Source organism: Proteus sp. TSJ240517 (assembly GCF_047921575.1).
Taxonomy (GTDB): domain Bacteria; phylum Pseudomonadota; class Gammaproteobacteria; order Enterobacterales; family Enterobacteriaceae; genus Proteus.
Window position 1 is genome coordinate 230,686 of sequence record NZ_JBLRMH010000002.1, and the last position, 57,671, is coordinate 288,356.

Below are 57,671 nucleotides of genomic sequence, written 5' to 3' on the forward strand. Positions count from 1 at the left end.
GTACAGAGCCTATTTCGCTTGCATTAGCGGCTGCAACAGCAGCAAGTTACTTACAACACGCGATTACCCGCATTAGTGCTGAAGTCTCTCCTAATTTAATGAAAAACGGTATGGGCGTAACCGTACCAGGTACGGGCATGGTGGGATTATCCATTGCCGCAAGCTTAGGTGCCGTTGGTGGTGATTGTAAAGCAGGTCTTGAAGTATTAAAGAATGCAACACCAGAGCATGTTGAACAAAGCAAAGCACTATTAGCCGCGGGCATCGTGAATGTTTCAATTAAAAAAGAGTGCCAAGAAGTTCTATATAGCGAAGTGACTGTTGAAGATAGTGAAAACAGCGCAACTGTCATTATTGCAGGTAACCACACTAATATTGTTAAAATTATTCATAACGGTCATGTTGTTCTTGATAACACTTGTGCTGGCGCAGAACAATCTGCATCACCTTGCGAAATAAAAGAAACGTTAACCCAAACCAATACTCAAGAAATTTACCAGTTTGTTACCCAAACGCCAGTAGAAGAAATTTCTTTTATCCTTGAATCAGCACACTTAAATGATGCGCTATCAAAAGAAGGTTTGAACAATACTTATGGTTTACATATTGGGCAAACTTTACAGCGCCAACAACAGCGTGGCTTATTAGCAAAAGATTTATTATCAGAAATCATGATCCGTACTTCTGCGGCGTCTGATGCACGTATGGGGGGTGCCGTTTTACCCGCAATGAGTAATTCTGGCTCAGGCAACCAAGGTATTGCCGCAACGATGCCTGTTGTCGTGGTTGCTGAATATTTACAAGTTGGCGAAGAGAAAATGGCAAGAGCATTAATGCTTTCCCATTTACTGGCTATTTATATTCACCATAAATTCCCTGCACTATCTGCGTTATGTGCAGCAACAACCGCATCAATGGGCGCAGCTGGTGCAATTGCATGGCTAATGGATGAACGTTACGAATCTATGGCTATGGCAATTAGTAGCATGATTGGTGATATCAGCGGTGTGATTTGTGATGGTGCTTCAAATAGCTGTGCGATGAAAGTCTCAACTGGCGCGAGTGCAGCTTATAAAGCTGTGTTAATGGCTCTAGATAACACTTATGTGACAGGTAATGACGGTATTGTCGCTCATGATGTTGATTCTACAATTGAAAATCTATGTGCACTAGCAAGCCGTGCAATGCAACATACCGATGTTCAAATTATTGAGATCATGGAATATAAAGCCGTTGCTAATGGCTAATTTGAGCGTTTAAAAAAAAGCACCCCATAATATTGGTTATTATGGGGTGAAACATAAGATCCTAGGAACAGGATCCTCCTCAAGTCAGGAGCTTATCAATATTCGTTACTGCTATTTACGGATACTACGGTTCAACGACTACGCTTACTTTACTGCTCTACTTCTTACTGCTTTTTAACACTCACTACAGGGTATTAGGTTAATAAGCCTTCTCTTCTGTGCTAGGCATCAATGCATCAAAATTGGCTCTTATCTCTTCTTCTGGTAATTGAATACCAATAAAGACCAATGTACTTTGACGAGTTTCATCTTCATTCCACGGTCTATCCCAATCAGCACTATAAAGGCGTTGTACACCTTGGAATAACAAGCGATTAGGTTGGTCTTTAATATTTAATATCCCTTTATAACGCAAAAGATTATCAGCAAAGCTTAATAATAATTTTTCCATTACGTCTGAAACTTCTTGTAACTCAACAGGGTAATCAAACTTTAGTACAATCGAATTGATGTCATCTTGCTTATCAGCCTGATAACGAAACAGAGGCTGTTTTACATCGAGGTTATCGTTCAACATAAAACCTTTTACGTTAAACAGTAATCCTAAATCAATTTGTCCATGAATAACGGTATGCACAGGCGCTCTAGCATTAATACGTCTTAGTCGTGCCATTAATTCAGGAGAGGCTGGAGTGACGTCTGTTTTCGTCAACAGAATGCGGTCGGCATAACCAATTTGTGATTGTGCAATCGTAAATTGATCCAGTTGTTGCTGAGCGTGAACATTATCAACAAGCGTGATAATGCCATCTAATAAGTAGCGCTGGCAGATGATCTCATGAGAAAAGAATGTTTGGCTAATAGGACCTGGATCAGCCATTCCTGTGCATTCAATAACTAATCTATCAAATTCGATTTCACCACGATCTAGGCTGTCACATAAGTCTAATAGCGTATCTTCTAATTCATTCGATTTACTGCAACAAATACAACCATTGGTCAGTGTTTTTATTTGAGTGGCTCTATCACCAATGATTTCATCATCAATAGGGACTTCACCAAATTCATTTTCAATAACGGCAATTTTATAGCCATGCTCTTCATTAAGCATATGACGTAAAAGTGTTGTTTTTCCCGATCCTAAAAAACCGGTCAGTATTGTCACTGCAATAGGTTCCATCATTTATCTCCTTTACGGATCATTAGCAACAGCGAAAACCGCCTTTACCATCACCACCGCCATAACGGGCTTCCTGACGCTCACGGAAAAACTCGTTATAGGTCATAACAGGCTTATCTGGATGGTTATCTTTCATGTGTTGCACATAATTATCGTAATCAGGAATACCTATTAGCATACGTGCTGCTTGTCCTAGATATTTTCCAGCTTGTCCTAAATTACCAAACATAAGTTTCTCCTAAGCCCCGTACTGGCAAGCCAGCACGGGGGTTTAACCTATCTACCTAAATTAGTGACCTGAGGACACTTTTACATCTTTTGGCATAGGAACATACGGTGTTTCTTGTGATGTATCTTCTGGGTTTTTACGCGCTTTCATTGCGGTACGGAAACCGTAGAAAATGATGCTGTAAACAACCACTAAGAACAGAATACTTAAGCCAGCATTGGTATAGTTGTTAATTACAATATGATTCATATTGGTAATTTCAGCCGCAGTTAAGTCAGCACCACCTGCTAAGATCTTCGCTTTGTATTCATTTGCTAAGTAGAAGAAACCTTCCATTTGTGGATCATCGCTGAGAAGTTTCAGACCTAATGCCCATGTTGTACAAATTAATAACCATACTGCTGGAACAACTGTCACCCAGATATATTTAGTACGTTTCATCTTAACTAAGATAACAGTACCTAATACCAGAGCAACTGCCGCTAACATTTGGTTTGAAATACCAAACAGTGGCCACAAGCTCTTAACACCGCCTAATGGGTCAACAACACCTTGGTATAACAGATATCCCCATAATCCTACGCAACCCGCAGTACCAATCACACCCGGAATGAACGAATTTGTTTTCTTCAGGTAAGGGATAAAGTTACCTAACAAGTCTTGGAACATAAAGCGACCAGAACGTGTACCCGCATCTAACGCCGTTAAAATAAAGAGCGCTTCGAACAAGATCCCAAAGTGATACCAGAAGCCCATATCCGCAGCAGGAATGATTTTATGGAATACCATCGCGATACCAACAGCTAAGGTAGGCGCACCACCAGCACGATTTAATACAGAAGGCTCACCAATATCTTTCGCCGTTTGTAGAATTTCTTCTGGCGAAATAACAAAGCCCCATGAACTCACCGTTGCAGCAGTATGCACAGTAACTTCTCTTAACTGCTCCATAATAACTGCTGTATTTTCACCACCTAATTCATGAAGGTTCGGCATAGTAATACCTAAACCTGCTGGTGGTGTATTCATTGCAAAATACAGACCAGGTTCAATGATAGATGCAGCGACTAACGCCATGATCGCAACGAATGATTCCATTAACATTGCACCATAACCGATAAAACGCGCATCCATTTCATTGGCGATAAGCTTAGGTGTTGTACCTGAAGCAATCAGTGCGTGGAAACCAGAAACGGCACCACAAGCGATAGTGATAAATAAGAATGGGAATAAAGCCCCTTTCCACAATGGTCCTGTACCATCGACATATTGAGTAACCGCTGGCATTTTCAGTTCAGGATTTAGGATAACAATACCAACGGCTAAACCAACGATAACCCCAATTTTCAGGAACGTCGCTAAGTAATCACGAGGAGCAAGGATCAACCAAACTGGCAGTAATGCAGAAACAAAAGCATAACCAATAAGACCAAAGGTGATTGTTGTATCTTTAAAGGTGAGTGCAGGTCCCCAGTATGGATCATGAGCAATAACGCCACCAAACCAAATCGCAGCAATCAGTAATACAATACCGATAACAGAGACTTCACCGACACGGCCTGGACGGATATAGCGCATATAGATACCCATAAACAGGGCAATTGGTACTGTTGAACAAACAGTGAACACACCCCATGGGCTTTCTGCTAATGCTTTAACAACGATAAGCGCAAGCACTGCAAGAATGATGATCATGATAAGGAAACAGCCGAATAAAGCGATAGTACCCGGAATAGGACCCATCTCTTTCTTTATCATCTCACCAAGTGAGTTACCATTACGACGTGTTGAAATAAACAACACCATAAAGTCTTGTACTGCACCAGCAAGCACAACCCCAGCTAATAACCAAAGCGTACCCGGTAAATACCCCATTTGAGCAGCAAGAACAGGCCCTACTAAAGGACCAGCACCCGCGATAGCCGCAAAGTGGTGACCAAATAAAACATAACGGTTAGTTGGAACGTAGTTCAAACCGTCATTATTAACAACAGAAGGTGTTGCTCTAGTTGGATCAAGCTTCATCACTTTTTGAGCGATATAAAGACTGTAATAACGATAAGCAACTAAATAAACGGCAACAGAAGCAACAACTATCCATAGTGCACTGACGTGTTCACCACGGCGAAGCGCAACCACTGAAAGACAAAAAGCACCGATAATCCCTAGGATCACCCAAGGTACGTGCTTTAAAAATGCATTTTTGTTCATGAGACACCTTTTTTTCAGGCAAGACCGAACAGCCAAAGAGTAATGCGGGACAGCTGAGAATGATTTGAGCGAATATGAGAGACAACTGCCCGCTACTACATAATAAGAAGAATGAGATATAAACAGTGCGACAAAATCGCTTAGCGGTTGTATAACGAATTAAGCGGTCTGTTTTTTGAGTTGAGTGGTTCTGTCTTTTTGAAATGGCTATTTTTTTGTGATCTAGATAACAATTTTATTTCTTTCAATAAGTTAGAAAATCATTAAATAGAAAAAAACCTCCTTTTCACTAACAAAAAAGGAGGTTTTTTATAACATTATTTAATCAAGTAGTAATTATTGGCTAAATTGAACGGATATCAAAAACACGTTACCTTTTCGAGCAGGTGAACCATTAAAACGCCATTGATATGCAGCATCAATAACGGCATTATCTATGCTCATATCACCACTGCCAAATTTCAATAGCACCACAGTAGGAACACCTTGAGGGTCAACATCAAGTTGTAAGATCATATCCCCTGTTTTAGGTGCTGTATCAGGTGCATTCACTTTCGGTAATGCCTGATCACTGCCTTTGATATTCGCTGATGAGAAATCAATACTAAATGTCCGATTTGATTGCTCAACAACCTTGTTGTTTAGTGGCTTACGTATCACTTTACTATTAGGATCTGATGCTGGTATTACACGTTGAGCTAATTGAATCTGAGTTAAGTCATCACTGAGATAATCATCTGAAGGTTTAACTTCAATACCTTCAGGTAAATAACGCATATCCATTCGCGCTCGTAAGGTTTGATAGCGATCTAAGCGAGCGCCCTCAAGTGTATGTATCACCATTCTCATTTCTAACATTTGCATCAGCGAACCAACACTTTCTTTTGATTTTTGCTGTGACGCTTTAGCAAATGCCCCTGCTGCAATTTCAGGATCTTCATCGAGCCATGTTATACCCCATCCTAACCAGACATCTTCACGATCGGGTTCTAATGCGATGGCCTGTTCAAAATGAGTACGCGCATTGAGTAATAAAGTTTGCCAATATTTTCTCTCTTGAGGATAAATTTTAGGAGAACTGGCTAAATTGTTGGTTCCTACGTTGTAATATTGCAATTCAAAACGTGCTACTGTTCTCACGATATCGGCATTATCCTGATGAAGAGCGAGTTTTTCATTTAAAAAGCGAATACTGTTATCCCAACTTTCATGGTTATTTTTACCATTAGGCAATGTCTGCAACTCTTTTAAGATAGCTTGTAACGCAGCACGTTTTTCTTGCTGTTGTTGAGATAATCTAGGGTAATAAGATGAATAAGGATCATAGCTGGAGCGAGTTGCTTCTCTTCCATCATCTAATTCTGGCGCTTGCTTTTTCAGTTCTGTATAAGCATTTTCAGTCAGTGTTATCCCTTTTGCATCTTGTCTCGCATAAGCTTTAACCAGTTTTATCAATGTTGATTGTTGCTTAACCGCATACTCTTTCCAACCAAGACGGGTACTTTCAAAACGAACTGTCACACGTTGGCGATATCCGTCTTTGTTTGGCATAAAACGCCAATGACGAGCCGCTTTCACTGCTTGATCATCGAAAGCATCAACACCACTACTGTTTTGCACCCAAAGCCCTGAAATACGCCCTTGAGGATCGACATCAACGGATAAAATAACATCTGCACGAGGGATATATTTTCTGATTGTTGGATAACGGATTTCAGTTAAGTTTTTCACTTCATTAGGTGATTCAACGATCACTTCTCCGGGATACTCTTTTCCCATCATTGATTGCATTTCAAGATAAGTGGTTAAATCATTATTGATTGCATTACTCACTGGTAATCGCTGATTAGCAAGCTTAGTGACTTCTTCTGGTGGTGTTCTGTTTTGTCGATAAAAACGATCTTCAATAACACGCGCTTGTAATATCTGATAAACCTGACGCTGATTTTCAGTAAGCTCTGAAATTGCTTTTTTCAACAATTGTTGCGCTGAAATATCATTATGACCTTGCTTAGCCTGTTTGAGCGTATCTGCCACCATTAAAGCTAACATCGCTTTTTCAATTTGTGCATCCAAAGAACGATGGGCGATATAAGTAAGTGATAAAACTTGCCATGCCTCAGGTGATAATGGCGCAACAGCAATAACATTAATACCTGATTGCGTTAATTGAGCATCATTACTATTTGAAAGGGAAGCTAATGCCTGAGCGACCATAATCTCAGGTTGATTTAATAGCCAGTCGCCATAAAAATTGAGTGTTTTTACAGCTTCCGCACGTTCTGATGTTCCCTTGGTATGAACTAAATAAGCTTCTTTCGCTTTTGTCGCCACAATCACATCATCACTAAAATAATCCAATCCTGGTAAAGCAATTCGCGCTTTCTCAATAGCACTAATAGATGCCAGCGCTTTCGGTTGATTAGACCGAATAATGTTACGGATCTCATTTTCACTATTAACAACAAAATAATGATAATTTTGCCATTCAGATTGTTCTATATTTTGTAAAACAAAGCGACGACGATCTTCTAATTCACTTTTGGGTATCACCGAGAATGACACCCCCAGCGCCATTAAAAGGACTAATCCACCACCACATAAATAGTAAATGTTTTTAGCTCGCCACGATTGCAATAACATAACAATCGTCATAATAAGAGAGCCTAACCATAATCCCAGTAAGAAATTACGTTCATCAAAGCGAACAGATGAGGGGAGAATTTTACTATTAAAACTATCAATCAAGCTAAAGGTTGAAACTAAGAAGGCTGGCAACCAGAAAGGGAACAGTAACGTTATAACGCCAATAATAATCAGGATCAGCTTTATTCTTTTTTTCATGTTATTTTCCCTAAATTATGGCTTTCTTTTCAAAATATGCATTGAAGGGAAAACAAAAAGAACTAACAAGATAATGGCTAAAACCATTAAAAACATCACACTCAACATCGTTATTAGTATTTGCTCAATATAATCCGCTTTGATTAAATCTGCGATCCAACTAGAACCTAAACCACCGCTGGCTCCTTGTGGAATAAAATTCATCAGTAATAACCCCAAAAATACAGGGACTATCATGGCAATAGCGGTATGTAATATGACTTTGGGTACTTGGTTTATTGCATTTTTAACCGCAATAAATATCGCTGGCGGTTGAATAGGTTTCGCTGGCGTAGTTTGAGTTGGCGCTTGTCGGATATTCGCATTTTGTACTCTTTTTTGACGAACTGGCTCACGTTGCGTTTGGTTTTGTTTCTGAGTAATTGCAACTTGCTGTAACTTCGCCTCTCTTGCACAAGCTGCGCAAGCTTTACCTGCAAAATGCTGGTGGTTTTTATCTTTTTGACAAATGACTAACTGTTGCTTTTCGGGTTGTGCATATTCATAAAGTGCTGTCGTCCATGTTTTTGCACTTGGTCTTTGCGAAGGTGTGCCTGAAAATGCTTTATCAAAGAGCGTTCTTAGCTTATCAGGTAATTGTTTATGTCCACTGGCGACATTTGGGGTGATCAAATTATGCGCCTTTATGCCATAACCATAAAAATGCCCCGCAATACGTCTTGGTATATCCGTAGGTACAGTGTCATTTTTAGGTCGGCCACTAAAAGGGTGGATACCAAAATTAAGCAACTGAAAAATAATAACGGCTAAGGCAAATCGGTCTTGCCACTCTTCTTGAGATTCTGGAACGGTTTGTTTTGCTTGAAATTCAGGGGCAAGATATTCAACAGTAAATTGCCCAGCAGGAAAACGCGTATTCTCACCTTGGATACTAAATCCATCACAATCGAGAAGAGACATATACAGACTTGATTTATAAAACCGCAAATTCAGCGGTTTCATATCAATAATACGGTGCCCTTGCTGATGTAAAGCATCAATCAATGAGCAAAGGTTATATGCGAGACTCACTTTCGCCCCCATTCCCGTGGGTAAGCCATGCGCTTTGGCTTGGCGTTCTTGAAGAATGTATTCCAACTCAATCGTATTTTTGACATCAAGTTCAGGCATCACAAAGCCAACAAATTGCTTTTGGCTATTGTATAAACGTGCTTGAGGCCATGCGAGTTGGATAATGGGCGTATCGTTAACAGAAACGGGCTTTAATGCAGGTTCTAACTTCTGCATTGCCGTGATCTTTTTCAGATAATAGGCTTTATCAATTTTGTCATGATAAACTTTTGAGACTTGGAAAGGTGCATTATTAATATGGCTAACGCTACCCGCACCACCGCTTTTTATCAAATCACCTATTTGATAAATCTTACCGTTTTCATCTTGTAATTGCCTAGATACTGGTTGAACTATCCCTTTCTTTCTCGCTTTTACCACAACTCTTCATCCCTGATGCAAATAACTAAGGTTTTATCATCGCCTGTGATTGAGTGTGTTCGAGGATCAGCTAAAGTCCCTGCTAATGCCTCACTTCCACTATCTTCTGATACAGTTTTTAAATAACGGATCACAGGGGTGATAAACGGTTCATAAAGGGCATCACCCGCTTTATTCATGGCAAAAGGCTGTACACCATCAGACATCAAAATAACTTGTTTTACTGGTTTATTTAGGGGAATAACGCGTAAATGCGCTTCCCAATTTTCTGACGTTACAAACCAAGTTTGATTCGCATATTCTCCATTTTCAGGTTGTGATACATAACTTGTACCATCACAGTATTCCACCACAGCAATACCGTCACCCAAATGGAATAAATAGCCACTATCATCACCGACCCAACATGCAACCAATGTTGATGCATATTCATTAAGCGCACACTGCTTTATTTCTGCATATTCAGCCAGTTGGAGGCGAATATCTTCAATAAGTTGTTTAGCTCCTTGTGTTATCTGTTTTTCGGTTAACAAATCAATGTTTGGCCACTCTGTAATACGTAGCGTAAATAACCGAGCAACAAGCTGAGCACCTTGTTCACTATAATGAGAAGAACCAGCACCATCACAAACAGCAGCGATAAGATATTCACCTTTACGACGAATAAAATAAGCATCCTGACAGGGAATTTGACGTTCTTGATGGGCAATGCCTGTCACAGATGCCCCATAAGCTAACCAATCATTCATCAAACAGGTACACTCGCCCAAGAATCAGTTGAAGGTAATTGTGCCGTACCGCCTGGTGTAGATTGTGAAACAACCTGCATACTGGCGCTTAGCCACAAGAACAGTTCTTTAAATTGCAACCCTTTAAGCATTTTCACGCCGTTAACGCCATTACGACTAAAACTTCCCATAACTTCTGCTGATGCGCCATCAACCATAATCGGAAACACCGCTGTTTTTTGGCTTTCTTCTGCTTGGCGACAAAGCTGTGCAGCCTGTTCCCATTGGTCTGTCGGAACACCATCAGACATTAAAAATAGCCAAGGACGTGTATAAGCAACACCCGCTTGTTTAAAGCGCTGTTTTTCTGCTTCAATTTCTTCAAGCGCTAAAGTAATGGCTTGTCCCATTGGGGTTGTGCCATTAGCTTCTAAAACAGGGGCTGTGAAATCCATAGCATCTTTCCAATCACCATGAACCGTACATTGGTCATATCCGCCGTATTCAATCACTAAAATACGTACACGTTTAGCCGCAATCACATCATTTTTGAGTTCTTGTTCGAGTAATTTAAGCCCTTCATTTAATTGTTGAATAGGTTGACCATACATACTGCCAGAGCTATCTAGCACTAAGATCAGAGGGGTACGTTGTTCACTGTTATCAACCAAAGCTACGTCAGGGATCATGGGATGCTCCATCAATCAGTTATTATTTTTCATGATAATGATTAATGTAACATAAAGACGCAAAATTCATCAGAAAGAAAAAAGCGATAAAAGGAAGATAAAGATATTTCTGAAAAAAAACAGGTTTTGAGGTTTTAAATAGAGTGTTTTAAATTAAATTTTAGAACATTTACGCGATTTTAGATGAAAAAAAGCACCTCATTACATTAAGTAAAAGGTGCTTTTTAAATAAAATATTTATGATGTTAATAGTGGATCTTTTGGCGTCCAGCAATAGAGTGTGAAAGCGTTGTACCGTCAACCATTTCAAGTTCGCCGCCCACTGGAACGCCGTGAGCTATCCGGCTTGCCGTAATATCATACTGAGCACAGATTTCAGCAATATAATTGGCTGTAGCTTCACCTTCAACCGTCGGATTGGTTGCCAAGATCACTTCAGAAATCGTCTCTTGGCTTAAGCGCTCTTCAAGTCTATCTAAACCAATGTCCATAGGACCGATACCATCTAAAGGGGATAAATGCCCCATTAAGACAAAGTATCGCCCTGCAAACTGCCCTGTCTGCTCGATAGCATGAATATCCGCAGGACTTTCGACAACACAAATTTGCCCATTTTGCTGACGACGAACATTCGCACAGATGGTGCAACGCTCTTCTTCAGTAAAAGTTCGGCAATCACAGCAATGACCGATTTCAGACATTGCACGCGCGAGTGCTTGTGCAAGTCGCATACCACCGCTTCTATCGCGTTGAAGTAGTTGGAAAGCCATTCGTTGCGCTGACTTAGGCCCGACACCGGGTAAACAACGCAACGCTTCCATTAATGATTCAAGAAGTGGGCTGGTTTGCATTAGAATGGCATCTTAAAGCCTGGTGGCAATTGCATACCGTTAGAAACAGAGGCCATTCTTTCTTTTTGTGTTTCATCAATACGACGCGCAGCATCATTAAAGGCAGCAGCAATCAGATCTTCCAGCATCTCTTTGTCATCTTCTAGCAGGCTAGGATCGATTTCAACACGACGGCAATTATGAGCACCATTGATAGTGATCTTAACTAAGCCAGCGCCAGATTCACCTGTCACTTCTAAGTTTGCGATCTCTTCTTGCATTTGTTGCATTTTTTCTTGCATTTGTTGGGCTTGCTTCATCAGATTACCCAAACCACCTTTTCCGAACATAATTGTCTCTCTTTGTAAAAGCCACACAGTATGAAGTCATACAACATGTTGCGATTAAACAGGTCGGATACTCTCTTCATCCAATTCAGCATCAAAATATTGCTGTAATGTTTGAATCGTTTTATCCGTAATAATCGATTGACGCGATAACGCCAATTTTTCATCATAAATGGCTTGTCGCCACTCCAACGGTGTTTTTACCGTTGGATCATCATCTTCTATAATTGTGAGTGAAATTGCTTTTCCATGCAATTCACTTAACGCATTAGTAAGCGTGCGTAACGCATTTGCAGAATTTAAATGTTTCTGTTTAGTTCGTAAATGCAAAATAACGTTTTCTTCGTTTACTGTCTCTTTATACGCATTTAATGCCAGTTGTTGCACCAATTTAGGGAGTGGCATTTTGTCAATTTCAGCCGCCCAAGCATCTCTTTCTTGCGACTCTTTAGCAATTTTTGCTGCTAATTCAGGTGTTTTTTCATATTCGAGAACTTCTTTGATCTCTTTTGGTGAAGAAACAACCTCTTGCGTTGACATTAACTCAGGGTTTTGCGGACGCCACTGATACTCTTCTTTTTTCTTTTTTTCAGGCGCATTAGTCTGACGCTTCGCTGCTTGCTGGCGTTTTTCACTCACGGCTGCTAGCCGCTCTAATGCACTAGCAGCCGGCTTGGCCCGATTAGGCGTCGCCGGTTCAGACTTTTTGGGCGGGGTTTGTTGTTCCGTCCCCTTTATTGCCTGCCTTGCCCTTAGAAGTTGTGCTGCGGGGCTATTGCCTAATGAAGCACTATTTTCTATTGGTGAAGAAGATGGGTGATCCACTTGAGGCGAATGAGTCTGCACAGTTTGCGGAGCATAATGTTCAGACATTCTATTTGTAGGCAATGATGCTGAAGGTAAAGTTTGTGCTAATGGCGCAGAAGGTATTTCATCAATCACTGTTTTAGGATGAAAAGCAAGCGCACGTAACAGAGTCATTTCAACCCCCATGCGTCTATCTGGCGCATAAGCCAGTTCTTTTCGCCCTACTAATAAGGTTTGATAATAGAGTTGTAAATCTTGTGGAGAAACAGATTTTGCCAATAAACGTAGGCGTTCTTGAGTAAATTGCTCTTGAGGATTTTCTTCACTAGGCAATAACTGCAACATCGCAATTTGATGCAGTAATGAGAGTGTTTCAACCAAGAAATTTTCCCAGTCAGTACCTCTTGAAGCGACTTCATTAACCAGCGACATGACCTGTTGACCATCCGCTTTTACTAGTGCTTCAATCAATGCTAATGGTTGAGCGTCATCAATCGTGCCAAGCATTTGGCTAACCACTTCTGCACTGACAACACCTTCGCCACTTGCGATAGCTTGATCTGTTAAGCTTAATGCATCTCGCATACTGCCATCGGCAGCGCGTGCAATAAGTTGACGCGCTCTTACATCATTTTCAATATGCTCTGCTGATAGCACTTTTTCGAGTTGTGTCGCAATTTGGTCAATATCTAATGCTCGCAGATGAAATTGCAAGCAACGTGATAAAATCGTGACAGGTAATTTTTGTGGATCAGTCGTCGCTAATAAGAATTTAACGTGCTCTGGCGGTTCTTCTAATGTTTTTAGTAGCGCATTAAAACTGTGACGAGAAAGCATGTGAACTTCATCAATCAAGTAGACTTTAAAGCGTCCTCGCGCTGGCGCGTACTGCACATTGTCCAGCAGTTCACGGGTATCTTCTACCTTAGTACGAGATGCAGCATCGATTTCAATTAAATCGACAAAACGCCCTTGTTCTATTTCAAGGCAATTTGCACATTGACCACAAGGTTTACTCGTAATACCTGTTTCACAATTGAGCCCTTTGGCAAATAATCGGGCAATAGTGGTTTTTCCGACACCTCGTGTGCCAGAAAAAAGATAGGCGTGATGAAGTCGCTGATGATCAAGACCATTAGCTAAAGCAGTCAACACATGACGTTGACCAACAACATCGTTAAAAGTTTGTGGGCGCCACTTACGGGCAAGTACCTGATAGCTCATTGATTCCGCTAAATTTGAACAAGATTTATCTCTATGCTAACACAGGGACGACCTATTGAGCGAGATCTGTAAGAAACAAATGAGATATTGGAGAAAGAACCAGCAGAAATTTAAGGTAAAGATAAGAGGTAACAATTGTGCGGGCAATATACATTTATAAAAATAGAAAAATTATAAATGATATATAAACACCCGCACTCTTACTTGTGTTTACGATAAGAACTTAATTAGTTCTTCTCTAAACAGTGAAGATATTAATGTCCTGGAAAATCAACCAGTGTAAAGCTATGAACACCTTGTTTTTCTAAGCGTTCGATACCGCCTAAATCAGGTAAGCAGATAATGAATGCAGCTTCTGTCACAGTACCACCTAAACGGCGGATCAGACGAGCAGTTGCTTCAATGGTGCCACCTGTTGCTAGTAAATCATCAACCATTAATACTTTGTCTTGATCCGTAATGCTATCTTTGTGGATCTCTAAAGTATCTGTGCCGTATTCCAGATCATAAGTTTCACTGAGCGTTTCGCGAGGCAATTTACCTTTTTTACGAACAGGAACAAAACCAACACCTAGGCGTAAAGCGACTGGAGCACCAAATAGGAAGCCACGCGCTTCGGTACCCACAACTTTAGTGATACCCTGACCTTGATAGTGTTCTACCAATAAATCAATGGTTGCCTGATATGCAGCAGGATTATCCAATAATGTAGTGATATCACGGAATAATATCCCTTCTTTTGGATAATCAGGAATGGTTTCAATACTGTCTTTAATAAATTGCAGTTGTTGCGCGTTAGCAGTCATAATCAGTGCCATAATAAAAAACGAAACGATAGAATCTATGCAATATGCCGTTAAAATGCAACAGAAAGCCAATTAACAACTCTTTTTTGTTGCTTTAAGTCAATTCATGTTTTTATCAAAACAGGGGCAAGAACCAGATGAATAAACCTGATCCTTTAAGCTTATTTAAAAAACAGATAGACAATCTAGCCGAAACAGTGGCGCCTATTGCAAACAAAAAAATTGCAGCACCTTGCTTCGACACGACACTATTCCACCGCCGAAGTGATTCCCTTGGTGGCTACATGCAACAGATCCGCGATAATTTTACCCAGTTAATCGCTTGTGTTGAGGCACAACGAAGCCAGCAAGTTAAATTTCTGGCCACACAAATCCTACAACAAATTGAAGCATTAACTCGTGAATTATCGACACAAACACTAAGAAAGCAAGAGAACCAGCTTACTCAACGAAAAAAAAGTGTCGATTCATACCAAAAGCTTGCCCAACATCAGGATTATGAGCGCCGATTACAAGCCATGATCCAAGATAGAGAGCTTTCATTAACGCAAGCTCAGAGCTTTATGAAGCAACAAGAGTTACAAAAAGAGATTGCCGCTCTTGAAAATCGCCTTGCGCGCTGCAAAAATGCCCTGTTCTCTATCGAAAAGAGCATTGAGAAACAAGAAGATAAATTTTAAAGGGAATGATAATGAGTTTAAAAGACGCACCAGAGTCTGTTCAATTGGCAGTCGATCTTATCTATTTACTTGAAAGCCACCATATTGATCCTAAAACAGCACTAGAAGCCCTCGAGATTGTGCGCCAAGATTATGAAAAAAAATTAGCGGCACAATCTACTCATTCATCCCTTTAATTAAGCAAAAGGCGTATTGGCTTCGGGTGTTGAGCCATCAAGAGGACGTTTTATCTCTTGTACTTCATCACCTTGTTTATTATGCAAATAGACATCAAGTTGGTTAAACGCAATATTGATATTATTTTCATTACACAGCTTATCAATAGCGCGGTTAACTTCATCTATTGCAATATTTCTGTCACCTAATGTTCTGACATAAAAACGCAAATCATGATTCAGGGTGCTTGCCCCAAATTCAGTAAATAGCACCACAGGTTCTGGTTCAGTCATCACTCTGGCATTCTCTTTAGCGGCCTTCATTAAGATCTCTTTGACCTTATCGAGGTCAGATCCATAAGCAACACCCACTTGAATAATAATACGTGTCACCGTATCAGATAATGTCCAGTTAATAAGCCGTTCAGTTACAAACGCTTTATTTGGAATAATCACTTCCTTGCGATCAAAGTCAGTCACTGTCGTTGCTCTAATACGAATTCGGCTAACCGTACCAGAATAAGTACCAATAGTAACCGTATCACCAATTCTGACGGGTCTTTCGAACAAAATAATTAAGCCAGACACAAAGTTTGCAAATATTTCTTGTAAACCGAACCCTAAACCAACCGTTAAAGCTGCGGCTAACCATTGCAGTTTTTCCCATGCTACACCTAATATTCCCAGTGATACGATGGTTCCGATAGCAATAATAATGTAGGTCAAAATGGTTGTGATCGCGTAAGAAGCACCTTGTTGCAATTTTATACGAGATAAAATTAATACCTCTAATAAACCTGGTAAATTTCGGGTCATAAACCAAGAAATTGCCATAATAGAAACAGACAATAATAGGTCGGCAACAGTAACCGCTTTAACGACATTACCAAGCTCTGTCGGCAAAGTGTAACTCCAGAGCGTTATTCCATCTAAATAGGTAAAGACCGTAATAAAATCAGACCAAATACCATAGAAACTAGACGCAAAGATGATAAATAAGATCATCGTTGTCAGTCTTAATGATTGTTGATTGATTTGATCCATATCCATTGGTGGTTCTTGAATAGGTTCAAGAGTGTTATCTTCGCCTTCTTTTTTCTCTTTAAGCATTGCTTGTCGACGCTCAAGTGCACGACGATAGGCAAGGCGTCGAGCCGCAACAGTTAAGCCGCGCAAACTGGCGTGATAAGCAATAAACCACAGCATGAGTAGATATAAGCTATCAATCCAACGATTTGCTAAACGCAATGCGGTGTAGTAATAACCAAAAATAACCAATCCCATTAAAATAAGGGGGGAAAACGTTAATAAGGTAATGACGACCGTTCTAACAACATGATTGCCCTTTTCTTGCCACATTTCACGGCAAAATGGCAACGCACATAAACTAATACCAAATAATGAAATAATCGCAACCAATTGCCCAATAACATCACCCACCAACAGCAATGGATTATTAATGCCATAAGCTGAAAGCAGAATAATTGGCAACATTGGCAGTGATAATCGTAATAAACGTTTACGATTTTGCTGAACGCGTTCGAGAGGAATTTTAAAATGTTTTACTGCAACACCATTGTCAGACATTAAGCGATAAGACCATTCAAACATCAGCCAAAATACCGCAAATTGCCATGCAAAAGACCAAATAAATTCTTGCTGAACATTAAAGCTATTAATTAGCCAATACCCTATTGCTAATACAATACAAGAAAGGGGTAATGTTTTTATAAATACAATCCCTAATGCTAATGGCGTATGCAGTTGTGAGTCTTTATTAAGCTTATTAATATCCGCATTCAGTTTTTCAAATTGCATATCTAGCTTTTTACGTTGCCAAATAATCAACAAACTGAACGAAATAAGTGCAATAAGTACAGGAAGTGATTTCTTAGCCCCGATCAACAGATTTTCATTTGACCAGTTAAGTTTAAAACCTTGAAATTCGGCAACCGCTTGAGTCGGAAATACTGCAAACCAATTAAGGTTAATCGGCTTATTACTGCTTACCCAGAAAATTTGCTGAGCCAATGTGTTTTCGAGTGAACTTACCACGCTGCGTAATTGTTGCTGATCCATTTGGAGATTAATCGAACCCGAAATTTGATTACCTAATTGGTTATTCAGTTTATCGAGCAGTTCTCTACGAGCATCAACTAATAGTTCCAAAGCATTGCGTAACTCTTTTTGCGCATTAGCATCAGAGGTTTCAGGATGTGTTGATTGATACTCTTTCATCAACTGATCAATATAAATATTAGGTTGAATGATTTGATCACGTTGCTTGTTTATTTCAAATTGTTCTAATCGCAGATCGGCAATTTTATCAGGCAGATTATTAATAAATATACCATCGGGTAAATCAACTTGCTCTTCAAACAGAATACGTGACAGTAATAAACTGCCTTTAAGCACATCAATTTGTTCTTTTAAATTACGTTCAGATTGAATAGCTCTATCTAAGCGATTCTTGACTAGTAAGCTATGGCGATTTAAATCATTATTATTTTGCGTGGTAACAATCAACTTATCGCTAAGCTGTTTATTGATTTCTGTTTGTGCCAAATAAAATGGATCATTATTAATGATCTGATTCTCAAGCCCTGTACTTTGAGCTTCTTTGGCAGTTTCCTCTGAGCTATCTAAGCGTTTATCATTGATAGCATCCTGAAGTAATTGAGCATGCTCTTGTGAAAGGTCGATATAAGCAGAACTATAATCTCGCTGTAGTTGCAATAAGCTTTGCAGTTGCACATTTGATTGGAGAGTTCGCTTTTGAAAATTATTTTGTTGTTGAAGATAATATTGTTCTAATTGCAACAGTTGCACTGCCGAAGTACGCATTTGTGCTTTATCAGCACTGCTTTTATTCAACAAGGTTCTTATTTGTTGCAGTCTTTCTGAATTGCTAAATAAAACAGATTGCGCCCTTTCAGGTTGTGTTTGTAATACAATAAGCTCATTACTGTAGTTGGCTAAATCATCTTGAGATTTTTGTAATGACTGTAATACCGTTTCAAGTTGAGATTCTAATGTTGCAAGCGGTAAAGCCTCTAATGATTTTTTATAATCGTCAGCTTCTTTATTAGCGACTTTTTGTTTTAATTGATCGAGTTGATATTGAGTACTACGCAATTTTTCTGGTAATTGATCGACTGTTTTATTGTAGCTTGTCGATTTTTTTTCTAATTGTTGAATATCATCAAGTAATAAAAGCGATTGCTCGAGATCAGCAATAGTTAATTTATCTTCTGCACTTAACTCACTGCGCTTATTTAATAAATTAAGCTGGTTTTGAATGCTTTCTTGAGTCGGTAAATTACTCGGTACCGCGGCTAAAACAGCGGTAATGGAAAGGCTCCAAAGAATAAAGACAATAATCGAAGCTGTAATAACCGTCTTTATTTGACTATTAAATTGAGAAAAAAGAGTTTTTGTACACATGGTTAAGCAACTTGTTCAACTAATATTGAAAAACTGTCTCTTAGTATAATCCAATTGCTTTAAATTGGCAGTGTAAACAGAACAAGTTGCTTGGGATGTTTCTCGCCTGAGAAAACGAAATAGTGATCAGAAAGTCAGGATTTTATCGGCATCTAGTGTCCACTGCGCTAAATCAACTAAAGTTCCTAATTCTGCACCATCAACAAGTGGTAAATCACTGATACCACGGGTGTCTGTACAGGTTTTACATAACTTAACAGGCACATTTTGCGCTGTTAAAATTTCCAGCATTTGCTGTAAGTTGTAGCCTTCTTTAGGTTGTTGACGAGCTAAAGCCCCAGTCACAGCATCAGACATTAAAAAAATATTTAATTGAGTTTCTGGATGCTGTTCTTTTAATGTAATCGATAAACGCAGTGCGTTAAATAATGATTCATTGCCATAAGCTGCACCATTAGCAATAACTAACACCTTACTCATGAATGTCTTCCTTTTGTTTAAAAATAAATTAAGAGGTCGCAGATATTCTCATATTTGCACTGTGCTTTATCATATCAATAAAGCTATCAACCAAATATTGACTTTCATCTTTGATAGAAAAACTTTCTGGTGAAAATAACCAATTTTCGGCAAGACCTGTCATCATGGCTCTTAACATAATGGCGGCTCTTCTTAAATTAAGGTCCGTAGGAAGCTGTTTTTTTTCAATACAACGAGATAAAGACTGTTCTATTCTAGAGTGATCCGCTGCACACAATTCTCTGCGAATTTCAACAATTGGTGTCATTTCACCGACAAATTCGCATTTATGGAAATATATTTCTAAAAGTGCATTATGTTTGGGATCTTCGACAATTGATGTCAATATGTAAATAAGCAATTCTCTTAATACAAATAGTGGATCATCTGGGTATTTTGATTGATACTCTATTTCTAAAGATTCTATTTTTAAGTCGGTGAGTTCGCACGCTTCAGTAAATAAATCCACTTTATTTTTAAAGTGCCAATATATTGCGCCACGGGTAACACCTGCCGCGGCTGCAATATCTGAAAGTGATGTGGCAGAAACGCCTTGCACAGTAAACAGCCTAAGTGCAGCATCAATAATCTGCTGTTTTGTTTCTTGTGCCTGCCGTTTAGTTTTTCGTGCCATTAATCCTCGATTTTGACTGAAGTTAATTTACATACATTCATGTATGTTTGTACTATACATCGCAATCAATCATCAACTTAATTATTTTTATCCCGGGAAACAACGTTTGAATAGAGGTTTTCTTATGCGAAAAAACAGAGGGGTTTTGCCTCTGGCTCTGTTAGTGCTATCAGGCAGCTTGGTTCTTGCTGGATGTGACGACAAAGCTAAACAGTCTGCTGGAGGTCCACCTCCTGCACCCGCTGTAGGTGTTGTGACGTTAGGAGCGCAAGCTCTGACAATCACTACTGATTTACCAGGTCGTACATCAGCCTTCCGTATTGCTGAGGTTCGCCCTCAAGTTAGCGGCATTATTTTAAAGCGTAACTATACAGAAGGTAGCTATGTAGAAGCAGGTACATCACTGTATCAAATCGACCCAGCTCTTTTTGAAGCAACGTTAAATAGTGCGCAAGCTGAATTATCAAAAGCGAAAGCAAATGCTGAAATTGCTCGCCTCACTGTAGAGCGTTATAAACCGCTACTAGGTACAAATTACGTCAGTAAACAAGATTTTGATGCCGCAACATCACAATATGCACAAGCGGCTGCCGCAGTTAAAGCAGCAGAAGCAGCAGTGACAAGCGCAAAAATCAATCTTGAATACACCAAAGTAACATCACCAATTTCAGGTCGTTCAGGCAAATCAACCGTAACTGAAGGCGCTTTAGTCGCCCAAGGTCAACAAGTTGCACTGACAACAATTCAGCAAATCGATCCGATTTATGTCGATGTGACACAATCGAGCGAAGATTATCTGAAATTAAAAAATGAAATTGAAAGCGGCATTATTCGTCAAGAACAAGGTAAACCTGTTGTTCATTTAACACTGACGAATGGGCAAGCTTACGCACAGAAAGGGCATTTAGAATTTTCTGATGTGACTGTTGATGAAACAACAGGCTCAATTACAATGCGCGCTATCGTACCTAACCCGAATGGGGAATTACTACCAGGTATGTTTGTTCGTACTAAGTTAGAGAATGGTATTCGTCAAAATGCAGTTTTGATCCCACAACAAGCCGTTATTCGTACAGCGCGTGGTGAAGCGACAACAATGGTTGTAAATAAAGACAATGTTGTTGAAGTTCGTACCATTGAAGTGTCACAAGCTGTTGGTAATAAATGGCTCGTTAATAGTGGTGTTCAGGCTGGTGAGCGCGTTATCGTTTCTGGATTGCAAAAAGCAAAACCAAAAATGACAGTAACGGCTCAAGAAGAGAATTTAGATGCGAAGCCATCACCTGAACAAACTGAGCCAGCTAAGAATCCTCAATAAGGAGTCGGTGATCCATGCCTAAGTTTTTTATAGATAGACCGATATTTGCGTGGGTAATTGCGATAATTACCATGCTCGCAGGTCTTCTGGCACTCATCAAACTGCCTGTTGCCCAGTATCCAACGATTGCACCGCCAGCGATTTCTATCTCTGCGGTTTATCCTGGTGCTGACGCCACCACTGTGCAGAATACTGTTACCCAAGTTATCGAACAGAATATGAATGGTATCGATAACATGGTGTATATGTCTGCGACCAGTGACTCAGCTGGTATGATGAATATCACTCTGACCTTTGAAGCAGGTACTGATCCTGATATCGCGCAAGTACAGGTGCAGAATAAACTGCAACTTGCCATGCCGTTATTACCTCAGGAAGTGCAACAACAAGGGATTAGTGTTGATAAATCCTCAAGTTCATTCTTGATGGTTGCGGGTTTCATCTCAAATGACGGCTCAATGTCACAAGATGATATCGCAGACTATGTGGGTGCAACGATTAAAGACCCATTAAGCCGTGTAACCGGCGTGGGTGAAACCCAGTTATTTGGTACTCAATACGCGATGCGTATTTGGTTAGACCCAGATAAACTGGTGAAATACAACATGACCACACTTGATGTTATCGGTGCGGTTAGAGCACAGAATAACCAAGTGGCCGCAGGTCAATTAGGGGGTACACCTCCCGTTCCTGGCCAGCGTTTAAACGTATCTATTATTGCTCAAACTCGACTCAATACCGCAGAGCAATTTGGCGATATCCTGATGAAGGTTAACACCGACGGTTCACAGGTTAAGCTAAAAGATCTTGGTATAGTTGAAATGGGTGCTGAAAGCTACAGCACTATTGCTCGCTTTAATGGCCTACCCGCTTCTGGTATTGGTATTAAATTAGCAACAGGTGCTAACGCATTAGATACAGCAACCGCGGTACGTGCAGCATTGGCTGAAATGGAGCCATTCTTCCCTGCGGGATTAGAAGTTGTTTATCCTTACGATACAACGCCATTCGTTAAGATCTCTATTTTCGAAGTGGTAAAAACGCTGATTGAAGCAATTATGCTGGTATTCGTAGTAATGTATCTGTTCTTACAGAACTTCCGTGCTACGTTAATCCCAACAATTGCAGTACCCGTTGTATTGTTAGGAACCTTCGCCATACTTTCGGCGTTTGGTTATTCGATAAATACCTTAACGATGTTCGCGATGGTACTTGCCATCGGGCTTCTGGTGGATGATGCCATCGTTGTGGTAGAAAACGTCGAACGTGTTATGCAAGAAGAAGGCTTATCGCCTAAAGAAGCAACACGTAAATCCATGGGACAAATCCAAAGTGCGCTGGTCGGTATCGCCCTAGTACTTTCTGCGGTATTTATTCCAATGGCATTCTTTGGTGGTTCAACAGGTGCAATCTACCGCCAGTTCTCTATCACCATCGTATCAGCAATGGTTCTGTCTGTTTTCGTTGCGTTGATTTTAACACCAGCACTTTGTGCAACGATGTTAAAACCTGTACCGAAAGGCAGTCACGGTGTGCAAACAGGTTTCTTTGGTTGGTTTAACCGTACCTTTGAAAAGAGTAGCCACCACTATACTGACAGTGTATCCCGTACTCTTCGTGGTACAGGTCGTTACTTGCTAATTTACGTTTTATTAGTCGCAGGTATGGCGTTAATGTTTATTCGCTTACCAGCATCGTTCTTACCTGAAGAAGACCAAGGTGTATTACTGACAATGGTTCAGTTGCCTGCGGGTTCAACACAAGAACAAACACAAGACGTACTAGAAAGAGTAAACGACTACTTCAATACTGATGAGAAAGAACTCGTTAAATCGGTCTTTACCGTAAGTGGCTTCGGCTTCGGTGGTCAAGGCCAAAATATGGGTCTGGTCTTCGTTGTATTGAATGATTGGGATGAACGAAAAGCAGATGAAGACAAAGTTCCCGCAATTGTAGGACGTGCCAATAAGGCATTATCCCAAATTAAGGAAGCCTTTGTTTACTCATTTAACATTCCAGCGATTGTTGAGTTAGGCTCTGCGGGTGGTTTCGAATTCGAGTTAGTGGATAAAGCTAACCTCGGTCACGAAAAACTCATGGAAGCTCGAAATCAATTACTAGGAATGGCAGCGCAACAGCCTCAAATGTTAACGGGTGTGCGTCCTAATGGTCAGGAAGATACTTCACAGTATCGTCTGTATATCGACCTAGAAAAAGCACAAGCTCAAGGTGTTGCAATCAGTGATATCTATTCAACATTAGGTACGATGTTTGGTGGTAGCTATGTAAACGACTTTATCGACCGTGGTCGTGTTAAGAAAGTTTACGTTCAAGCTGAATCACAATACCGTATGTTGCCACAAGATATCGGTAATCTTTATGTTCGTAACAATGTCGGTCAGATGGTTCCATTCTCATCGTTCATTGATACAAGTAAAGATCCTTGGTTATACGGCTCTCCTCGTTTAGAGCGTTATAACGGTTTACCAGCAGTTCAAATTCAAGGTAGTGCAACACCAGGCCAAAGTAGTGGTGATGCAATGCTTATGATGGAAGATCTCGCAAGTAAACTACCAAGCGGTATCGGTTATGAATGGACAGGAATGTCATATCAAGAACGTTTATCTGGTAACCAAGCGCCTGCGCTGTATACCATTTCCTTGATAGTTGTATTCCTTTGTCTTGCTGCTCTTTATGAGAGCTGGTCAGTACCATTCTCCGTTATGTTAGTCGTTCCACTGGGTGTTATTGGTGCTCTTGCATTAACATCAATAAGAGGCCTTGAAAACGACGTTTACTTTAAGGTTGGGCTCTTAACAACCATTGGGTTATCGGCGAAAAACGCAATCTTGATTGTTGAATTCGCCAAAGACTTGATGGAGAAAGAAGGTAAAGGACTCATAGAAGCAACTTTAGACTCTGTTAGAATGCGTCTACGTCCAATTCTAATGACTTCACTTGCCTTTATGTTAGGGGTTATTCCTCTAGTATTAAGTAACGGTGCAGGTTCTGGTGCTCAGAACTCAGTAGGTACAGGTGTATTCGGTGGTATGATTGCCGCAACCTCCCTTGCTATCTACTTTGTTCCTATTTTCTTCGTCGTGATCCGTAGACGATTTGCGAAGAAAAATGAAGATTTAGAGCATCCAAATCATTCACACTAATTTGAATGAATTTGAGTGGTAATGCCAAAAAGGTCGCGAAAGCGACCTTTTTCTTTATCTATTGATGCAATATCTATTGATACACTGTTTTAAATGAAAACTTATCTCATTATATTATTTTTAGAAAATATCTCTTTAATCAATAAATTCATTTTATTTTTTTTCTTATATATGACTTTTTGTCAAAATTAAGCAGTTCTGTTATTTATAAATAACAACGATAATTATGCCTCATTTACACGCTTAAACATTTAAAATATAATAAAAACAAATAAAATCACCAAGTTAAGAGAAATGCTCTTTAATCGAGGTTTCTTGATTTTTACGAAAATAGACAAAATTCTGTTGTTCAGATAGTGACTTATGCAATAATAGTGCTATATTAAGCAAAGAAATACTTATTGTATAAGTTTTAAACTCATTCGTGTGCAATTGAGTGTTTAGTGTTGTCTTTCGATATGCTATTACTTTGTTAGAAATAATAAATATAATTATTAAACTCTTTTAGCATACGAGTAAATATAAACACTCATTTTCAAGTTTATGTTTTTTATTAATCCATTAATGAATTATGTGATGTATCCCGTTAATAAGTTCAACTTTAAGTATTTATCATTATTAATGAATATTTTCTATTAATTCAATTACGATATGTTATGGACGAATATTCACCAGAAAAAGTAGATTTAGCCGAATTGTCGTTTTTGTGCGAAGAGCTATTACAGCAAGCTTTAGGCTCATTAGATAAAGGAAGCACAATTTGGCACAACGATCTGAGTAGCACAAAAAGCGTTGACCTTAATGTTCTAATTGAACACATTATGGACTTTAGTTGGAAATTTAAGATTAAACACCCAGATAAACATGTAATTAATACGCTTATAGAAGAGTACCTTGAAGAGACTTATCGTTTATTTGGTAATACATCAATTTCTTACTCAGATATCAATAATTGGAAAGAGTTAAACCAGTCACTTTTAGCTCTCATTGCCAAAAACCCAAAAAGTTATATTAAGTAATTTTAATTATCTATAGTTTTATTTTAATAATAGAGAAAAGACAACATGACTAAGACAGACTATCTAATGCGTTTAAGAAAATGTACTTCAATCGAAACATTAGAACGTGTGATTGAAAAAAACAAATATGAACTCTCTGATGATGAACTGGAGCTGTTTTATTCAGCAGCAGACCACCGTTTAGCAGAACTCACAATGAATAAGCTATATGATAAAATTCCAGCGTCTGTTTGGAAATTTGTAAGATAATCTAATTCTATTTAATTGCCTTAGTTTTATTTTTGCTATTTTTATTTTTTATAGTAGTAGGGTTATTAGTTCTTAATTTAGATATCGTTTTATTCACGTTTTCTTATCAGTAGAATGATTACACACCATCATGCCGTTGACTTATTACGGCATGACTGCACTGCTTTACTCAAATATTCCTTTCATTTATAAATACGACCGTAAATTTTCCAATAATAAATTGATACATTAAGCATACTATTTTCTATTCAATAATATTGACTCTTAAACCCAAAGAAAACAGCGCTCAAAAAACACGTATGGAGAGTAAAAATATAAGGGGAAATAACAATCTTAGAAGATAATAATTATGAAAGATTAGATATTATGAAAGGCTAAAAATTGGGTGGGGCCTTGCCAGCGACATCCCGGCACACACGACACCTGCCATGGCTGCTTCCTTCCGGACCTGACCGAGTTAACAAGTTAGCGTTGCGGGAGAACCAACAAGACCCCATAGATTGTCTTATTGCTAAGACGTCACGCATTATGTTTTAAACTGATCCAAATAGCAAGGAAAGTGAGCCTAAGTGATGATTAATTACCCAAATCTACACTCGCTGATTATTCAATTGCCTTTAACGCTCTTTTTGCCTCCCATAAATTCATCAGAGAGTATTCAATAAGTGGGTAAACCATAATCTCATCAACTCTGTTTATTTATCATTAAATTGCTATCTAAGATAAAAAGGGAGATTATTTTTTATCTTCTTAGGATTGTATATAATCAACTTTATAAAAAATAACCAGATCTAATGATACAGGTACACTATGAGTCAAGCATTGAAAGATCTCATCAATTTGATGGCACTTGAAAAAATAGAAGAAGGTCTATTTAGAGGTCAAAGCGAAGATCTAGGATTACCTCAAGTTTTTGGTGGGCAAGTTGTAGGACAAGCACTATACGCTGCAAAACAGACTATTGCAGATAACCGCTATATCAACTCATTTCATAGCTACTTTTTACGTCCTGGTGATAGCCATAAGCCTATTGTTTATGATGTGGAATTTATCCGTGATGGCGGTTCATTTAGTACTCGTAGAGTCAGCGCTATTCAGCATGGCAAACCTATTTTTTATATGACCGTTTCTTTTCAAGAATTTGAAGAAGGTTTTGAACATCAAGATATAATGCCTGATGTTCCTTTTCCAAATGAACTTATCTCACAACATGAGATTTTAAAGAAATTAGCACCCAAATTACCCGAGCCGATTAAATCTTTAGCACTACGAGAAACACCTTTTGAAGCGCGTCCAGTGCAATATTTTAGCCCTTTTGGCTACTCTAAAGCGCCTGCTGAACGCTATGTTTGGTATCGTAGTCGTGGTGAAATGCCATCAGATCCTTTCTTGCATCAATACTTGCTTGGTTATGTTTCTGATTTTGATTTTTTACCAACCGCTCTCCAACCTTATGGCTTAGGTTTTATGGATACAAGTCTGCAGGTCGCTACGATTGACCATTCTATGTGGTTTCATCGCCCATTCCGTGTAGATGATTGGTTACTTTATGTAATTGAAAGCCCTTCAGCATCAGGCGGTAGAGGATTTGTGAGAGGTAAATTCTTTAATACAAATGGTCAACTAGTAGCGTCTTCTGTTCAAGAAGGGGTTATTCGCCAAAAACGTACTAAACATTCAAAATAATATCTTGGCATATTCCCCCCTCAAACGAGGGGGAATAGACAATTATTGTTGATAAGCTCTTTCACCATGAGTTGTTAAATCTAATCCATCATGCTCTTCCTCTTCTGAAACACGTAAACCCACCAGCTTATCAGCGATTTTAAAACTTATATAAGCGACAACACCAGACCAAATCACGGTGATCACAACACTCATTAATTGAATTAAAACTTGTTTACTGAGTGTCATACCATCGCTATATCCCACTCCACCTAAGAATGAAGCCGTAAACACCCCGGTTAATAAGCAACCTGCAATACCACAAGTACCGTGGATACCGAAAACATCACAAACATCATCCGCTTTTAGCCAGCGCTTTAAAACAACAACGCCCCAAAGCCCGATAATGCCCCCCATTACACCGATAAATAAAGCCCCCATCACTCCGACCGTGCCAGCAGCAGGTGTAATCGCCACTAATCCAGCAATACAACCAGAACAACTCCCTAGCATGGAAGGTTTTCCTCTGGTGATCCATTCTGATGCCGTCCAAGAAAGTACAGCGCCTGCGGTTGCAATTACTGTATTTAGAAATGCTAAAGCCGCAATCGCATTTGCACTACCAGCAGAGCCTGCATTAAAACCAAACCAACCAATATAAAGAACCGCGGTGCCTGTGAAGACCATTGGTAAATTATGAGGTTTAAGCGCTGTATGCTGACTATCACGTCGCTTACCAAGTAAGTAAGCACCAACAAGAGCCGCAATAGCCGCATTAATATGCACGACAGTTCCCCCTGCAAAATCTAATGCACCATCATCGATTAACCAACCACCTTCTCCCCATACCATATGCGCAATAGGGATATAAGAAAACGTAAACCAAATAACCGTGAAAATAAGCAGTGCGGAAAAACGGACTCGCTCGCCTAATGCACCAACAATCAATGCAACAGTGATAACAGCAAAAGATCCTTGAAAAGCAATATGTACATACTGATTAATTGAACCAGAGAGTGAATCTAGTGATACGTTATTCAAAAAAGTAAGTGACCACCCACCCCAAATTTTATTACCTGCGGTAAATGCCAGACTGTAGCCAAATATAACCCAAAGAATAACTACAACACTGAAGATCATCATCACTTGCGTGATCAAAGAAAGTACGTTTTTCCCTCTTAATAAGCCGCCATAGAACAGAGCAATACCAGGTATAGTCATAAAAAAGACCAAAGCAGTACATATCAACATAAAACCATTATCAGCTTTATCAACAATCACTGTTTCAGTCGCAAATACAGATGAAGAAAAGTGTGTAAGCACTAACATTAATAACAAAGAAAGTAAGCGTTTCATCGAATATCTCCTTTAAAGTGCTTCATCACCAGACTCGCCAGTACGAATACGGACTGCCTGCAATAATTCCAAAACAAAAATTTTTCCATCTCCTACCTTCCCTGTATCAGTCGCTTGCATAATCACTTGCATAACTGACTCAAGTTGCTCATCGCAAATAGCGAGTTCTATTTTTACTTTGGGGAGAAAATTAACTTCGTATTCTGCGCCTCTATAAAGCTCTGCATGCCCTTTTTGTCGTCCATAACCTTTGACTTCACTGATTGTCATTCCCTTTATACCTAACTCAGAAAGCGACTCTCTTACCTCTTCTAATTTAAATGGCTTAATAATGGCGATGATATATTTCATATAAACCTCGTCGATATTTGAAAGAACCAAGCAAATATAGAAAAGCAAAAGGCATGCCATTATTTAATCAATTGATATTTAAATAGAAATTTAATTATTGAAATAGTTAAAATGAAAAAACTCACCGAGTTGGTGCAAAAATACGGCTGCTATTTTGATAAAAGCGAGATAATGAGGAAATAAAAAAAGACACATACATAAAGATGATGTGCCCTCTAAAATTATATTTTTTATTTAAGGTTATTATTCTACTTCAACAGGTTCTTGTTCTTGTAAAGACTCTCTGACTTGCTGTAATTGATACATATTATAATATCGACCTTTTTGTGAAAGTAACTTAGCATGATCACCCTGTTCAACAATTGCACCACGATGAAGCACCACAATCTCATTGGCTTCAATAATAGTGGAAAGTCGATGAGCAATAACAATCAGTGTTGTTTTTTCCCTAACTACTTTTAACGCCTTCTGTATGGCTTGTTCTGTTCCTGAATCAATATTTGCTGTTGCCTCGTCCAAAATAAGAATACGAGGAGGTATTAATAATACACGCGCCAATGCAAGTAATTGTTTTTGTCCAGCGGATAAGCGGCTACCTTGCTCACCGAGTTCTGTTTGTAGTCCTTCAGGTAAGGCTTTAGCCCATTGATCAAGTTGAACTGTTTCTAATACCTGCCATAAATGTGACTCATCACATTCACGCCCTAACGTAATGTTGTCATGCAGTGAACCTGATAATAAAACGGGATCTTGCTGCACCATTGCAATACCACTGCGTAATGCAGTATGAGAATAGTCCTCTAAAGGTTGCCCATCTAAATGGATATTTCCTTTTTGCCAAGGGTAATTTCCCATTAATAAACTTGCTAGAGTACTTTTGCCACTCCCTGTATGCCCAACGAATGCGACAAAATGACGAGCAGGAATAGTTAAATTGATATCTTTTAATACCCATTGCTCATCACGATACGCAAACCAAAGAGAGTTAACATCGATATTACCTTGAGTGATGGAATGTGATGATGAACCGTAGTGCTGTAAAGGCGCATCCATCAGTTCAAAAACACGCTCACCAGAGACTACCGCCTGTTGCAAAATCGATTGCTGAGATGTCAATGTGATCAAGGGTTCATTTAATCGACCTAAATAACTAATAAACGCATAAATAACCCCAACACCAATAACTGCACTGCCCTGATACCCAAACAACATTAATAAGCCACACAGAACCAACGCAGAGAGCATACTTAATAAAGGACGTAATAACAGACCATCCAGTTTTAACGCTTTCATACGTGCTTGGTAATGTTGCCAACTGTCATCTGACATTCTTTCACCAAATCGAGCTTGCTGCCTAAATTGCTGAATAACTGACATGCCATTGATAACTTCGTGGAAACCATCATTTATATTGGCTAAAAAGTGGCGCACATTGCGAACTATTGGCGTGCTTAGTCGCTGATAAAGCATCATCACACCTATCACCGCAGGAAATATCATCATTGCAACAAGCGCCATTTGCCATTCTAATAAAAACATAGCTATCAGCATTACAACCACTAAAGCAATTGCTCGGAATAATGTCGGCAAAACGTTCACGAACAAATCTTTAATCGTCTCTGTATCATTTGTTACACGAGAAATTAACTGCCCCACAGGCTGATTATCAAAAGCACTTAATGGCTGTTTTAGAGCCGCACTCATTACATCAGTACGTAATTGTTGTACAACCCCAACAGCGGCATGATTAAACACAATGGCCTGATAATAGTGAAGTGTAGCGGCGATCACCTGCAAAAGAATAAAAGCCAATGCTAGACCTAATGATGACATTAATTCCACATTATTCGTGGCAACTTTTGCATCAATAAAATAGCCAACAATTAATGGTCCCCCCACTTCTGCAACGGCGGCTACCCACAACATAATGACACCCCATGCCATTGATTTTCGGTAGGTTTTACCATAAGTCAAAAGACGCTTTAATGTAGGCAATAGCGCTTTAACGGATTTATTTTTATTCATCGTCATCCAGCGCGGCCTCTAATTGCTGATAATGGTACATATCTTGATACCAACCTGGTATTGAAATTAATTGCTGATGTGTACCTTGCTCTATAATCTCACCTTGTTTTAAGACTAAGATATTCGTAGCACCAACTAATGCAGATAAGCGATGAGCGCTGATAATTAATGTTCTATCTTTTCGCCATTGTGACAAATTTTGTAGGATTTGATATTCAGTTTGTCCATCAACAGCAGATAATGCGTCATCTAATAATAAAATTTCGGCATCCAATAATAGTGCTCGGGCAATAGAAATACGCTGTTTTTGTCCACCAGATAACATCACACCTTTTTCACCTACCTGTGTTTGATACCCTTCAGGTAAGCGTAAAATATCCTCGTGAATATTTGCCAGTTTCGCAACAGACTCTATTTCTTCTTTTGTCGCATCAGGACGACCTAAGGCAATATTTCCCGCGATGGTGTCTGAAAATAAGAAGGGGGTTTGATTAACAACAGCCAATCGTGCTCGCCATTCATCTAGTTTCAATTGATAAATAGGAACTGATTGAAAACAAATTTCACCTTCAGTGACATCGTAAAGTCGTTGAATGGCACTAAGTAATGTACTTTTACCACTTCCTGTCACACCACAAATACCTAGCATTTCACCCGGTGATAATGTGAAATGAATGTTTTTCAGTGTTTGTGTCGTTTGTTCGGGATATTGGAAACGTTTGATATTAACAGATAAGACTCCTCGACCTTGCTTTGGTGATAATTCACCATCAACCATATCGAGTTTTTCATCCAATAAACTATTAATTCGACTATAAGCAGCACTGCCACGCTCAACAATATTGAACATCCATGCTAAAGCCAGCATTGGCCAGATCATTTGCCCCAAATACATCACAAAGCTGGTTAATTCACCCAATGTCATTCTGCCATTAATAACAAAATAGCTGCCACCAGCAACAGCGAGTAAATTAGCAAAACCAATAGCCATAAAAATAGTAGGATCAAATAGCGCATCAATTCTTGCAACGCGCATATTTTGTCGTCCAGTTTCTTTTGCCACATCATCAAAACGGGAGGCATGCTGTTGCTCTAGTCCGAATGATTTGATCATACGAATACTACTCAAGCTTTCTTGTGCTTGATTATTAAGTGAAGAGAAAAGTGCCTGTGCGGTTTTAAAGCGACTATGTAATTTATCGCCATATCGCTTAATCAAAATTGCCATGATTGGCATAGGTAATAATGAAATCAGCGTCAGTTCCCAACTTAACTGAATACTCATCATGACAAGCACAGCAAGCCCCATAACCATAGAGTCCACTAAGGTCAGTACACCTTCACCCGCAGCAAAAACCACTTTATCAACATCATTGGTGGTACGTGCAATTAAATCGCCTGTGCGATAACGATGATAAAATGAAGAAGATTGTTGATTAAGTTGTTGATAAATTTGCATCCGCAGTTTTATTGCTAATTGATAAGATGCACCAAATAACCAAAGACGCCAAAAATAACGTAAAAGATAAACCGCGAGGGCAATTAATACCATCACGCCAATCCAGTTGATCACTTGGCTAAACGTCAGACTATGGTTATCGACACCATCCACAATGATCCCAACAATCTTTGGAGGGATCACCTGTAATACTGCGATAACCATCAATAAGAAAATGGCACCTACATAACGACGCCATTCACTGAGAAAATACCAACTGAGCTGTGAAAATAGAGCCACGCCTTAAATCCTAAGGTTATACAAAAAATAAAAGTGCCAGTTGGTAAAGATGAACCTTATTCAGGTATCGGCATTGCCGTTGTGTATTTAATTTTTTCCATTGCGAAGTTAGAAGTCACATCAATAAGACCCGGTACGCCATTAACCATACGCTTATAAAATAGGTCGTAACTTTTCATGTCTACTACTTCAACATGCATTAGATAATCACACTCACCCGCCATTCGATAGAATGTCAGTACTTCTGGCATTTGCTTAACAAATGAAACAAACTGTTCGTACCATTCGCTATTATGTTGCTGTGTTCTAATCATAACAATAACTGTTAGACCTAGCCCGATTTTTTCACTATCAAGCAGCGCAACGCGCTTACGAATATACCCTTCATCCTCTAGTCTTTTCAATCGTTTCCAGCAAGGTGTTGAGGTTAGGTTAACAGCCTCAGCCAAAGTATTCAGTGAGAGGCTTGAATCTTCCTGTAACAGCGCTAATAGTTTACGGTCAATCTTATCTAACATAGATACTCCTTCAAAATATGCCCCTACAAAAAATAATGATAACCTGCCCCTTACTATAAGAGTAATCATCTAATGATAAATCGGTAATAAATTGCCATAATATATGTACTTTTATGCGTACTAATCCTTATAGAAATTCAATATTCAGGAGTATTCTGATGAAAAAAACGGTCGTTGTCTTTAGTGGTGGACAAGATTCGACAACCTGCCTTATTCAAGCGTTGGAAGAGTACGATGAAGTACATTGCATTACATTTAATTATGGGCAACGCCATAAAGAAGAAATTGAGGTAGCACAAAAAGTTAGTCAATTACTAGGTGCAACCGCTCATAAAGTTTTAGATGTAAGTTTACTCAACGAACTCGCCATCAGTAGCTTAACTCGAGACAATATTCCTGTTCCTGATTTCAAAGAAAGTGAAGAAAGTGATATTCCTAGTACCTTCGTACCAGGTAGAAATATCCTTTTCCTCACTTTGGCTGCAATTTACGCTTATCAAATTGGTGCAGAGAGTGTCATCACTGGTGTTTGTGAGACAGATTTTTCTGGTTACCCTGATTGTCGTGATGAATTTGTAAAAGCTCTGAATCATGCTGTCAGCTTAGGTATTGCTCGTGATATTCAATTTATCACGCCATTAATGTGGCTAGATAAAGCCGAAACGTGGGCTCTCGCTGATTACTATAAAAAGTTAGATTTCGTTCGTCATGAAACTTTAACTTGCTATAACGGTATTCAGGGGGATGGCTGTGGTGAATGCGCAGCTTGTCATTTAAGACAACGCGGATTAAACACCTACTTAGCCGATAAAACACCAATTATGCAGACAATGAAACAGAAAGTGGGTCTTAAATAATCATTGGAATTACCTTATTAATTATCACTGCTGCCTGCCATTCTATTCACTTATGCAGTGATAATTCATCAATTATTATCACTGCATTAAATTATCTTAGATTAGCCTGAAAGCATTTAATAAGAGCTCTCTAATACTCTCTTTGTGTATTAGGAAGATTGGCGTACATATTCAAGCTTCTCTCTTAACTGTTCTGTTAATGTCAGTGCTTTTTTGGTATTGATATCAACAAGAACAAAAGTAATTAATGCATCAGAGATAAGCGCACCGTCTTTTTTTCTCACAATCTTTTGAGAAAGTACGCCACTTTTAATTCCCACTTCAGCAACATCACAATCAATAAGTAGCTCATCACCTAAACTTGCAGGTAAGCGATAATTGATATTGATATTAGCAACCACTAATGCCAAGCCATTGCGCTTAAACCAATCAAAATCTAAATGTTGCTCAATCCAATCCCATCGAGCTTGTTCTAAAAACTCAAGGTAACGCGCATTATTCACATGTTCAAAAACATCTAAATGAAAGCCATAAACTTTAATTAACGTACTCATATCAATTTATTACCTCTTGATTATTCTAATAAACTTTTTATAAAGTTTTTTTGCGATACCATAAATATAGCCAAGAAAATAAATTTAGTAATTTCTGATATAGGTTTATCTTGTTTTCTTTTAACAAAGAAAACGCTAAGAAAACGTGTTTCTCTTATCAAAATAAAAATCAAAGAGAAACACGGAGATTTTCAATCAGTATTCACGTTTCTGCTATCACTTATACTCAACATCGTATAAGAATGAATACCTTAATTAATAACGATAAAATCACGATTTTGATCAACTAACTTCATACCAATTCCAAAAACTTTTTCAAGTTCATCAATAGAGGTAAAACGCCCTAACTGTTCGCGGTAATCAATAATGGCTTGCGCTTTCGCTTTTCCGATCCCTTTTAATCCCATTAGTTCATCTACTGTTGCTGTATTTAAATTAACTTTACCTTCTGCACTGGCTTTGTTTTCTTTAGCATCACGAGCAACAGATGAGTGAGTTTCAATAGAAACTGTTGGTGTTGAAGCTGGTGTTTCTTCTGCATAAGAGAAAGGAGAAAGCCCTAATCCCAAGGCAAGACAGATAGAAGCCATAAAACCTGACAACATTTTTTTATCCATTTTCATAATCATAATTTCCTTTTATTCAATAATTTTAAATTCAATAGCAAACAGAGATTTCTGAATGCAGAAAAAGAATGCCAATATACTGATAAATCATCAATTGTATAAAAAGAGAACTACGAGAAGGCAGGAAAAATAAAAATGAATAAAAGAAACATTACAAGAAATTGTCGGGCTTGCTCTCAAATATGAATTTTTCGAAAAGCGAAGCATTTGCTTCAATTATCAAGAATAGTAACCATAAAAAAACCCAGCTTTACGCTGGGTTTTCAATGCAATAACTCAAATTTGATTATTGATAATCTTTATCAAAAATTTCAATTTTAGCGTTATCTTTTAGGTCACGTAATATGAGTTGTAACGCTTCTTCGCCCATCTGAGCACGATAGAGATTAGTCATAAACTCTAACTGTTCAGATGTTGGTTTGCCGTCTGTTACGCTATCTAATTGAATAAGGACAACTTTAGTACCTGGTACATTAGTCATACCATACTCTTTTTTGCCTTCAGCTGGCTTTGGCATAGAGAAAATCGCGGTTTGTACTACATCTGTTGCAGATGAGTGAACAATGCTTTCTTCACTACCAAACGAAATGTTAGCAGCTTTCAGTGCTTCTTCGCCTTTACCTTCTTTTAATGCAGCTAAAAGTTTTTGGGCTTCTGCATTCATTGCTTGCGATGCTTTTTGCTGTTTAACCAGCATAACAACTTGATCACGTACTTTGTCTAATGGTTGGGTTGCTGAAGGCTTGTAACCTTCTACACGCACGATAAATGCACTGTCATTACCTAACGTCACCATGTCTGAATTCATGCCTGTTGGGCCATTTTCATCCACTAATGAACCACCAAAAATTAACTGGGTGAGTTTTTCATTATTTAATGGTGCAGGAACCGTATTTTCATCAAACCAATCAGTATTAACCACGGTCACGTTGCCCGCATTTGCAGCAGGAGCTAATGTGTCGTTGTCATTAGATGCAGCTTGGCTCACTTTTTGTTGTAATGCGAAGAAATCATCAATTGCTTTGTTTTCACGCATTTTTGCCAGTAAATCTGTTTTCACTTCATCAAATGGTTTTACAACAGATTGTTTGACATCATCAAGGCGGAAAATTGCGTAGCCATTGCTGATTTTAACAGGTTCAGAGATTTGACCTTTTTCTGTCAAACTTGCATTAGCAAGCTCTGGTAACTCTTGTCCAATAGTTATCCAACCTAAAGAACCATTTTGTTTCTTAGAGAAACTATCAATAGATTTTTCTTTCACTAACGAAACAAAATCAGCACCTTTTTTCAGCTCGTCTTCTGCCGCTTTAGCTGCTGCTTCATCAGCTAAGACTAAGATGCTGTACTGTTTCTGTCCTGCTGCCGTGAATTCATCAATATTACTATCGTAGTAAGCCTTTGCTTCTTCATCAGTAATGTTGATCTTATTAAAATCTTTTTGAGCATTTAATTGGATATAGCTAATTTTAAATTGCTCTGGCGCGATGAACATTTGGTTATTTTGCTCATAGAACGCTTTCACTTCTTCATCAGATGCCGTTTCTTTTTCAAGGAATGGCTGAATGTCTAATGATGCTAAACGTACATTACGGCTTTGTAGCATTAATCCCGCAAATTCTTTAACTTCGCTATCTAAGGCAAAATCCGTACCTTGGATAGAAAATTTTAATTGCTGATTAATAAGGTTTTGACGAATACCTTCTGCAAAAGCATCTGCATCAATATTATTGCCTTTCAATAAATCGACATATTTTTTATTGTCAAATTTGCCGTCAGTTTGAAAGTAAGGAAGTGCAAAAATAGCATCTCTAATTTGCTGATCACCGGCTGAAATACCCAGATTTTGTGCAAATTGATCAAGTAATGCTTGGTTGATCAGTAAATCAAGCGCTTGTTGGCGAATAAGTTTCTGACCTTCTTCTGATGAAGCAAGAGCAGCAAAATTTTCACCCATATCTTGTTGTAATTGAGCACGACGTTGCTGATAAGTTTGCTCTAATTGAGAACGGCTAATTTTATATCCGTTAACTTCAGCTGCATCATTAACGCCTGAACTAAAGAGATATCCGCCCACACCAGTTAGGACGAAGGAGAGGATGATCACAGCTAATAATATCTTTATAAATGGATTATTAGCAGTGGAACGAATGTTGTCCATCATAACGAGACGAGGCTCCGTTTGGTGAAATAAAAATTATTTTTTATGGGTGTTACACGACTATTTTGAGCACAGCGAAAAGATAATATGCCCATGCTGGCTTAATATCAAAATGTCACGACACGCGACAATCATTAAAAACAGCCAGTCCCGTATTAATGCGCAGTCTTAACACGCACTTTCTATAACTAAGAAAAAACTAAACAGCATTATTTGATTCATTGATTACGATAACCATTTAACTCACCACTGAATCATTCATTGTTATCTATTTCAGTTATAGAACAACGCGTCATTCTATCAAATGACTACTTCAGTTTCACGTCTTATCGCCAGAGAATACAAGGTTTAATCGTGATTTATAACCTAAAAAAGAAAAGCGCATCTCAAAAAGATGCGCTTCATTTTTTAATTGAGTCGTTTTCTGTTTACCCATAACGTTAAGCTAATAACAAATTGGCAGAAAATAAGTTCAACTATTATTGATTAACTGCGTCTTTTAAGCCTTTACCTGCACGGAATGCAGGAACTTTTGCAGCTTCAATTTGAATTTCTTTACCTGTTTGTGGGTTACGGCCTGTACGAGCTGCACGATCACGTACAGTGAAAGTACCGAAACCTACTAATGCTACATCATCACCTTTTTGTAAAGATTCAGTGATAGAAGCAACCAGAGCATCTACAACACGACCTGCTGCCGCTTTTGAGATATCTGCATTTGCAGCAATTTTGTCGATCAGTTGAGTTTTATTCACGCTTTCATCCCCATAATTTTATGCGTTATTTTTCACCATTAATGGCAAATTTTGCAAACGTCGTTATATCAAGCCTTTTTAGATATAGCAAGACCGATAAAACAGCATTTTTAATTAAAATCCCCATTAAATTAGCGACACAAAAAAAGGCTGGCAAGCTTTTATTACTTATCCAGCCTTTTTTTTAGCTATTATTTATGACTAATATCACTCTTTAGTGTGATTTATCAGTCACAACTTCCATGCCAAACGGCGAGTTTTGCAGGGCTAGCGATAAAACTTCCTCAATTGTTTTCACCGGGTGAATATCCAGGTCAGCAACAATATTTTCAGGAATTTCTTCTAAATCACGTTTATTTTCATCAGGGATAAGAACTGTCTTAATTCCACCACGATGTGCAGCAAGTAACTTTTCTTTCAGTCCGCCAATTGGCAAGACATGTCCGCGTAACGTAATTTCGCCCGTCATTGCAACATCAGAACGCACAGGATTACCTGTTAGGCTTGATACCAATGCAGTGCACATTGCGATACCTGCACTTGGACCATCTTTTGGTGTTGCGCCTTCAGGAACGTGTACGTGAATATCACGTTTTTCATAGAAATCGCTATTAATACCAAGTTTATCCGCACGAGCACGAACTACCGTCATTGCCGCTTGAATAGACTCTTGCATTACTTCACCTAAAGAGCCGGTGAATGTCAGCTTGCCCTTACCTGGTACACTTGCTGTTTCAATAGTCAGTAAATCACCACCAACTTCTGTCCATGCAAGTCCTGTTACCATCCCTACTCGGTTTTCTGTGTCAGCACGACCGTAATCAACTTTACGAACACCTAAGTAGTCTTTGAGATTATCTTCGTTAATCTCAATATGTTTGATTGTGCTATCCATTAGCAGTTGTTTTACTGCTTTACGGCATAATTTAGAAATTTCACGCTCTAAACTACGTACACCCGCTTCACGCGTGTAATAACGAATAATGCCCATAATTGCGCTGTCGTGGATTGTCAGCTCACTTGGTTTTAACGCATTACGTTCAATCTGTTTTGGTAACAAATGTTGCTTAGCAATATTCAGTTTTTCGTCTTCGGTATAACCTGATAAACGAATAACTTCCATACGATCTAACAACGGTGCCGGTATATTCATGGAGTTAGATGTCGCCACGAACATCACATCAGACAGATCGTAATCAACTTCCAGATAATGGTCGTTAAATGCGATGTTTTGTTCTGGATCTAACACCTCTAACAGTGCAGAAGCCGGATCGCCTCGCATGTCTGATGACATTTTATCAATTTCATCTAACAGGAAAAGAGGGTTTTTAACGCCAACTTTCGCCATTTTCTGAATTAATTTGCCTGGCATAGAACCGATGTAAGTACGACGGTGACCACGGATTTCAGCTTCATCACGCACACCACCTAACGCCATACGAACATATTTACGGCCAGTTGCTTTAGCAATAGATTGACCCAGCGAGGTTTTACCCACACCTGGAGGCCCTACTAAACACAGGATTGGCCCTTTAATTTTGCTAACACGAGACTGTACCGCGAGATATTCAAGGATACGCTCTTTAACACGTTCTAAACCGTAATGGTCAGTATCAAGAACTTCTTGTGCTTTCACTAAGTCTTTTTTAACTTTGCTACGGCTATTCCAAGGAACTTGAACCATCCAATCAATATAGCTACGCACAACCGTGGCTTCTGCTGACATTGGCGACATCATTTTTAATTTCTGAAGTTCCGCTTCTGTCTTTTCTTTTGCCTCTTTTGGCATTTTAGCAGCGTCGATTTTACGTTTCAGCGATTCCATTTCATCAGGTGCATCATCCATCTCACCTAATTCTTTTTGAATAGCTTTCATTTGTTCATTGAGATAATACTCACGCTGACTCTTTTCCATCTGCTTTTTAACGCGGTTACGAATGCGTTTTTCAACTTGTAGCAGATCGATTTCTGATTCCATCATTGCCATTAAATATTCAAGGCGTTCTGTGACATCAGACATTTCAAGTACAGCTTGCTTATCTTTTAATTTCAGCGGCATATGAGAAGCAATGGTGTCTGCTAATTTCGCTGATTCTTCGATAGCATGTAATGAGGTCAATACCTCTGGCGGAATTTTTTTATTCAGCTTGATATAACCTTCAAACTGATTAATCGTTGTACGATTTAAGACTTCCTGTTCGCGCTCATCAACGGCTGGCGTTTCAAGGTATTCTGCTTTCGCCTGAAAGTATTCACCATTGTCAGATAACGTCGTAATTTTGGCACGACGAATACCTTCAACAAGCACTTTCACTGTTCCATCAGGCAGTTTTAGCATCTGTAAAACAGACGCAACTGTACCAACAGAAAAAAGATCATTAACACCTGGTTCGTCAGTAGATGCATCTTTCTGCGCAACCAGCATAATTTGTTTGTTGTCGTTCATCGCAGCTTCTAAGCAATGAATAGATTTTTCACGACCAACGAACAACGGGATCACCATATGCGGATATACAACGACATCACGTAATGGCAATACAGGTATTTCAATACGTTCTGGACGCTCAGGATTCATAGAGCTCTCTCTTCGTTTTTAGCTTAACGCTTTTACAGGTAATTTTATTCGCATGTCACCAAATAAAATTAATTCCACGGATTGTCAAAATATATAAGGGCACTTTTCTGACATTCAATAGCCTTACCCATTAAAAAAACAAAATGAGGGAAAATTCCCTCATTTTTATTGCGTTGGCGCGCCTTATCTTAAATTTCCCTCTTATTTTGAGAGAAAACTAGATAATGTCAGACAAGAGACATTGCCAAATTACGATGTATTATTCACCAGACGCTTGGTTTTCTAGCTGACTATAAATAATCAGTGGCTCAGATTTTCCATTAATAACGCCTTCATCAATGACCACTTTTTCTGCATTTTCAAATGAAGGAAGGTCATACATCGTATCAAGTAATGCTGCTTCAACAATCGAACGTAAACCACGCGCACCTGTTTTACGTACCATGGCTTTTTTCGCAATCGCAGTCAGCGCTTCCTTACGAAATTCTAAATCTACACCTTCTAATTTAAATAATGCCTGATATTGCTTAGTCAGTGCATTCTTAGGTTCTTGTAAGATTTGGATTAACGCTTCTTCGTTTAATTCGCCGAGTGTTGCAACAACAGGTAAACGACCAATAAATTCAGGGATAAGACCAAATTTAATCAGATCCTCTGGCTCAACTTGAGCTAATAATTCACCTTCGCTAGCTTTCTCTTTTTGGCTTTTAACTTCTGCACCAAAACCGATACCTGAATGTGTATTTAAACGTTGTGCGACAACTTTATCGAGCCCAGCAAATGCACCACCACAAATAAAGAGGATTTTAGAAGTATCAACTTGTAAAAATTCTTGTTGTGGGTGCTTACGCCCGCCTTGAGGAGGCACAGAAGCCACAGTGCCTTCAACTAATTTCAATAATGCTTGCTGTACACCTTCACCAGACACATCACGAGTGATTGATGGGTTTTCAGATTTACGGGTGATCTTGTCAATTTCATCAATATAAACAATACCACGTTGTGCTTTTTGCACATCGTAATCGCATTTTTGTAGCAGTTTTTGAATGATGTTTTCAACATCTTCACCCACATAACCCGCTTCTGTCAGCGTTGTGGCATCTGCCATAGTAAAAGGAACATCAAGGTAGCGTGCTAATGTTTCTGCTAATAACGTTTTACCGCTACCAGTAGGACCAATCAGCAAAATATTACTTTTTCCCAGCTCAACACCATTGGCTTTATCGCCATTACGCAGACGTTTATAGTGGTTATAAACGGCAACAGCCAAAACTTTTTTAGCCAATTCCTGACCGATAACATAGTCATCAAGGTGCTTACGGATTTCATGTGGCGTTGGCAATTCACTGCGTTCATGATGAGGCGCCAGTTCTTTTATTTCCTCACGAATGATATCAACACAAAGATCGACACATTCATCACAGATATAAACCGACGGACCAGCGATCAATTTTTTTACTTCATGCTGGCTTTTACCGCAGAAAGAGCAATACAGAAGCTTCCCTGAGCTATCTTTGCGCTTATCTGTCATCAGTCAACCTCACTTAGTTATTCTTCTTATTCAATTAATAAGAAGAAGAAAGACTTTTTACATAGAGATATTAATAGCCGTTTCCTTTGCGCAATTCTATAACAAAGGAAACGTGTTAATTCAATTGCTATTACAACGTGTAATGATTAGCTACGTTGAGTATAGACTTTATCCACTAATCCGTATTCTAACGCTTCGTTAGCGGATAAGAAACGATCACGCTCAGTGTCTCTTTCTATTTCTTCAATAGATTTACCTGTATGTTGAGCCATTAGCTCATTCATACGGGATTTTACTTTCAAAATTTCTTGAGCATGAATTTGAATATCTGTTGCTTGACCTTGGAAACCACCTAATGGTTGGTGGATCATCACACGAGAATTAGGTAAGCAAATACGTTTACCTTTCGCACCAGCAGATAATAAGAAAGCGCCCATTGAACACGCTTGTCCCATACAAATGGTGCTCACATCTGCTTTGATATACTGCATGGTGTCATAAATAGACATACCCGCGGTAATCACGCCACCTGGTGAGTTGATATACAGGTTGATGTCTTTCTCTGGGTTTTCTGCTTCTAAAAATAGCATTTGAGCAACGATAAGATTAGCCATGTGATCTTCAACTTGGCCAGTCAGGAAAATAATACGTTCTTTTAATAAACGTGAGTAAATGTCGTAAGAACGCTCTCCTCGCGAAGTTTGCTCTATAACCATCGGCACCAGAGCCATATTAGGTGCGAATTGTTCCTGTGTGTCGTTAAATGACATGTCTGTCTCCTATTGCATTCTTATTGGTGCCAATGACAACAATTTTACTTGAGATAATTGATCATGACCATTTCTAATGATCTAATCTCTCACAAGACATTCAAGGCGCCTCGCGAGGAGTGATAAAGAGAATATAGAATTATCTGGAGATAATCGCTCAAATTTCAAGGCAAAATTTGATAAATATATACAAACTGAAAAAAACCCGTGGTAAAAACCACGGGTTTTTGCTTAAAACCGATATTCGCGGTTAAGAATTAACCCATTTGAACTTCGTTCATCAGTTCAGTGAAGTTAGTTTCTTTTTCAGTTACTTTAGCATTTGCTAAGATTTTTTCTACCGCTTGCTCTTCTAACGCAAGATTACGGATGTTATTCATCAGTTGTTCGTTCTTGTTGTAGAACTCAACAACTTCTGATGGATCTTCATAAGCTGAAGCCATTTCGTCGATCAGTGCATTCACACGGTCGTCTTCTGCTTTCAGTTCATTACTATTGATCACTTCACCTAACAGTAATCCAACGATTACACGACGTTTAGCTTGTTCTTCGAACAGTTCACGAGGTAATTGCAGAGCTTGTTTCTCGTCGCCACCAAAACGTTGAGCTGCTTGACGCTGCAGAACTTCGATTTCACTGTCAACAGCGGCTGCTGGTACGTCAACTTCGTTTGCTTTAACTAAGCCATCGATAACTTGTGATTTAACACGAGTACGGATTGCATTTTTCAGTTCACGTTCCATGTTTTTACGTACTTCAGCACGTAAACCATCAACAGAACCATCAGCAATACCAAAACGTTTGATGAACTCTTCAGTTAATTCTGGCAGTTCACGCTCTTCAACTTTTTTCAGGTTGATAGCGAATTGTGCTTTTTTACCTTTCAGGTTTTCAGCGTGGTAATCTTCTGGGAAAGTCACATCAATTGTGAATTCTTCGCCAGCTTTATGACCGATAACGCCTTCTTCGAAACCTGGGATCATACGACCTTGACCCATTGCCAGTACGAAATCTTCAGCTTTTCCGCCTTCAAATTCTTCACCGTCAATAGAACCGTTGAAATCAACAGTTACGCGATCTTCTGCTGCAACTTCGCCGTCTTTGTCTTTCCACTCTGCTTGTTGCTTACGCAGTGTTTCTAACATGTTATCAACGTCTTCGTCTTTAACAGTAACAACAGGTTTTACAACTTCAATGCTTTCCAGATCTTTCAGTTCGATTTCTGGGAAAACTTCGAATTCTACAGAGTAAACAAAGTCTTCACCTTCTTTGTATTGCTCTGGTTTGTAGTCAGGCGCGCCAACTGGGTTTACTTTGTTTTCGATGATAGCGTTAATGAAATTACGCTGCATCAGATCACCCAGAACATCATTCAGCACTGACATACCGTAACGCTGTTTAACCATTGACATTGGAACGTGACCTTTACGGAAACCATCAATGCGAACAGTTTTAGCAGCTTTTTTCAGTTCACTGTCTACAGCAGTTTGGATATCAGCGGCTGGTACGGTGATTGTGACACGACGCCCTAGGCCTTGAGTCGTTTCAACAGAAACTTGCATCTTGTTACCTCAAAATAAGTTTTAGTGCTCGGTCTACTTTAAAGGAAACTAACATGATATTGACATGTTTAGGTTTATTTTCCTTTCAGAACCGGGGCCGCCACATTTAAAAAAACGAGGATCCCTGATATCAGAAGCATCCCGAAACCTTACTGAAAATTAGACGCGACATTATAACGATCTAGAGGGGTTGAGTCGAGAAAGAGCCGTTTTATTCCTCAATTTTTTCATAAAATCGAGCAACTCACCCCTTTTTCCCTCTATAAAGAACAAAAAATACGCATCTTAGGATCTATTTACTCACGATTAACGATAAGGTTGTTAATCTTCTTGGCTTCCGCCACGACACCCAGGAGAGCGCAATGCTTTATCCTGCTGTTCATTCCATTCGCTCAAAGTAAAAGTGTGTAATGCTAATGCATGAACACCATTTTCCATTTCATGAGCTAATGTTTGGTACACATCACGATGGCGCGAAACACTACGTTTCTCATTAAAATCATCACAAACGATAATGACTTTAAAGTGGCTTTCAGAGCCTTCGGGCACATTATGGCGATGGCTTTCGTTTATTACTTGTAAAAAATGCGGTGAAAAGCGTGAAATCAGCTTATTCTCAATATCATCACGGATCATCTCTGCCCCTAATACTCTAGCCTTTATACCACGGCAAACCAAAAACAAGTCAACCAGACTATATCGATTTAGTCGTTATCAATACAAAATGATGGGCTTATTCTTTTTAATTTTGCTGATGATAATCGCTTATTTTTCATCTTGAGTAAAACCATTGACCGAATATTGTCAAATACATGAGCAAAAATGAGAGTAATTTGAAATAAAATCAATTGATAAAATCAGATAATTTCGTTCGTTAAGGGGATATTAGCAACTTACCAGCAGTGGTATGATAGGCTAAAGTTTGAAGCCTATTCTACTTGTTAACACAACAGACATATTTAACCGAGATTACCTCATGATTAAAAATTTACTCTGTGCTGTTTTTGCATTAACACTGCTTTCAGGTTGTGCAACTCCTAGTAACAAATTATCTATTGAGCCCACGATGTCAGTTCCTGCGGCTGACCCTACGATGCGCCCTATTTCACTGAATATTTCAAGCCAAGACAAACGTGCATCAAAAAATCTAGCGGAAATCAACCGTAACGGTAAATTAGATATCCTTGTTCCATCTCGTGACATTGCATTTTTAATGCAAGAAGTTCTACAAAAGCAAATGGCAGCGCGTGGTTTTATGATGGGTTCTCCTGCTTCTGCTGATGTGATTATTGTTATCAATAAACTCAGTGCAGATGTGGGTGAAGGAAGTGTTCGTCATAATATCAGTGCAAAAGCGGATATTTCAGTTATCGTCACCTTACCGAATGGCAGTTCTAATACCAAAACATTCCGTACTAGCTACAATGTTCAAGGTCCATTTGGTGCAACTAATGAGAAAATTGCCGCCGCGATTAACAATGTCTTAAGTGAACTCGTTAGCGATATGGCAAAAGACGCTTCAGTCAGTCAATTTATCAAATCTAACGCCCGTTAATTTTATTAGAATAAACGACCTGTTATCTCAAACAGGTCGTTGAAAGGAATTTTTGCATGGTTCAGCCCACCTTCAAACAAACCACTTGGTATAAATCATTTATTCTTCTATTACTTGGCTTTACTTCTGGATTACCTCTGGCACTCACAGCGGGTACATTACAAGCTTGGATGACAGTAGAAGATATCGATTTAAAAACCATTGGTTTTTTCTCATTGGTGGGACAAGCCTATGTTTTTAAATTCCTCTGGTCACCCTTTATGGATCGCTATACCCCATCTTTTCTTGGTCGACGCCGAGGATGGATGTTGCTCACTCAAATAGGGTTAGTGCTTGGTATTGCAGGGATGGGCTTTTTAAATCCTAACGACCATTTATGGTGGCTTGCCTCTTTAGCTGTCATTGTTGCCTTTTGTTCCGCTTCACAAGACATTGTTTTTGATGCCTATAAAACCGATATTTTAAAAGCCGATGAGCGTGGTACTGGTGCTGCAGTTTCTGTATTAGGCTATCGCATAGCAATGCTTGTTTCTGGAGGAATGGCGCTTTGGTTAGCGGATAAATATATTGGCTGGCAAAACATGTACTGGTTAATGGCTGCCTTAATGGGTATTGGTATTATTGCCACATTACTTGCCCAAGAGCCAGAAACCGCCGTAAAGCCGCCACGTACACTCTATGAAGCTGTTATTGAACCTTTATATGAGTTCTTCTCTCGTAATAATGCTTGGCTAATTTTACTGCTTATTGTGCTGTATAAAATGGGTGATGCCTTTGCCCTTAGTTTAAGTACTACTTTTCTGATCCGCGGTGCTGGATTTGATGCTGGTGAAGTAGGATTAGTGAATAAAACACTTGGGCTTGCCGCCACGATTGTTGGGGCATTACTAGGTGGTTTATTAATGCGCCGTTGGAGTTTATTTAAAGCACTGATGATTTTTGGTATTTTGCAAGGCGGTTCAAATATCGGTTATTGGTATTTAGCTATTTCTGAGCAAAGTATTTATAGCATGGGTGCAGTAGTTGCATTTGAAAATATCTGTGGCGGTATGGGAACAGCAGCATTTGTTGCCCTCTTAATGACGCTTTGTCATCTCTCCTTTTCAGCAACACAATTTGCGTTGCTCTCGGCTCTCTCTGCGATTGGTCGTGTTTATGTTGGCCCAGTTGCAGGCTGGTATGTTGAAAGCCATGGTTGGGAAGCATTTTACCTTTTTTCTATTGTTGCTTCTGTACCCGGTCTTATCTTGCTGTTGATTTCGAAAAACACACTTATTTATACGCAAAAAACAGGTGAATTCCTTAGAAGAACTTTGTTTATTAAACAATACCGTTTTGCTATTTATGGTTTGATGCTGACTGTTCTTTTCTTTCTTTGTAGTTTAATTCTTGTGATCACAAATTCACTACCAACTTTAGAAATGTTCCAGTCTGTCGATTTTATTCAATCAATAGATACTGATAGATTAAGTTCTTGGGCTTCAACACTCTTTTTATATGGTGTTATTGTTGGTGCGGTAAGCCTTGTCTTTGGCACAATCCTAGATTATTTAGCACTTAAGAAAACAACACACTAATCTTGTTGCTTTCTTCACTATATTCGTCAGAAAAAAGGACAGCTTAAGCTGTCCTTTTTGTATTCTTAATAGAGAAAACAGTAAGTGACTATTTAAATAATGTTGAACTATCTAAATAACCTAACTTTGACTGATTTACCTTTGATTTTACCTTGTTGCAGCTGTTTCCAGACTTGTTTTGCAATAGATTGTTTCACAGCAACATAAGCATGTGTTGGGTTGATCATAATTTTACCGATATCGGCACCATTGAAACCCATATCACCCGTTAATGCGCCTAAAATATCACCTGGGCGCATTTTGGCTTTTTTACCACCATCAATACATAATGTTGCCATTGTTGCTTCAAGAGGCGTAATTTGTAGCCCAGTAGGTACTGGTAACCAATTTATCTTCATATGAAGCATCTCTTCTAAAGCGTTAGCACGCTGAATTTCTTCTGGTGCACAAAAGCTAATCGCCAATCCACTTTCACCCGCTCTGGCTGTACGGCCAATTCGGTGAACATGCACTTCAGGATCCCACGACAATTCGTAGTTAATCACCATTTCTAACGCTTTAATATCAAGTCCACGAGCTGCAACATCTGTTGCTACTAATACACGACAACTCCCATTAGCAAAGCGAATCAGCGTTTGGTCACGCTCTCTTTGTTCCATATCGCCATGTAAAGCAAGCACACTTTGGTTGCTTTCTGTCAGTGTTTCATACACATCTTGGCAATCTCGCTTTGTGTTACAAAATACAACGCAAGAGGCAGGCTGCTCACGACTTAACAGCTTTTGCAGCAATCCTATTTTTCCATGACGAGATATTTCATAAAACTGCTGCTCAACAGCAGGAAGTTCATCAACAGAGTTTATTTCAATAGTTACTGGATTTTGCTGAATTTTACGGCTAATTGCTGCGATCTCATTTGGCCAAGTTGCAGAAAAGAGTAACGTTTGACGTTCCGTTGGCATACGAGAAATAATATCGTTGATATCATCAAAAAATCCCATATCCAACATTCTGTCTGCTTCATCTAATACCAATGTTTTCACATCATCTAAAGTGACAGTCTCTTTTTTTAGGTGATCAAGCAATCTACCTGGTGTTGCAACAATAATATGTGCAGCATGTATTAATGAATCACGCTGGATACTAAATGGAACGCCACCACACAGCGTTAATACTTTGATATTTGGAAGGTAACGAGCAAGGCGACGTAACTCATTTGCAACTTGATCAGCAAGTTCTCGCGTTGGACATAAAATAAGTGATTGAGTATTAAACTGTTTTGCATCAATGTGTTGCAAAAGCCCCAAACCAAAAGCAGCTGTTTTACCGCTGCCTGTTTTTGCTTGAGCGCGGACGTCTTTTCCTTCAAGAATAGCGGGCAAAGCGGCTTCTTGAACTGGAGTCATAGTGAGATAACCCAATTCATTAAGGTTAGCGAGTTGTTCAGTAGGAAGTGCGTTAAGTTCAGCAAATGAGGTCACAATGAAAATTCCAAGTAAGATAAAAACGAATATTGGTTAATGATACTATCCCTTTATTCCTGTGTCGTGAGGTATTTTTACGCGACTTTTACTACATATTTTTCTTTCTTCTTTTAATTTCTTTTTTCCTTGCCAAAAAAACCAGTTATTAAGCGCTCAATCCATTCAAAACAGATAAAATAATAAAAATAAACTAAACAATACTAAAATTCCTACTTTTAATTATCAATTTAATATTCTAGAAATAGATCTTAATTTCAAAATTATGATCTACAAATTTAAATTTAGTAGTTTATAGTTTCAAAATATATTAAAAAACAAATTCATCGCGAAATTATTTCATTAAATTTAATTGAGATTAATAATGATAAAAAAAACATTTTTATTAACCATCGCAAGTACACTTTCTTTATCAGCTCAAGCTAGCTATTTAGGTGGCTTCGCTAATACCAGTATCAATTATCTTGATTGGACTTCTCATACAACACACAAAACAGGGAAATCTTCTCATAAAGATGATTTTGCCTATTTAGAGCTTGAAGGTGGTGCCAATTTTTCATGGGGCGAATTTTATGGCTTCTTTGATCTAGAAAACCCATTTAATCCTCGGAAAACACAACCGGGTGATAATCAACGTTATACCGTTAAAGCAACAAGCCGTATTTATTTAGGTGAAAGTCCTTTTAATTTATACGGGCATGTTTACGGCACATGGTCACTTCCAGGAAAAGAGAACGGTGGCAACTTCCATGAAGTTAATACGCTTTACGGTCTAGGCTATAACACACAAATTGATAATTTATGGTTTAAACCATTCGTTGCGCTTCATTATGTCGATCAAACTTATTATTCAGGAAATAATGGCTACGTCGTTGGTTGGGTTGCTGGATATGATTTTTCCATTAGAGATCAGAAGTTTAGCATTAGCAATTGGCATGAAATGGAATTTAGCCGTCATAAGCGTTACGGCAATGGTGGGCAAAATGGGTTCAATGGCGCTTTAGCTTTTTGGTGGCATCCAACGACCTCTATTACTACGGGTATTCAATATCGTTATGCTTATAAAAAGCTAGGCGAAGATTTTCTGCAAGACGGCATTATATATAGCTTGAAATATAATTTTTGATCGTTAATTGTTAATTTTTATTACAGCGAAAGCATTTTTATTCGCTGTAACCTTTTTTTATCACTTAATGAAAAACTTTCTCATTGGATATAAATATTCATCAAATCACTAATTATCCATATAAAAAATCAAACAAGCATCAAATATAGATATTAAACATCAATATAAAAAGGATTTTACCCATCAACTCTCCTCCGACCTCTAATTTGTTATTTTTTAATCAGAATACGTTTTCTTACACTTTTTACTGCATTTTTATTTGTAAAAATATGTATTTATTTTAAAAATATGGTACTTTATGAAATTATAGTTAATACGCAATAATTAAATTAACATTTATTTAATGGTTTGATTACTTGTGATCACATTAACACAAAAGACTAACCAACCACTTACTTACCATTACAATTGTTTACACTGTCGCAACCTTACCGTAAAATGTCCTTACTGATACTGATGAAACAACAATAGAACCTTTGTCATTTGGGTCGTTGGATGAGACTTATGAAATACATAAAAAGTATTGGGACACTTTCGCTATTAGTTGCAGCTCTTCTATTAAGTGGCTGTGATATGGCGTTAATGAATCCCAAAGGCGCTATCGGCGCTGAGCAAAAAACATTAATCCTCATTGCGCTTGGTTTAATGTTAATTGTTGTGATACCGGTAATACTGATGGTGATTGTTTTCGCTTTTCGCTACCGTGAATCTAATACTAAAGCCACCTATCGCCCAAACTGGGCTCACTCAAATAAAATTGAACTTGTCGTTTGGACTGTGCCAATTATCATTATTGTGATTTTGGCAACGATTACATGGAAAACAACCCATGAGCTTGATCCTTACAAACCATTAGAGTCCACAGAAAAACCTGTCACCATTGAAGTTGTTTCAATGGATTGGAAATGGTTATTTATCTATCCAGAACAAGGTATTGCAACAGTTAATGAACTGGCTTTCCCTACTAATGTTCCTGTTAATTTCAAAATCACTTCTGACTCTGTCATGAACTCATTCTTTATCCCTCGCTTAGGTGGACAAATCTATGCGATGGCAGGAATGCAGACTAAATTACACTTAATTGCTAATGAACCTGGTGAATATCAAGGTATGTCAGCTAGTTATAGTGGACACGGTTTCTCTGATATGAAATTTACAGCGATTGCGACACCTGATCGTGCCGGTTTCGATGCGTGGGTTGAAAAAGTCAAACAATCGTCAGATACGTTAAATACGACCGCTGCATTTAATGAACTTGCTAAACCAAGCCAGAAAAATCCAGTGACCTACTATTCAAGCGTGAAGCCAATGTTATTCCAAGAGACCATTTCTAAATTTGGTCACACAGGTCATGGCGCTCACACCAGTGGCAATCAGACAGCACATGCTGATGCAACAATGAATATGAACATGAGCCATGCGGCGCATGCAGGAGCAGAGGAATAAAGGCATGTTCGGAAAATTAACTCTCGATGCAGTCCCGCTACATGAACCCATTATCGTAGTCACTTTACTCGGTATTGTTCTTGGTGGACTTGCTGTTGTTGGCGCTTTAACTTATTTCCGCAAATGGAAATGGTTATGGAGCGAATGGTTAACCAGCGTTGACCATAAAAAAATTGGTATTATGTATATCATTGTTGCAATGGTCATGATGTTCCGTGGCTTTGCCGATGCGATTATGATGAGAAGCCAACAAGCGCTTGCCTCCGCAGGTGAAGCTGGTTTCTTACCACCTCATCACTATGATCAGATTTTTACCGCACACGGCGTTATCATGATTTTCTTCATGGCAACACCTTTCGTTGTGGGTCTGATGAACCTTGTTGTACCTTTGCAAATTGGTGCTCGTGATGTGGCCTTCCCTTTCCTTAACTCACTGAGCTTCTGGTTCTTTGTAGTTGGTGTGGTACTAATCAACCTTTCTTTAGGTATTGGTGAATTCGCACAAACAGGTTGGTTAGCTTATCCACCACTTTCTGGCTTGGAGTATAACCCAGGAGTCGGGGTCGATTATTGGATATGGAGTTTACAGATATCCGGTATTGGTACGCTTCTAACGGGGGTTAACTTCTTCGCGACTATCCTGCGTATGCGTGCGCTGGGTATGAGCATGATGAAAATGCCAGTATTCTCTTGGGCAGCTTTATGTACTAACGTCCTAATTATTGCTGCATTCCCAATTTTAACAGTCACTATTACGCTGTTAACTTTAGACCGCTATCTTGGTACGCACTTCTTTACCAATGATATGGGCGGTAACATGATGATGTACATCAACCTTGTATGGGCTTGGGGTCATCCAGAAGTTTATATCCTCGTTCTGCCAGTATTTGGTGTGTTCTCTGAAGTTACAGCAACATTCTCTAAAAAACGGTTATTCGGTTATACCTCTTTAGTTGGTGCAACTGTCGTTATTACCGTGTTGTCATTTATCGTTTGGTTACACCACTTCTTTACCATGGGCTCTGGCGCCAACGTCAATGCCTTCTTCGGTATCGCCACGATGATCATCGCTATACCAACAGGGGTTAAAATCTTTAACTGGCTGTTTACGATGTATCAAGGTCGTATCGAATATAAAAGCCCAATGCTGTGGACTATCGGTTTCCTTATCACCTTCTCTGTTGGAGGAATGACTGGGGTTCTGTTAGCCGTTCCGGGTGCAAACTTCGTTTTACATAACAGCTTATTCTTAATCGCTCACTTCCATAACGTCATTATTGGTGGTGTAGTATTTGGTTGTTTCGCTGGTATGACTTACTGGTTCCCTAAAGCATTTGGTTTCACTCTGAATGAAAAATGGGGTATCCGTGCATTCTGGTTCTGGTTTATAGGCTTCTTTATGGCCTTTATGCCACTGTACATTCTTGGCTTTATGGGTATGACTCGTCGTTTAAGCCAAAATATCAATCCAGAATTTAACCCAATGCTGCTTGTTGCTGCTGGTGGTGCTGCACTGATTGCTATCGGTATCGCTTGCCAAGTTGTTCAAATCTACGTGAGTATCCGTGACCGTGATCAAAACCGTGATTTAACGGGTGATCCATGGGGTGGACGTACTCTGGAATGGTCAATTTCTTCACCTGCTCCGTTCTATAACTTTGCCGTTGAACCTAATGTTCAAACTCGTGATGAGTGGTGGGATCAGAAAGAAAAAGGCACAGCTTATCAGCGCCCTGCTAAATACGAACCTATCCATATGCCTAAAAATACAGGCGCGGGTGTGATTATTTCAGCATTTAGCTTAGTCCTTGGTTTTGCCATGATCTGGCATATCTGGTGGTTAGCTATCGTTGGTTTCGCTGGCATGATTGTCACTTGGATCGTGAAAAGCTTTGATACAGATGTGGATTACTATGTCCAAGTACCTGAAATTGAAGCTCTCGAGAATAAGCATTATGAAGAACTGAAAAAAGCAGGTGTGAAATAATGTCTACTCAAACTGTAAATAACACAAACGCCCATGAGCATCATGGGCACCACGATGCAGGAGCGACGAAAGTTTTCGGCTTCTGGATCTACCTAATGAGCGACCTTATCCTGTTTGCCAGCTTATTCGCCACTTATGCGGTGCTTGTTAACGGGATTGCGGATGGTCCTTCAGGTAAAGAGATTTTTAGCTTACCGTTTGTTTTAGTTGAAACCTTCTTACTGCTATTTAGTAGTATCACTTTTGGTTTCGCTATGCTGAGCATGAATAAAGGTAGCGTTAGCCAAGTTAATCTATGGTTATTTGTGACTTTCTTATTCGGCTTAGGTTTCGTCATCATGGAAGTTTACGAATTCCATGAGCTAATAGCAGAAGGTTATGGCCCAGATCGCAGTGCATTCTTATCTGCATTCTTTGCATTAGTTTCAACGCACGGTCTTCACGTAACTGCGGGTTTAATTTGGATTGTTATTATGATGATCCAAGTATCACGCCGTGGTTTAACTGAAGTTAACCGCACTCGTTTAAGCTGTTTAAGTCTGTTCTGGCACTTCCTTGACGTTGTCTGGATCTGTGTGTTCACCGTAGTTTATCTGATGGGAGCGATGTAATGAGTCATCCAAATACTTCTCCTTCAGGCGCAAGCCACGGCAGCATGAAGTCTTATCTGATCGGCTTTATTCTGTCTGTTATCCTCACCGTTATTCCATTTTGGATGGTGATGGAAGGAACAGCGACACCAGCAACAATTCTATGGACTGTTGTCGGTATGGCAGTTGTGCAAATTGTGGTTCACTTAGTCTGCTTCTTGCATATGAATACGTCATCAGAAGAGCGCTGGAACGTCGTCGCATTCCTGTTCACACTGCTTATTATCGGCATTGTTGTCGTAGGCTCGTTGTGGATTATGTACAACCTGAACATCAATATGATGATGGATTAAGAGTTGTCGCTATGATTAAGCAATACCTACAAGTCACCAAACCAGGAATTATTTTCGGAAATTTAATTTCTGTAATAGGTGGTTTTCTTCTCGCTTCTAAGGGTGAGATTGATTACTCCCTATTTTTCGCGACTCTACTTGGGGTGTCTCTGGTCGTTGCTTCTGGTTGTGTTTTTAACAACTACATTGACCGTGATATTGACCGTATCATGGAAAGAACGAAGAATCGTCCATTAGTTAAAGGATTAATTGACCCTCAAATTAGCCTGATTTATGCCTCAGTTTTAGGTATTGCAGGTGTTGTGCTGCTCTATGTAGCAGCCAACCCACTTGCAATGTTTATCGCTGTATTCGGTTTTATTATTTATGTTGGGGTTTATAGCCTCTATATGAAGCGTAAATCTGTTTATGGCACACTGATTGGAAGCTTATCTGGCTCTGCACCGCCTGTTATCGGTTATTGTGCCGTTAGCGGTGAATTTGATGCAGGCGCGGCAATCCTATTACTTATCTTTAGTTTGTGGCAAATGCCTCACTCTTATGCCATTGCTATTTTCCGTTTTAAAGACTACCAAGCTGCAAATATCCCTGTATTACCTGTGATTAAAGGGATCTCAGTAGCTAAACGTCATATCATTCTCTATATTCTGGCGTTTATGATTGCAACCTTAATGCTGACATTAGTCGGTTACGCGGGTTATAAATACCTGATTGTAGCTTCAGCCGTTAGTATTTGGTGGTTAGGCATGGCTTTATCTGGTTACAAAGCAACCAATGATATTGTGTGGGCACGAAAATTATTTATTTTCTCTATTGTCGCAATCACTTCATTAAGCGTAATGATGTCTGTTGATCCAACAAGCTCAACAGAAGCGGTTCTTGCGTATCTAAGATAATGTATTTACTAAAGTAACCCAAATACCAGTCAGCCTTCTGACTGGTATTTTTTTTATCTCTTTTATGACTTCACATAATATCAGTACAGTTTTGTCTTTTTTGTATCCCATTTATTGATTAACCTCACTAAGAAATGCCATTACAATGGGGATATCAGTAATACGAGGTAATCCATGAATGATAATAAAATGACCCCATTAGAGCGCAAAGCAACATGGGGACTAGGCACTGTTTTTTCTCTTCGCATGCTTGGCATGTTTATGGTACTCCCAGTTTTAACCACCTATGGGCTTCAACTACAACACGCAACAGAATCACTCATCGGATTAGCCATCGGTATTTATGGATTAACACAAGCGGTATTCCAAATTCCTTTTGGTATTTTCTCTGATAAATTCGGCCGAAAACCGATAATTGTTTTCGGCTTAATTATTTTTATTATTGGTAGTTTGATTGCAGCTCTCAGTGACAATATCTACGGCATTATTATTGGTAGGGCATTACAAGGAGCGGGAGCTATCTCAGCAGCAGTAATGGCTTTATTGTCTGATTTAACGCGGGAACAAAATAGAACAAAAGCAATGGCCTTTATTGGTATTAGCTTTGGGATAACGTTCGCTTTAGCCTTAGTTTTAGGACCTATTTTAACGCATATTTTCGGCTTACAAGGTCTTTTTTGGGGCATTGCCCTACTCGCCTTTGGTGGCATTATTATTACGCTTTTTACTGTACCGAACAGTGAACATCATATTCTTAATCGAGAATCTGGTTTTGTCCGTGGCAGTGTCAAAAAAGTCTTATTTGATGCACAACTTCTTAAGCTTAATACCGGTATTTTTTCTCTACATACTTTATTAATGGCAGCCTTTGTTGCGCTTCCTCTTGTCATGAGTGAAGCTGGCTTAGCAAAAGAGAAACATTGGATTGTTTATCTTGTCACTATGCTTATCGCCTTTATTACAGTATTGCCTTTTATTATCTATGCAGAAAAGAAACGAAAAATGAAACAAGTGTTCTTATTCTGTATTTTCTTACTGATTGTGGCTCAGGCAATTCTTATTATTTCAGGCTCTAGCTTGTGGTTAATTATTGCGGGTATTCAGGTCTTCTTTATTGGCTTTAATATTATGGAAGCCCTCCTTCCTTCATTAATCAGTAAAGAAGCGCCAGCAGGTTATAAAGGTACAGCTATGGGAATTTATTCCACCAGCCAATTTTTAGGTGTGGCATTGGGCGGAATTTTAGGCGGATGGCTTTACCAGCATTATAGTGCACAAATTGTATTTTTAGGCTGCTTAATGATTGGCATTATTTGGTTTTTCATTAGCCTAACATTACGCCAACCCTCTTATGTCAGTAGCTTACGCGTTGAATTACCTGAAAATCTATCTTCAAGCCAACAACAGCAACTACAACAATTATTTAAGCAACAACCAGGTGTTAATGAAGTTATGATTATGGCGGATGAACAGAGTGCTTATATCAAGGTTGATACTAAACAAACACCAAGAACAACATTAGAATCTTTAGTGTCTTCTGTTTAAATATCAATAAATCCAAATAAAAATGCGCTGTTTATTTCAGCGCATTTTTTTATGACTCAATGGATAAACAATTAGTCACGGAAGTTGTTAAATTGGAAAGGTTGCCCTAATTCACCTTCTCTTACTAATTTCATCACAGCTTGTAAGTCATCACGGGATTTACCTGTAACACGCACTTGCTCGCCTTGGATCTGGGCTTGTACTTTCAATTTACTATCTTTAATCAGCTTAACAATTTTCTTCGCTAATGCTGAAT

Annotated in this window: 48 protein-coding genes and 1 other RNA gene (2 of these 49 only partly in view); 18 read left to right on the forward strand and 31 right to left on the reverse strand. The window is 39.0% G+C overall.

Annotated features, from left to right (window positions below; all coding sequences use genetic code 11):
- A protein-coding gene (locus ACNARN_RS04655; RefSeq protein WP_349442756.1) for a serine dehydratase subunit alpha family protein crosses the window boundary here: on the forward strand, positions 1–1,247 show its 3' portion. Its footprint begins 76 nt before the window's first position; 1,247 of the gene's 1,323 nt are visible here — the last part of the coding sequence; its start codon lies off the left edge, out of view; its stop codon occupies positions 1,245–1,247.
- A gap of 199 nt (positions 1,248–1,446) precedes the next feature.
- On the opposite strand, the gene yjiA is transcribed toward ACNARN_RS04655, so the two are convergent.
- From yjiA to apt, 11 genes are all read right to left on the reverse strand, one after another.
- Positions 1,447–2,427 (reverse strand): GTPase, encoded by a 981-nt coding sequence (yjiA, locus tag ACNARN_RS04660; RefSeq protein WP_109371655.1) that lies wholly within the window; start codon positions 2,425–2,427, stop codon positions 1,447–1,449.
- A 22-nt stretch (positions 2,428–2,449) separates the two neighbouring features.
- Positions 2,450–2,656: a YbdD/YjiX family protein gene (locus ACNARN_RS04665; protein WP_004245057.1), complete on the reverse strand. Its 207-nt coding sequence runs from the start codon at positions 2,654–2,656 to the stop codon at positions 2,450–2,452.
- A 60-nt stretch (positions 2,657–2,716) separates the two neighbouring features.
- Positions 2,717–4,867: a carbon starvation CstA family protein gene (locus ACNARN_RS04670; protein ID WP_109371657.1), complete on the reverse strand. Its 2,151-nt coding sequence runs from the start codon at positions 4,865–4,867 to the stop codon at positions 2,717–2,719.
- Between the two features lie 336 nt (positions 4,868–5,203).
- Positions 5,204–7,711 carry a TonB family protein gene (locus ACNARN_RS04675; protein ID WP_416304202.1) on the reverse strand — a complete coding sequence of 836 codons (2,508 nt, stop codon included), beginning with the start codon at positions 7,709–7,711 and terminating at the stop codon, positions 5,204–5,206.
- A 15-nt stretch (positions 7,712–7,726) separates the two neighbouring features.
- Complete coding sequence (locus tag ACNARN_RS04680) at positions 7,727–9,202, reverse strand: DNA-binding protein (protein ID WP_198619371.1); 1,476 nt, start codon at positions 9,200–9,202, stop codon at positions 7,727–7,729.
- Positions 9,196–9,951 (reverse strand): PP2C family serine/threonine-protein phosphatase, encoded by a 756-nt coding sequence (locus ACNARN_RS04685; protein WP_198629911.1) that lies wholly within the window; start codon positions 9,949–9,951, stop codon positions 9,196–9,198. The genes ACNARN_RS04680 and ACNARN_RS04685 overlap by 7 nt, the downstream gene beginning before the upstream one ends.
- Entirely contained in the window at positions 9,951–10,619 is a 669-nt protein-coding gene (locus ACNARN_RS04690; protein ID WP_227336451.1) for a vWA domain-containing protein, read from the reverse strand. Before ACNARN_RS04690 ends, ACNARN_RS04685 begins: the two co-directional genes overlap by 1 nt.
- Before the next feature lie 245 nt (positions 10,620–10,864).
- A complete protein-coding gene (recR, locus tag ACNARN_RS04695; protein ID WP_416304203.1) occupies positions 10,865–11,470 on the reverse strand; it encodes a recombination mediator RecR in 606 nt (201 codons plus the stop codon).
- Positions 11,470–11,799 carry a YbaB/EbfC family nucleoid-associated protein gene (locus ACNARN_RS04700; protein ID WP_023580840.1) on the reverse strand — a complete coding sequence of 110 codons (330 nt, stop codon included), beginning with the start codon at positions 11,797–11,799 and terminating at the stop codon, positions 11,470–11,472. Before ACNARN_RS04700 ends, recR begins: the two co-directional genes overlap by 1 nt.
- Positions 11,800–11,853: 54 nt before the next feature.
- Positions 11,854–13,827 (reverse strand): DNA polymerase III subunit gamma/tau, encoded by a 1,974-nt coding sequence (dnaX, locus tag ACNARN_RS04705; RefSeq protein ID WP_198626028.1) that lies wholly within the window; start codon positions 13,825–13,827, stop codon positions 11,854–11,856.
- Between the two features lie 254 nt (positions 13,828–14,081).
- Positions 14,082–14,633, reverse strand: coding sequence for an adenine phosphoribosyltransferase (gene apt, locus ACNARN_RS04710; protein ID WP_036911661.1), 552 nt, complete (start codon positions 14,631–14,633; stop codon positions 14,082–14,084).
- Positions 14,634–14,770: 137 nt separating this feature from the next.
- Between apt and priC the strand changes: the two genes are divergently transcribed.
- The gene (priC, locus tag ACNARN_RS04715) at positions 14,771–15,313 is read left to right on the forward strand and encodes a primosomal replication protein PriC (protein WP_416304204.1); all 543 of its coding nucleotides are present in this window, start codon (positions 14,771–14,773) and stop codon (positions 15,311–15,313) included.
- Positions 15,314–15,324: 11 nt separating this feature from the next.
- The gene (gene rsmS, locus ACNARN_RS04720) at positions 15,325–15,489 is read left to right on the forward strand and encodes a pleiotropic regulatory protein RsmS (RefSeq protein ID WP_198619369.1); all 165 of its coding nucleotides are present in this window, start codon (positions 15,325–15,327) and stop codon (positions 15,487–15,489) included.
- On the opposite strand, the gene mscK is transcribed toward rsmS, so the two are convergent.
- The 3 genes from mscK to acrR all read right to left on the reverse strand — a co-directional run bounded on the left by mscK (position 15,490) and on the right by acrR (position 20,065).
- The gene (gene mscK, locus ACNARN_RS04725) at positions 15,490–18,912 is read right to left on the reverse strand and encodes a mechanosensitive channel MscK (RefSeq protein ID WP_198632096.1); all 3,423 of its coding nucleotides are present in this window, start codon (positions 18,910–18,912) and stop codon (positions 15,490–15,492) included.
- A gap of 126 nt (positions 18,913–19,038) precedes the next feature.
- The gene (locus ACNARN_RS04730; RefSeq protein ID WP_072069368.1) at positions 19,039–19,392 is read right to left on the reverse strand and encodes a DsrE/DsrF/TusD sulfur relay family protein; all 354 of its coding nucleotides are present in this window, start codon (positions 19,390–19,392) and stop codon (positions 19,039–19,041) included.
- A gap of 28 nt (positions 19,393–19,420) precedes the next feature.
- Positions 19,421–20,065 (reverse strand): multidrug efflux transporter transcriptional repressor AcrR, encoded by a 645-nt coding sequence (gene acrR / locus ACNARN_RS04735; RefSeq protein WP_109371675.1) that lies wholly within the window; start codon positions 20,063–20,065, stop codon positions 19,421–19,423.
- 124 nt (positions 20,066–20,189) lie between these two features.
- Between acrR and ACNARN_RS04740 the strand changes: the two genes are divergently transcribed.
- The 4 genes from ACNARN_RS04740 to ACNARN_RS04755 all read left to right on the forward strand — a co-directional run bounded on the left by ACNARN_RS04740 (position 20,190) and on the right by ACNARN_RS04755 (position 25,815).
- A complete protein-coding gene (locus tag ACNARN_RS04740; RefSeq protein WP_109371677.1) occupies positions 20,190–21,383 on the forward strand; it encodes an efflux RND transporter periplasmic adaptor subunit in 1,194 nt (397 codons plus the stop codon).
- 14 nt (positions 21,384–21,397) lie between these two features.
- Positions 21,398–24,547: an efflux RND transporter permease subunit gene (locus ACNARN_RS04745; protein ID WP_416304205.1), complete on the forward strand. Its 3,150-nt coding sequence runs from the start codon at positions 21,398–21,400 to the stop codon at positions 24,545–24,547.
- Positions 24,548–25,203: 656 nt separating this feature from the next.
- Entirely contained in the window at positions 25,204–25,566 is a 363-nt protein-coding gene (tomB, locus tag ACNARN_RS04750) for an Hha toxicity modulator TomB (protein WP_198619365.1), read from the forward strand.
- 45 nt (positions 25,567–25,611) lie between these two features.
- Positions 25,612–25,815 carry an HHA domain-containing protein gene (locus ACNARN_RS04755; RefSeq protein ID WP_006535062.1) on the forward strand — a complete coding sequence of 68 codons (204 nt, stop codon included), beginning with the start codon at positions 25,612–25,614 and terminating at the stop codon, positions 25,813–25,815.
- Positions 25,816–26,206: 391 nt separating this feature from the next.
- Here the strand turns inward: ACNARN_RS04755 and ffs are convergent.
- An RNA gene (gene ffs, locus ACNARN_RS04760) (signal recognition particle sRNA small type) lies at positions 26,207–26,303 on the reverse strand.
- A 322-nt stretch (positions 26,304–26,625) separates the two neighbouring features.
- Here ffs and tesB point away from each other — a divergent pair.
- Positions 26,626–27,501 carry an acyl-CoA thioesterase II gene (gene tesB, locus ACNARN_RS04765; protein ID WP_100159258.1) on the forward strand — a complete coding sequence of 292 codons (876 nt, stop codon included), beginning with the start codon at positions 26,626–26,628 and terminating at the stop codon, positions 27,499–27,501.
- Positions 27,502–27,543: 42 nt separating this feature from the next.
- On the opposite strand, the gene amtB is transcribed toward tesB, so the two are convergent.
- The 5 genes from amtB to ACNARN_RS04790 form a co-directional block, all read right to left on the reverse strand.
- On the reverse strand, positions 27,544–28,836 hold the full coding sequence (gene amtB / locus ACNARN_RS04770; protein WP_198619364.1) for an ammonium transporter AmtB: 1,293 nt from the start codon (positions 28,834–28,836) through the stop codon (positions 27,544–27,546).
- A gap of 12 nt (positions 28,837–28,848) precedes the next feature.
- Complete coding sequence (gene glnK, locus ACNARN_RS04775; protein WP_198626021.1) at positions 28,849–29,187, reverse strand: P-II family nitrogen regulator; 339 nt, start codon at positions 29,185–29,187, stop codon at positions 28,849–28,851.
- A 243-nt stretch (positions 29,188–29,430) separates the two neighbouring features.
- Complete coding sequence (locus ACNARN_RS04780) at positions 29,431–31,218, reverse strand: SmdB family multidrug efflux ABC transporter permease/ATP-binding protein (protein ID WP_269812633.1); 1,788 nt, start codon at positions 31,216–31,218, stop codon at positions 29,431–29,433.
- Positions 31,205–32,950 carry a SmdA family multidrug ABC transporter permease/ATP-binding protein gene (locus ACNARN_RS04785; protein WP_198629914.1) on the reverse strand — a complete coding sequence of 582 codons (1,746 nt, stop codon included), beginning with the start codon at positions 32,948–32,950 and terminating at the stop codon, positions 31,205–31,207. Before ACNARN_RS04785 ends, ACNARN_RS04780 begins: the two co-directional genes overlap by 14 nt.
- Positions 32,951–33,006: 56 nt before the next feature.
- Complete coding sequence (locus tag ACNARN_RS04790; protein WP_036911686.1) at positions 33,007–33,468, reverse strand: Lrp/AsnC family transcriptional regulator; 462 nt, start codon at positions 33,466–33,468, stop codon at positions 33,007–33,009.
- Positions 33,469–33,626: 158 nt separating this feature from the next.
- Here ACNARN_RS04790 and queC point away from each other — a divergent pair, with 158 nt between their 5' ends.
- Positions 33,627–34,325 carry a 7-cyano-7-deazaguanine synthase QueC gene (gene queC, locus ACNARN_RS04795; protein WP_198619360.1) on the forward strand — a complete coding sequence of 233 codons (699 nt, stop codon included), beginning with the start codon at positions 33,627–33,629 and terminating at the stop codon, positions 34,323–34,325.
- A 149-nt stretch (positions 34,326–34,474) separates the two neighbouring features.
- Here queC and ACNARN_RS04800 read toward each other — a convergent pair whose 3' ends face one another.
- From ACNARN_RS04800 to bolA, 9 genes are all read right to left on the reverse strand, one after another.
- Positions 34,475–34,879: an acyl-CoA thioesterase gene (locus ACNARN_RS04800; RefSeq protein WP_099074223.1), complete on the reverse strand. Its 405-nt coding sequence runs from the start codon at positions 34,877–34,879 to the stop codon at positions 34,475–34,477.
- Positions 34,880–35,130: 251 nt separating this feature from the next.
- A complete protein-coding gene (locus ACNARN_RS04805; RefSeq protein WP_232805415.1) occupies positions 35,131–35,502 on the reverse strand; it encodes a ComEA family DNA-binding protein in 372 nt (123 codons plus the stop codon).
- A gap of 289 nt (positions 35,503–35,791) precedes the next feature.
- On the reverse strand, positions 35,792–37,669 hold the full coding sequence (ppiD, locus tag ACNARN_RS04810; protein WP_198619359.1) for a peptidylprolyl isomerase: 1,878 nt from the start codon (positions 37,667–37,669) through the stop codon (positions 35,792–35,794).
- Positions 37,670–38,145: 476 nt separating this feature from the next.
- Entirely contained in the window at positions 38,146–38,421 is a 276-nt protein-coding gene (hupB, locus tag ACNARN_RS04815; protein ID WP_036911695.1) for a nucleoid-associated protein HU-beta, read from the reverse strand.
- A gap of 214 nt (positions 38,422–38,635) precedes the next feature.
- Positions 38,636–40,996, reverse strand: a complete 2,361-nt coding sequence (gene lon / locus ACNARN_RS04820; RefSeq protein ID WP_198619358.1) for an endopeptidase La — start codon at positions 40,994–40,996, stop codon at positions 38,636–38,638.
- Positions 40,997–41,255: 259 nt separating this feature from the next.
- Positions 41,256–42,527, reverse strand: a complete 1,272-nt coding sequence (gene clpX, locus ACNARN_RS04825; protein WP_023580862.1) for an ATP-dependent protease ATP-binding subunit ClpX — start codon at positions 42,525–42,527, stop codon at positions 41,256–41,258.
- 146 nt (positions 42,528–42,673) lie between these two features.
- Complete coding sequence (gene clpP / locus ACNARN_RS04830; protein ID WP_100159251.1) at positions 42,674–43,297, reverse strand: ATP-dependent Clp endopeptidase proteolytic subunit ClpP; 624 nt, start codon at positions 43,295–43,297, stop codon at positions 42,674–42,676.
- A gap of 257 nt (positions 43,298–43,554) precedes the next feature.
- Complete coding sequence (tig, locus tag ACNARN_RS04835; protein ID WP_023580863.1) at positions 43,555–44,859, reverse strand: trigger factor; 1,305 nt, start codon at positions 44,857–44,859, stop codon at positions 43,555–43,557.
- Between the two features lie 321 nt (positions 44,860–45,180).
- Positions 45,181–45,495 carry a transcriptional regulator BolA gene (gene bolA / locus ACNARN_RS04840; RefSeq protein ID WP_109371700.1) on the reverse strand — a complete coding sequence of 105 codons (315 nt, stop codon included), beginning with the start codon at positions 45,493–45,495 and terminating at the stop codon, positions 45,181–45,183.
- A 340-nt stretch (positions 45,496–45,835) separates the two neighbouring features.
- On the opposite strand from bolA, the gene ACNARN_RS04845 reads away from it, so the two are divergent.
- The gene (locus ACNARN_RS04845) at positions 45,836–46,414 is read left to right on the forward strand and encodes a YajG family lipoprotein (RefSeq protein ID WP_198619357.1); all 579 of its coding nucleotides are present in this window, start codon (positions 45,836–45,838) and stop codon (positions 46,412–46,414) included.
- Between the two features lie 56 nt (positions 46,415–46,470).
- Entirely contained in the window at positions 46,471–47,991 is a 1,521-nt protein-coding gene (ampG, locus tag ACNARN_RS04850; protein WP_198626013.1) for a muropeptide MFS transporter AmpG, read from the forward strand.
- A gap of 107 nt (positions 47,992–48,098) precedes the next feature.
- On the opposite strand, the gene dbpA is transcribed toward ampG, so the two are convergent.
- On the reverse strand, positions 48,099–49,472 hold the full coding sequence (gene dbpA / locus ACNARN_RS04855) for an ATP-dependent RNA helicase DbpA (protein ID WP_198619355.1): 1,374 nt from the start codon (positions 49,470–49,472) through the stop codon (positions 48,099–48,101).
- Positions 49,473–49,824: 352 nt separating this feature from the next.
- Here dbpA and ACNARN_RS04860 point away from each other — a divergent pair, with 352 nt between their 5' ends.
- The 7 genes from ACNARN_RS04860 (at position 49,825) to ACNARN_RS04890 (ending at position 57,415) form a co-directional block, all read left to right on the forward strand.
- Entirely contained in the window at positions 49,825–50,598 is a 774-nt protein-coding gene (locus tag ACNARN_RS04860; protein WP_416304206.1) for an outer membrane protein OmpK, read from the forward strand.
- A gap of 495 nt (positions 50,599–51,093) precedes the next feature.
- Positions 51,094–52,044: a cytochrome o ubiquinol oxidase subunit II gene (cyoA, locus tag ACNARN_RS04865; RefSeq protein WP_109371710.1), complete on the forward strand. Its 951-nt coding sequence runs from the start codon at positions 51,094–51,096 to the stop codon at positions 52,042–52,044.
- A gap of 4 nt (positions 52,045–52,048) precedes the next feature.
- The gene (gene cyoB, locus ACNARN_RS04870; RefSeq protein ID WP_416304207.1) at positions 52,049–54,031 is read left to right on the forward strand and encodes a cytochrome o ubiquinol oxidase subunit I; all 1,983 of its coding nucleotides are present in this window, start codon (positions 52,049–52,051) and stop codon (positions 54,029–54,031) included.
- Positions 54,031–54,642 carry a cytochrome o ubiquinol oxidase subunit III gene (locus tag ACNARN_RS04875; protein WP_036932890.1) on the forward strand — a complete coding sequence of 204 codons (612 nt, stop codon included), beginning with the start codon at positions 54,031–54,033 and terminating at the stop codon, positions 54,640–54,642. Before cyoB ends, ACNARN_RS04875 begins: the two co-directional genes overlap by 1 nt.
- The gene (locus ACNARN_RS04880; RefSeq protein WP_006535101.1) at positions 54,642–54,974 is read left to right on the forward strand and encodes a cytochrome o ubiquinol oxidase subunit IV; all 333 of its coding nucleotides are present in this window, start codon (positions 54,642–54,644) and stop codon (positions 54,972–54,974) included. Before ACNARN_RS04875 ends, ACNARN_RS04880 begins: the two co-directional genes overlap by 1 nt.
- Before the next feature lie 11 nt (positions 54,975–54,985).
- Positions 54,986–55,870, forward strand: coding sequence for a heme o synthase (cyoE, locus tag ACNARN_RS04885; protein WP_100159245.1), 885 nt, complete (start codon positions 54,986–54,988; stop codon positions 55,868–55,870).
- A 174-nt stretch (positions 55,871–56,044) separates the two neighbouring features.
- The gene (locus ACNARN_RS04890; protein WP_198632092.1) at positions 56,045–57,415 is read left to right on the forward strand and encodes an MFS transporter; all 1,371 of its coding nucleotides are present in this window, start codon (positions 56,045–56,047) and stop codon (positions 57,413–57,415) included.
- A gap of 71 nt (positions 57,416–57,486) precedes the next feature.
- Here ACNARN_RS04890 and ACNARN_RS04895 read toward each other — a convergent pair whose 3' ends face one another.
- On the reverse strand, positions 57,487–57,671 hold the 3' end of the coding sequence (locus ACNARN_RS04895) for a YajQ family cyclic di-GMP-binding protein (protein ID WP_109371718.1). 307 nt of this gene lie beyond the right edge of the window; the window shows 185 of its 492 coding nt (coding positions 308–492); its start codon lies off the right edge, out of view — the gene reads right to left on this strand; the stop codon is at positions 57,487–57,489.

What these genes read in the sequence shown, in the direction of transcription:
- ACNARN_RS04670 (WP_109371657.1), bottom strand. Translation starts at nt 4,867, where the DNA reads ATGAACAAAAATGCATTTTTAAAGCACGTACCTTGGGTGATCCTAGGG.
- lon (WP_198619358.1), bottom strand. Translation starts at nt 40,996, where the DNA reads ATGAATCCTGAGCGTCCAGAACGTATTGAAATACCTGTATTGCCATTA.
- tomB (WP_198619365.1), top strand. Translation starts at nt 25,204, where the DNA reads ATGGACGAATATTCACCAGAAAAAGTAGATTTAGCCGAATTGTCGTTT.
- ACNARN_RS04745 (WP_416304205.1), top strand. Translation starts at nt 21,398, where the DNA reads ATGCCTAAGTTTTTTATAGATAGACCGATATTTGCGTGGGTAATTGCG.
- ACNARN_RS04805 (WP_232805415.1), bottom strand. Translation starts at nt 35,502, where the DNA reads ATGAAAATGGATAAAAAAATGTTGTCAGGTTTTATGGCTTCTATCTGT.
- recR (WP_416304203.1), bottom strand. Translation starts at nt 11,470, where the DNA reads ATGCAAACCAGCCCACTTCTTGAATCATTAATGGAAGCGTTGCGTTGT.
- priC (WP_416304204.1), top strand. Translation starts at nt 14,771, where the DNA reads ATGAATAAACCTGATCCTTTAAGCTTATTTAAAAAACAGATAGACAAT.
- ppiD (WP_198619359.1), bottom strand. Translation starts at nt 37,669, where the DNA reads ATGATGGACAACATTCGTTCCACTGCTAATAATCCATTTATAAAGATA.
- ACNARN_RS04700 (WP_023580840.1), bottom strand. Translation starts at nt 11,799, where the DNA reads ATGTTCGGAAAAGGTGGTTTGGGTAATCTGATGAAGCAAGCCCAACAA.
- ACNARN_RS04665 (WP_004245057.1), bottom strand. Translation starts at nt 2,656, where the DNA reads ATGTTTGGTAATTTAGGACAAGCTGGAAAATATCTAGGACAAGCAGCA.
- amtB (WP_198619364.1), bottom strand. Translation starts at nt 28,836, where the DNA reads ATGAAACGCTTACTTTCTTTGTTATTAATGTTAGTGCTTACACACTTT.
- ACNARN_RS04875 (WP_036932890.1), top strand. Translation starts at nt 54,031, where the DNA reads ATGTCTACTCAAACTGTAAATAACACAAACGCCCATGAGCATCATGGG.
- ACNARN_RS04690 (WP_227336451.1), bottom strand. Translation starts at nt 10,619, where the DNA reads ATGATCCCTGACGTAGCTTTGGTTGATAACAGTGAACAACGTACCCCT.
- bolA (WP_109371700.1), bottom strand. Translation starts at nt 45,495, where the DNA reads ATGATCCGTGATGATATTGAGAATAAGCTGATTTCACGCTTTTCACCG.
- cyoB (WP_416304207.1), top strand. Translation starts at nt 52,049, where the DNA reads ATGTTCGGAAAATTAACTCTCGATGCAGTCCCGCTACATGAACCCATT.
- clpX (WP_023580862.1), bottom strand. Translation starts at nt 42,527, where the DNA reads ATGACAGATAAGCGCAAAGATAGCTCAGGGAAGCTTCTGTATTGCTCT.
- mscK (WP_198632096.1), bottom strand. Translation starts at nt 18,912, where the DNA reads ATGTGTACAAAAACTCTTTTTTCTCAATTTAATAGTCAAATAAAGACG.
- tesB (WP_100159258.1), top strand. Translation starts at nt 26,626, where the DNA reads ATGAGTCAAGCATTGAAAGATCTCATCAATTTGATGGCACTTGAAAAA.
- ACNARN_RS04780 (WP_269812633.1), bottom strand. Translation starts at nt 31,218, where the DNA reads ATGACGATGAATAAAAATAAATCCGTTAAAGCGCTATTGCCTACATTA.
- ACNARN_RS04685 (WP_198629911.1), bottom strand. Translation starts at nt 9,951, where the DNA reads ATGAATGATTGGTTAGCTTATGGGGCATCTGTGACAGGCATTGCCCAT.
- ACNARN_RS04890 (WP_198632092.1), top strand. Translation starts at nt 56,045, where the DNA reads ATGAATGATAATAAAATGACCCCATTAGAGCGCAAAGCAACATGGGGA.
- ACNARN_RS04880 (WP_006535101.1), top strand. Translation starts at nt 54,642, where the DNA reads ATGAGTCATCCAAATACTTCTCCTTCAGGCGCAAGCCACGGCAGCATG.
- ACNARN_RS04730 (WP_072069368.1), bottom strand. Translation starts at nt 19,392, where the DNA reads ATGAGTAAGGTGTTAGTTATTGCTAATGGTGCAGCTTATGGCAATGAA.
- clpP (WP_100159251.1), bottom strand. Translation starts at nt 43,297, where the DNA reads ATGTCATTTAACGACACACAGGAACAATTCGCACCTAATATGGCTCTG.
- apt (WP_036911661.1), bottom strand. Translation starts at nt 14,633, where the DNA reads ATGACTGCTAACGCGCAACAACTGCAATTTATTAAAGACAGTATTGAA.
- yjiA (WP_109371655.1), bottom strand. Translation starts at nt 2,427, where the DNA reads ATGGAACCTATTGCAGTGACAATACTGACCGGTTTTTTAGGATCGGGA.
- glnK (WP_198626021.1), bottom strand. Translation starts at nt 29,187, where the DNA reads ATGAAATATATCATCGCCATTATTAAGCCATTTAAATTAGAAGAGGTA.
- dnaX (WP_198626028.1), bottom strand. Translation starts at nt 13,827, where the DNA reads ATGAGCTATCAGGTACTTGCCCGTAAGTGGCGCCCACAAACTTTTAAC.
- queC (WP_198619360.1), top strand. Translation starts at nt 33,627, where the DNA reads ATGAAAAAAACGGTCGTTGTCTTTAGTGGTGGACAAGATTCGACAACC.
- ACNARN_RS04675 (WP_416304202.1), bottom strand. Translation starts at nt 7,711, where the DNA reads ATGAAAAAAAGAATAAAGCTGATCCTGATTATTATTGGCGTTATAACG.
- rsmS (WP_198619369.1), top strand. Translation starts at nt 15,325, where the DNA reads ATGAGTTTAAAAGACGCACCAGAGTCTGTTCAATTGGCAGTCGATCTT.
- ACNARN_RS04845 (WP_198619357.1), top strand. Translation starts at nt 45,836, where the DNA reads ATGATTAAAAATTTACTCTGTGCTGTTTTTGCATTAACACTGCTTTCA.
- ACNARN_RS04755 (WP_006535062.1), top strand. Translation starts at nt 25,612, where the DNA reads ATGACTAAGACAGACTATCTAATGCGTTTAAGAAAATGTACTTCAATC.
- tig (WP_023580863.1), bottom strand. Translation starts at nt 44,859, where the DNA reads ATGCAAGTTTCTGTTGAAACGACTCAAGGCCTAGGGCGTCGTGTCACA.
- ACNARN_RS04800 (WP_099074223.1), bottom strand. Translation starts at nt 34,879, where the DNA reads ATGAGTACGTTAATTAAAGTTTATGGCTTTCATTTAGATGTTTTTGAA.
- cyoA (WP_109371710.1), top strand. Translation starts at nt 51,094, where the DNA reads ATGAGACTTATGAAATACATAAAAAGTATTGGGACACTTTCGCTATTA.
- acrR (WP_109371675.1), bottom strand. Translation starts at nt 20,065, where the DNA reads ATGGCACGAAAAACTAAACGGCAGGCACAAGAAACAAAACAGCAGATT.
- ACNARN_RS04790 (WP_036911686.1), bottom strand. Translation starts at nt 33,468, where the DNA reads ATGTTAGATAAGATTGACCGTAAACTATTAGCGCTGTTACAGGAAGAT.
- ampG (WP_198626013.1), top strand. Translation starts at nt 46,471, where the DNA reads ATGGTTCAGCCCACCTTCAAACAAACCACTTGGTATAAATCATTTATT.
- ACNARN_RS04740 (WP_109371677.1), top strand. Translation starts at nt 20,190, where the DNA reads ATGCGAAAAAACAGAGGGGTTTTGCCTCTGGCTCTGTTAGTGCTATCA.
- cyoE (WP_100159245.1), top strand. Translation starts at nt 54,986, where the DNA reads ATGATTAAGCAATACCTACAAGTCACCAAACCAGGAATTATTTTCGGA.